At 71.1% G+C, this 55,598-nt stretch carries 58 protein-coding genes, 2 tRNA genes and 1 riboswitch (2 of these 61 only partly in view); of the genes, 41 read left to right on the top strand and 19 right to left on the bottom strand.

The genetic code is table 11. From position 1 onward, the window contains the following. From mycP to IE207_RS04625, 5 genes are all read left to right on the top strand, one after another. Positions 1–62, top strand: the 3' portion of a protein-coding gene (mycP, locus tag IE207_RS04645) for a type VII secretion-associated serine protease mycosin (RefSeq protein WP_229873316.1). Its footprint begins 1,102 nt before the window's first position; only the last 62 of its 1,164 coding nucleotides appear in the window; its start codon lies beyond the left edge, outside the window; its stop codon occupies positions 60–62. Positions 63–99: 37 nt separating this feature from the next. Next, positions 100–525: a hypothetical protein gene (locus IE207_RS04640; RefSeq protein WP_190182656.1), complete on the top strand. Its 426-nt coding sequence runs from the start codon at positions 100–102 to the stop codon at positions 523–525. A gap of 35 nt (positions 526–560) precedes the next feature. Continuing rightward, positions 561–2,903 carry a hypothetical protein gene (locus tag IE207_RS04635; protein ID WP_190182655.1) on the top strand — a complete coding sequence of 781 codons (2,343 nt, stop codon included), beginning with the start codon at positions 561–563 and terminating at the stop codon, positions 2,901–2,903. Then, on the top strand, positions 2,900–3,589 hold the full coding sequence (locus tag IE207_RS04630; protein WP_190182654.1) for a hypothetical protein: 690 nt from the start codon (positions 2,900–2,902) through the stop codon (positions 3,587–3,589). Before IE207_RS04635 ends, IE207_RS04630 begins: the two co-directional genes overlap by 4 nt. Positions 3,590–4,361: 772 nt before the next feature. Further along, positions 4,362–4,739 (top strand): hypothetical protein, encoded by a 378-nt coding sequence (locus IE207_RS04625; protein WP_190182653.1) that lies wholly within the window; start codon positions 4,362–4,364, stop codon positions 4,737–4,739. Between the two features lie 91 nt (positions 4,740–4,830). On the opposite strand, the gene IE207_RS04620 is transcribed toward IE207_RS04625, so the two are convergent. Beyond that, positions 4,831–4,905: transfer RNA gene (locus IE207_RS04620), tRNA-Cys, on the bottom strand. Between the two features lie 181 nt (positions 4,906–5,086). On the opposite strand from IE207_RS04620, the gene IE207_RS04615 reads away from it, so the two are divergent. The 4 genes from IE207_RS04615 (at position 5,087) to IE207_RS04600 (ending at position 10,762) form a co-directional block, all read left to right on the top strand. Then, the gene (locus tag IE207_RS04615) at positions 5,087–6,547 is read left to right on the top strand and encodes an MFS transporter (protein WP_190182652.1); all 1,461 of its coding nucleotides are present in this window, start codon (positions 5,087–5,089) and stop codon (positions 6,545–6,547) included. Positions 6,548–7,052: 505 nt separating this feature from the next. Continuing rightward, positions 7,053–8,837: a DEAD/DEAH box helicase gene (locus IE207_RS04610; protein ID WP_190182651.1), complete on the top strand. Its 1,785-nt coding sequence runs from the start codon at positions 7,053–7,055 to the stop codon at positions 8,835–8,837. Positions 8,838–9,129: 292 nt separating this feature from the next. Further along, positions 9,130–9,771 (top strand): IclR family transcriptional regulator, encoded by a 642-nt coding sequence (locus IE207_RS04605; protein WP_190182650.1) that lies wholly within the window; start codon positions 9,130–9,132, stop codon positions 9,769–9,771. Positions 9,772–9,964: 193 nt separating this feature from the next. Next, entirely contained in the window at positions 9,965–10,762 is a 798-nt protein-coding gene (locus IE207_RS04600) for a S16 family serine protease (RefSeq protein ID WP_190182649.1), read from the top strand. Here the strand turns inward: IE207_RS04600 and IE207_RS04595 are convergent. From IE207_RS04595 to IE207_RS04585, 3 genes are all read right to left on the bottom strand, one after another. Further along, positions 10,692–12,044, bottom strand: a complete 1,353-nt coding sequence (locus tag IE207_RS04595; protein ID WP_190182648.1) for an MFS transporter — start codon at positions 12,042–12,044, stop codon at positions 10,692–10,694. The genes IE207_RS04600 and IE207_RS04595 overlap by 71 nt on opposite strands. Next, on the bottom strand, positions 12,041–12,652 hold the full coding sequence (locus IE207_RS04590; protein WP_229873313.1) for an ArsR/SmtB family transcription factor: 612 nt from the start codon (positions 12,650–12,652) through the stop codon (positions 12,041–12,043). Before IE207_RS04590 ends, IE207_RS04595 begins: the two co-directional genes overlap by 4 nt. A gap of 131 nt (positions 12,653–12,783) precedes the next feature. Further along, on the bottom strand, positions 12,784–13,254 hold the full coding sequence (locus tag IE207_RS04585) for an Lrp/AsnC family transcriptional regulator (RefSeq protein ID WP_190182800.1): 471 nt from the start codon (positions 13,252–13,254) through the stop codon (positions 12,784–12,786). A 133-nt stretch (positions 13,255–13,387) separates the two neighbouring features. On the opposite strand from IE207_RS04585, the gene hppD reads away from it, so the two are divergent. Then, the gene (hppD, locus tag IE207_RS04580) at positions 13,388–14,545 is read left to right on the top strand and encodes a 4-hydroxyphenylpyruvate dioxygenase (RefSeq protein WP_190182647.1); all 1,158 of its coding nucleotides are present in this window, start codon (positions 13,388–13,390) and stop codon (positions 14,543–14,545) included. Positions 14,546–14,764: 219 nt separating this feature from the next. On the opposite strand, the gene IE207_RS04575 is transcribed toward hppD, so the two are convergent. Further along, positions 14,765–16,285, bottom strand: coding sequence for a tetratricopeptide repeat protein (locus IE207_RS04575; protein WP_229873311.1), 1,521 nt, complete (start codon positions 16,283–16,285; stop codon positions 14,765–14,767). Positions 16,286–16,381: 96 nt separating this feature from the next. On the opposite strand from IE207_RS04575, the gene IE207_RS04570 reads away from it, so the two are divergent. After that, positions 16,382–17,800, top strand: a complete 1,419-nt coding sequence (locus IE207_RS04570) for an FAD-binding oxidoreductase (RefSeq protein ID WP_229873310.1) — start codon at positions 16,382–16,384, stop codon at positions 17,798–17,800. A 97-nt stretch (positions 17,801–17,897) separates the two neighbouring features. Here IE207_RS04570 and IE207_RS04565 read toward each other — a convergent pair whose 3' ends face one another. Further along, on the bottom strand, positions 17,898–18,377 hold the full coding sequence (locus IE207_RS04565) for an SsgA family sporulation/cell division regulator (RefSeq protein WP_190182646.1): 480 nt from the start codon (positions 18,375–18,377) through the stop codon (positions 17,898–17,900). Between the two features lie 272 nt (positions 18,378–18,649). On the opposite strand from IE207_RS04565, the gene IE207_RS04560 reads away from it, so the two are divergent. Together IE207_RS04560 and IE207_RS04555 are read left to right on the top strand one after the other, a co-directional pair. Further along, on the top strand, positions 18,650–19,906 hold the full coding sequence (locus tag IE207_RS04560; protein ID WP_229873309.1) for an RDD family protein: 1,257 nt from the start codon (positions 18,650–18,652) through the stop codon (positions 19,904–19,906). Positions 19,907–19,974: 68 nt separating this feature from the next. Then, positions 19,975–20,700 carry an RDD family protein gene (locus tag IE207_RS04555; protein ID WP_190182644.1) on the top strand — a complete coding sequence of 242 codons (726 nt, stop codon included), beginning with the start codon at positions 19,975–19,977 and terminating at the stop codon, positions 20,698–20,700. Positions 20,701–20,867: 167 nt separating this feature from the next. Here IE207_RS04555 and IE207_RS04550 read toward each other — a convergent pair whose 3' ends face one another. Beyond that, positions 20,868–21,167, bottom strand: a complete 300-nt coding sequence (locus IE207_RS04550; RefSeq protein ID WP_190182643.1) for a hypothetical protein — start codon at positions 21,165–21,167, stop codon at positions 20,868–20,870. Between the two features lie 457 nt (positions 21,168–21,624). Between IE207_RS04550 and IE207_RS04545 the strand changes: the two genes are divergently transcribed. Together IE207_RS04545 and IE207_RS04540 are read left to right on the top strand one after the other, a co-directional pair. Then, positions 21,625–24,036, top strand: a complete 2,412-nt coding sequence (locus IE207_RS04545; RefSeq protein ID WP_190182642.1) for an immune inhibitor A domain-containing protein — start codon at positions 21,625–21,627, stop codon at positions 24,034–24,036. A gap of 113 nt (positions 24,037–24,149) precedes the next feature. Next, positions 24,150–24,455 carry a hypothetical protein gene (locus IE207_RS04540; RefSeq protein ID WP_190182641.1) on the top strand — a complete coding sequence of 102 codons (306 nt, stop codon included), beginning with the start codon at positions 24,150–24,152 and terminating at the stop codon, positions 24,453–24,455. A 6-nt stretch (positions 24,456–24,461) separates the two neighbouring features. On the opposite strand, the gene IE207_RS04535 is transcribed toward IE207_RS04540, so the two are convergent. Together IE207_RS04535 and IE207_RS04530 are read right to left on the bottom strand one after the other, a co-directional pair. Next, positions 24,462–25,064: a nicotinamidase gene (locus tag IE207_RS04535; RefSeq protein ID WP_190182640.1), complete on the bottom strand. Its 603-nt coding sequence runs from the start codon at positions 25,062–25,064 to the stop codon at positions 24,462–24,464. Between the two features lie 120 nt (positions 25,065–25,184). Next, positions 25,185–26,513, bottom strand: a complete 1,329-nt coding sequence (locus tag IE207_RS04530; protein ID WP_190182639.1) for a nicotinate phosphoribosyltransferase — start codon at positions 26,511–26,513, stop codon at positions 25,185–25,187. Positions 26,514–26,593: 80 nt separating this feature from the next. Between IE207_RS04530 and clpS the strand changes: the two genes are divergently transcribed. The 7 genes from clpS (at position 26,594) to IE207_RS04500 (ending at position 31,372) form a co-directional block, all read left to right on the top strand. After that, positions 26,594–26,908 (top strand): ATP-dependent Clp protease adapter ClpS, encoded by a 315-nt coding sequence (gene clpS / locus IE207_RS04525; protein ID WP_190182638.1) that lies wholly within the window; start codon positions 26,594–26,596, stop codon positions 26,906–26,908. Further along, the gene (locus tag IE207_RS04520; protein ID WP_190182797.1) at positions 26,905–27,540 is read left to right on the top strand and encodes a DUF2017 domain-containing protein; all 636 of its coding nucleotides are present in this window, start codon (positions 26,905–26,907) and stop codon (positions 27,538–27,540) included. Before clpS ends, IE207_RS04520 begins: the two co-directional genes overlap by 4 nt. Positions 27,541–27,864: 324 nt before the next feature. Further along, positions 27,865–29,316, top strand: a complete 1,452-nt coding sequence (locus IE207_RS04515) for an amino acid permease (protein WP_190182637.1) — start codon at positions 27,865–27,867, stop codon at positions 29,314–29,316. A gap of 90 nt (positions 29,317–29,406) precedes the next feature. Continuing rightward, the gene (locus tag IE207_RS04510) at positions 29,407–29,829 is read left to right on the top strand and encodes a M67 family metallopeptidase (protein ID WP_190182636.1); all 423 of its coding nucleotides are present in this window, start codon (positions 29,407–29,409) and stop codon (positions 29,827–29,829) included. A gap of 77 nt (positions 29,830–29,906) precedes the next feature. After that, on the top strand, positions 29,907–30,017 hold the full coding sequence (locus IE207_RS34055; protein WP_329195557.1) for a putative leader peptide: 111 nt from the start codon (positions 29,907–29,909) through the stop codon (positions 30,015–30,017). A 117-nt stretch (positions 30,018–30,134) separates the two neighbouring features. Further along, on the top strand, positions 30,135–30,422 hold the full coding sequence (locus IE207_RS04505) for a MoaD/ThiS family protein (protein ID WP_190182796.1): 288 nt from the start codon (positions 30,135–30,137) through the stop codon (positions 30,420–30,422). Then, positions 30,422–31,372 (top strand): PLP-dependent cysteine synthase family protein, encoded by a 951-nt coding sequence (locus tag IE207_RS04500; protein WP_136214408.1) that lies wholly within the window; start codon positions 30,422–30,424, stop codon positions 31,370–31,372. Before IE207_RS04505 ends, IE207_RS04500 begins: the two co-directional genes overlap by 1 nt. A 146-nt stretch (positions 31,373–31,518) precedes the next feature. Here IE207_RS04500 and IE207_RS04495 read toward each other — a convergent pair whose 3' ends face one another. Both IE207_RS04495 and IE207_RS04490 read right to left on the bottom strand, forming a co-directional pair. After that, on the bottom strand, positions 31,519–31,887 hold the full coding sequence (locus IE207_RS04495; protein WP_190182635.1) for a DUF488 domain-containing protein: 369 nt from the start codon (positions 31,885–31,887) through the stop codon (positions 31,519–31,521). Next, positions 31,884–32,291: a hypothetical protein gene (locus IE207_RS04490; protein ID WP_190182634.1), complete on the bottom strand. Its 408-nt coding sequence runs from the start codon at positions 32,289–32,291 to the stop codon at positions 31,884–31,886. Before IE207_RS04490 ends, IE207_RS04495 begins: the two co-directional genes overlap by 4 nt. Before the next feature lie 195 nt (positions 32,292–32,486). On the opposite strand from IE207_RS04490, the gene IE207_RS04485 reads away from it, so the two are divergent. Further along, positions 32,487–33,239 (top strand): MBL fold metallo-hydrolase, encoded by a 753-nt coding sequence (locus IE207_RS04485; RefSeq protein ID WP_190182633.1) that lies wholly within the window; start codon positions 32,487–32,489, stop codon positions 33,237–33,239. A gap of 80 nt (positions 33,240–33,319) precedes the next feature. Here IE207_RS04485 and IE207_RS04480 read toward each other — a convergent pair whose 3' ends face one another. Both IE207_RS04480 and IE207_RS04475 read right to left on the bottom strand, forming a co-directional pair. Further along, positions 33,320–34,594: a PTS transporter subunit EIIC gene (locus IE207_RS04480; protein ID WP_190182632.1), complete on the bottom strand. Its 1,275-nt coding sequence runs from the start codon at positions 34,592–34,594 to the stop codon at positions 33,320–33,322. Between the two features lie 254 nt (positions 34,595–34,848). Then, complete coding sequence (locus IE207_RS04475) at positions 34,849–36,150, bottom strand: PTS transporter subunit EIIC (protein ID WP_190182631.1); 1,302 nt, start codon at positions 36,148–36,150, stop codon at positions 34,849–34,851. Between the two features lie 266 nt (positions 36,151–36,416). Between IE207_RS04475 and IE207_RS04470 the strand changes: the two genes are divergently transcribed. From IE207_RS04470 to rdgB, 4 genes are all read left to right on the top strand, one after another. Further along, positions 36,417–36,650 (top strand): PTS sugar transporter subunit IIB, encoded by a 234-nt coding sequence (locus IE207_RS04470; RefSeq protein WP_190182630.1) that lies wholly within the window; start codon positions 36,417–36,419, stop codon positions 36,648–36,650. Positions 36,651–36,760: 110 nt separating this feature from the next. Next, entirely contained in the window at positions 36,761–37,495 is a 735-nt protein-coding gene (gene rph, locus IE207_RS04465) for a ribonuclease PH (RefSeq protein WP_190182629.1), read from the top strand. Positions 37,496–37,650: 155 nt separating this feature from the next. Further along, positions 37,651–38,028, top strand: coding sequence for a hypothetical protein (locus IE207_RS04460; protein ID WP_308433549.1), 378 nt, complete (start codon positions 37,651–37,653; stop codon positions 38,026–38,028). A 50-nt stretch (positions 38,029–38,078) separates the two neighbouring features. Further along, positions 38,079–38,681 carry an RdgB/HAM1 family non-canonical purine NTP pyrophosphatase gene (gene rdgB / locus IE207_RS04455; RefSeq protein ID WP_190182627.1) on the top strand — a complete coding sequence of 201 codons (603 nt, stop codon included), beginning with the start codon at positions 38,079–38,081 and terminating at the stop codon, positions 38,679–38,681. Positions 38,682–38,741: 60 nt separating this feature from the next. Here the strand turns inward: rdgB and IE207_RS04450 are convergent. Next, positions 38,742–38,825: transfer RNA gene (locus IE207_RS04450), tRNA-Leu, on the bottom strand. 416 nt (positions 38,826–39,241) lie between these two features. Next, positions 39,242–39,709, bottom strand: a complete 468-nt coding sequence (gene bcp / locus IE207_RS04445) for a thioredoxin-dependent thiol peroxidase (RefSeq protein ID WP_190182626.1) — start codon at positions 39,707–39,709, stop codon at positions 39,242–39,244. Positions 39,710–39,820: 111 nt separating this feature from the next. On the opposite strand from bcp, the gene IE207_RS04440 reads away from it, so the two are divergent. The 3 genes from IE207_RS04440 (at position 39,821) to IE207_RS04430 (ending at position 41,041) form a co-directional block, all read left to right on the top strand. Continuing rightward, positions 39,821–40,141: a DUF3618 domain-containing protein gene (locus IE207_RS04440; RefSeq protein WP_190182625.1), complete on the top strand. Its 321-nt coding sequence runs from the start codon at positions 39,821–39,823 to the stop codon at positions 40,139–40,141. Between the two features lie 52 nt (positions 40,142–40,193). Continuing rightward, a complete protein-coding gene (locus IE207_RS04435; RefSeq protein WP_190182624.1) occupies positions 40,194–40,538 on the top strand; it encodes a GroES family chaperonin in 345 nt (114 codons plus the stop codon). Between the two features lie 72 nt (positions 40,539–40,610). Further along, a riboswitch (guanidine-III (ykkC-III) riboswitch) is annotated at positions 40,611–40,689 on the top strand. 31 nt (positions 40,690–40,720) lie between these two features. Beyond that, entirely contained in the window at positions 40,721–41,041 is a 321-nt protein-coding gene (locus IE207_RS04430) for a DMT family transporter (protein ID WP_190182623.1), read from the top strand. A 56-nt stretch (positions 41,042–41,097) separates the two neighbouring features. Here IE207_RS04430 and IE207_RS04425 read toward each other — a convergent pair whose 3' ends face one another. Beyond that, positions 41,098–43,587, bottom strand: coding sequence for a transglycosylase domain-containing protein (locus IE207_RS04425; RefSeq protein WP_373304664.1), 2,490 nt, complete (start codon positions 43,585–43,587; stop codon positions 41,098–41,100). Between the two features lie 260 nt (positions 43,588–43,847). Here IE207_RS04425 and IE207_RS04420 point away from each other — a divergent pair, with 260 nt between their 5' ends. The 5 genes from IE207_RS04420 (at position 43,848) to IE207_RS04400 (ending at position 48,908) form a co-directional block, all read left to right on the top strand. Continuing rightward, complete coding sequence (locus tag IE207_RS04420) at positions 43,848–44,672, top strand: ABC transporter permease (RefSeq protein WP_190182622.1); 825 nt, start codon at positions 43,848–43,850, stop codon at positions 44,670–44,672. Then, on the top strand, positions 44,665–45,552 hold the full coding sequence (locus tag IE207_RS04415; RefSeq protein ID WP_373304663.1) for an ABC transporter permease: 888 nt from the start codon (positions 44,665–44,667) through the stop codon (positions 45,550–45,552). The genes IE207_RS04420 and IE207_RS04415 overlap by 8 nt, the downstream gene beginning before the upstream one ends. Positions 45,553–45,561: 9 nt before the next feature. Beyond that, the gene (locus IE207_RS04410) at positions 45,562–46,530 is read left to right on the top strand and encodes an ABC transporter ATP-binding protein (protein WP_190182621.1); all 969 of its coding nucleotides are present in this window, start codon (positions 45,562–45,564) and stop codon (positions 46,528–46,530) included. Between the two features lie 80 nt (positions 46,531–46,610). Then, a complete protein-coding gene (locus tag IE207_RS04405) occupies positions 46,611–47,435 on the top strand; it encodes a DUF1707 SHOCT-like domain-containing protein (RefSeq protein ID WP_190182620.1) in 825 nt (274 codons plus the stop codon). Positions 47,436–47,543: 108 nt separating this feature from the next. Then, positions 47,544–48,908 (top strand): DUF445 domain-containing protein, encoded by a 1,365-nt coding sequence (locus tag IE207_RS04400; protein ID WP_373304662.1) that lies wholly within the window; start codon positions 47,544–47,546, stop codon positions 48,906–48,908. A gap of 289 nt (positions 48,909–49,197) precedes the next feature. On the opposite strand, the gene IE207_RS04395 is transcribed toward IE207_RS04400, so the two are convergent. Then, on the bottom strand, positions 49,198–49,500 hold the full coding sequence (locus IE207_RS04395; RefSeq protein WP_190182618.1) for a hypothetical protein: 303 nt from the start codon (positions 49,498–49,500) through the stop codon (positions 49,198–49,200). A 60-nt stretch (positions 49,501–49,560) separates the two neighbouring features. Next, complete coding sequence (locus IE207_RS04390; RefSeq protein WP_190182617.1) at positions 49,561–49,737, bottom strand: hypothetical protein; 177 nt, start codon at positions 49,735–49,737, stop codon at positions 49,561–49,563. A 187-nt stretch (positions 49,738–49,924) separates the two neighbouring features. Here IE207_RS04390 and IE207_RS04385 point away from each other — a divergent pair, with 187 nt between their 5' ends. The 3 genes from IE207_RS04385 (at position 49,925) to IE207_RS04375 (ending at position 52,728) form a co-directional block, all read left to right on the top strand. Next, positions 49,925–50,461 (top strand): GNAT family N-acetyltransferase, encoded by a 537-nt coding sequence (locus IE207_RS04385; protein ID WP_229873306.1) that lies wholly within the window; start codon positions 49,925–49,927, stop codon positions 50,459–50,461. A gap of 40 nt (positions 50,462–50,501) precedes the next feature. Further along, complete coding sequence (locus IE207_RS04380; protein ID WP_190182615.1) at positions 50,502–51,503, top strand: hypothetical protein; 1,002 nt, start codon at positions 50,502–50,504, stop codon at positions 51,501–51,503. Positions 51,504–51,591: 88 nt separating this feature from the next. Then, on the top strand, positions 51,592–52,728 hold the full coding sequence (locus IE207_RS04375; protein ID WP_190182614.1) for an MrcB family domain-containing protein: 1,137 nt from the start codon (positions 51,592–51,594) through the stop codon (positions 52,726–52,728). Here IE207_RS04375 and IE207_RS04370 read toward each other — a convergent pair whose 3' ends face one another. Next, complete coding sequence (locus IE207_RS04370) at positions 52,729–53,733, bottom strand: DUF8829 domain-containing protein (RefSeq protein WP_190182613.1); 1,005 nt, start codon at positions 53,731–53,733, stop codon at positions 52,729–52,731. Positions 53,734–53,777: 44 nt separating this feature from the next. Between IE207_RS04370 and IE207_RS04365 the strand changes: the two genes are divergently transcribed. The 3 genes from IE207_RS04365 to IE207_RS04355 form a co-directional block, all read left to right on the top strand. Beyond that, entirely contained in the window at positions 53,778–54,608 is an 831-nt protein-coding gene (locus IE207_RS04365) for a class E sortase (protein WP_190182612.1), read from the top strand. Between the two features lie 78 nt (positions 54,609–54,686). Beyond that, complete coding sequence (locus IE207_RS04360) at positions 54,687–54,980, top strand: DUF6412 domain-containing protein (protein ID WP_190182793.1); 294 nt, start codon at positions 54,687–54,689, stop codon at positions 54,978–54,980. Between the two features lie 147 nt (positions 54,981–55,127). Further along, positions 55,128–55,598: the 5' portion of a membrane protein insertase YidC gene (locus tag IE207_RS04355; protein WP_190182611.1), read on the top strand. 246 nt of this gene lie beyond the right edge of the window; 471 of the gene's 717 nt are visible here — the first part of the coding sequence; it begins with the start codon at positions 55,128–55,130; the stop codon falls past the right edge of the window.

Below are 55,598 nucleotides of genomic sequence, written 5' to 3'. Positions count from 1 at the left end.
GAGCCTGCCTGATCGTCGGCGGCGCCGTCACCGCGGTCGTCATCCAGCGCTCGCGACGCTGAGGATCCGGCCCGCCGCACACCCCAAGGAGAGCTCGGCATGTCCTTCGACGAAGAGTGGGCCACCGCGCGCGCCACGGCCGCGGCCAACGTGTCCATGCGGCTCAACCACGTCCCCACCGAGCCCGGCAGCGGCCCCGGCGCGGGTGACCTGGAACTCAACCAGGACCACATCGGCGCCATCGGCACCGAAGCCTTCAAACTCCATGAGCGCCTTTCCACCGACGGCAAGCACGCCGGCACCTCCACTGCCGCAGCCGCCGGCGCACTGTCCAAGGAGGGCTTCGCCAGCGGAGCGGCCCTGGCCAAGGCCGCCCACCGCTGGGAGAGCCAGGTCAAGACCCTCGTCGCCGCCTGCGCGACCATCTCCAACGGCCTGAACTACTCCCTCGCCTCCCACAGCAAGGACGAGAAGCAGCTGTACGCCGAGTTCACCAGCTCCAAGATCGACGAGTACCTCAAGTAGCCCGCTCCGCACACGCTGGAAGGCGACGTAGACACGTGTTGTCGTACGAGAACGTCCTGAACGCCCCCGTCGACCAGCTCGCGACGGCGATCGCCGACTGGGCCGCCATGGTCACCAAGCTGGACGAGCTCGCCGAGGCGGCGCGCAACGGCATGAAGGCCAAAGCCGGCAAAGCCGAGTGGGACGGGGTCACTGCGAGCGTGGGCCGGTCGTTCATCGACAAGACGGCCAAGGAGTTCGAGGACGCGGCCAAGGAGGCCAAGGGGATCCACCAGGCCCTCACCGAAGGCCACGCCACCTTCAAGTCCTCCCGCGAACAGCTGAAGAAGATCGCCGAGGAAGAGGCCCCGGCCGCCGGCTTCCGGGTGGACGGCAAAGGGAAGGTGTCGCCGGCACCCCTCTCCGAAGCCGAGCGCGGCGCGGCGCTGCACGACCCCGACTACCAGCAGTCCATCCGCGAGAACCAGCCACTCTGGCAGGCGAAGGTCGACGCGATCATCGACACCTGCGACGACGTCGACCAGTCGCTGTCCCGCCTGCTCAACGCGAACATCGCCGAGGACCACAACTTCAGCGGCCCCAAGTACGCCGACCTCACCGCCGAACAGGCCGGCCACGCCATCGACCTGGCGCACAAGGGCCGGAACCTCTCCCACGCCGAGCTGGTAGAACTCAACGAACTGCTGGCCGACAACTCGACCAAACCCACCTTCTCGACCGCGTTCTACGGTGCGCTCGGTCCAAAGGGGTCACTCGAGTTCTTCGGGCAGATGTCCACCGACACGTACGACTACGCGAAGCTGGACGCGCAACGCCTCAAGGACGTCCAGGAGCTGCAGCGGAACCTGGGCCTGAACCTCGCGACGGCCACGCAGTCCAAGTCGGAGCCCCGCCTTCCCGACAGCTACGCGCTGGAGTTGCGCAAGCTCGGTACCGAGCGGATTCCACTGGCGAGGTACGACCAGAACCCGCCCTTCGGCTACCAGCTGCTCGGCGGCATCATGCGGTACGGGAACTACGACCCCAAGTTCCTGCTGCCGATCGCCGAGCACGCGACCCAGATCCACGCCAAGGACCCCAACTTCTTCAACGAGTCGCGGCAGCTCAACGGCTACGGCAAGAACATGCTCAACCCGTCCGGCATCAACGGCGCGGGCTACGACCCGGTGACGAGCTTCCTGGAGTCGCTGGGCCACAGCCCCGACGCAGCGTCCCAGTTCTTCGACCCGGAACGCAAACCGCACGCCTACAACCAGGACGGCACGGAGAAGCCGGGACACGCGAACCTGGGCACGGGAGCGGACAAGAAGCCGATCGAGAACTACCTCGACTACTTCGGCAACGCGAAGTACGCCCCCACGATCGACATGGAGGGCTTCAACCCCGACGACCTTCCCAAGGTCCAGAAGTACATGCCGGACGCCCTGGGCCACGCCCTCGAAGCCGCCACCCTCGGCCACGCCTGGGACGACCCTCAGCCGGCCCTCCACCGCAGCGACGCGGGCGCGCGCATCATGCACGATGCCGTGCTCAAGTACGGCGGAGATGCCGAACTACTCAAGAAGCAAGAGACCCTCGCCGACAGCCTCGGACGTATGGGTGCGGGGTACATCGACGACCTCAACTATGCGCTTCGTAACAACGACACCCACAGCGTGTTCGAGCCGGGGGCGAAGCTAAACACGGAACTCACCCAGGTAGACGTCCGGAAGTTCCTGAGCAGCCTGGGTCAGTACCCCGACTCCTATCTCACGATGTCCCGTGCCGAGTCGGTCTTCTCGGCCTCGATGCTGGAAGCTCAGGTGGGACCGGACGGCACGCTCAACCAGAGCAGTCTTGAGGAGATCGCCCGGACAGGAGGCGAGTTCCAGGGTGCCCTGGACGAGTCCCGTGCGAAGCAGATCCAGCAAGACGCCGACAAGTGGAACGATGACTACGAAAGGGCATTGGAGAAGAGGTCGGGCTGGGTGGAGTTCGCGGCGACCGGGGCGATCGCTGCCGGCGTCGCCTTCCTCCCCGCTACAGTGGCCGCAGCCGGTGCGGCAGCTGTTCTGGTGCCGCTTGGGGTCGACCTGAGCACTGGGGCGCTGGAGCAGGTGGCCGGAGACCTCGTGGGTGACTGGTCTCACGACGAGGCCGAGCGGCAGAAGGACCTCCACGACGGCAAGGCCCATGACGCGAAGGCGAGCGTGTACAGCCAAGGTGAAGCCTCGGCGTCCGGGCCGGTTGAACACTTCCTCGAACGGCACCCGGTGGGTCCGTCGGACCCGTTGGACGAGCGGCTCCGCCAAGCCCTTCTGACCGGATACAACAGCGGGTGGGCCAACGAACAGCACATGGGCAATGAGCCGGTGAAGCCGAAGAAGGCGGGCGAATGATCAGGCGCCGCTCGAAGGCCCCCATACTTTTGAGCTGGCTGGTCGTGAGTGTGAGTGTCTCCGGATGTGGTGTTGAGGAGCCGCCTCCCGGGCCGAGCGAAGTATTCGCGGCTGATGTCTGTTCCGAGGGGTTGCTCAACCAGGACGCGGTGCACGCTTTGGAATTGCTGACCGGCGTCGGCACGCCGTTCCAACCGCCCAAGAACGTCGGGGACGTGGCTTGGGTGGCGGGCGTACTGGAGCGGGGCTACGCGAAGAATCGTGCGTCGCTGGGCGGGGAGGTGTGCAGGGCCCGTCCGGTTGACCGCAAGAACCGGCGTGATCTCTCGGTGTCGTTTGAGATCGAGCACGAGCTGACGCGGATGGATGAGCACACCGAAAGCGGCCAGGGCTACTACTGGGAGTACGACCTGGGCCGCAATGCGCTCTCCAGCGCAAAGCAGGGCCGACTTTTCTTCGACTGCGCGAGCAGCCGGCTCGCAGGACCGGACAAAGCCGTGCCGATAAGGGTGAATGTGGACACCCTCGGGCCTCCGGCCGACGTCGACCCCCGGGCGCTGCGCGAGGCGAACCTCACCATCGTGCACTCAGCCGCCCGGGCGATGGCCAAGGAGATGGGCTGTAAGGACAACGGGAACCTGCCCGAGCAGCTGGTGATCAAGGAGAAGGCCGCACCCACGCGGTAGGGCCCGCGCGGTAGCACCCGCACACGACAGCGGCCGCCCGGGGAGCTCTCCCCGGGCGGCCGTCTTCGAAGCCGTGACCGGAATCGAACCGGCGTAACCCGCTTTGCAGGTTTGTCCGTGCTGGTCAGGGCGTGATCCGGATGCGTTCGCCGGCGTTCATTCCCGTATGAACGCCTTGTGAGCCGGGTCCGACAGAACGGCCTTGGACGGCCGCGTACGGCGATGAACGAGACGGAAACCGAGACGGGCGCAGCCTCCTCTGGGGCTGCGCCGCCGGGCTGGCAAGCTGCCCGGGGATGCCATTCTGATGTGGCCGTAGTTACAGCGCGACCTCAGCGCACGGGCATGACGCCGCACATGGATCAGGGGACAGTTGCTGTGCTCGGGGCGTGTGTTGGCGTTGTCGGAGCTTCGGGACACATGTCGAGACTCCCTGCTGGTCGCAGCCGGAAGTCGAGCGCGACCTTGACCTGACAAACACGGAGCGCTCGCAACTGCTGGTCAGACCCCACCAGGAATCCGTTCCGGTTGCGGGCCGGTAGGCACTGTAGGAGTGTGGTGGGCGAGGCCCTAGAGGCTGCCGAATCCGCTGGTACAAGCGCGGCAGCTGACTCCGGCCGATTCACGGACGACCCCGCGGAACCGAGCGCTCTGCGGGTCGCGCCTGTCATTCCGGCATCCGGGTCGGCCCGCTCAGAACTACTCATACGCCAGCGAGCAGGTGATTCCCATGTCTACGCGCGTGTTCCGCAGGAATCGTACTCTCACGGCCATGGCCCCGATGGTCACCGCGGTGCTGGCCGGAGGTCTCCTGATGGCCGCTCCTGCCTCCGCAGCGCCCCCGGTCGGGACGGTGTCCTTCAGCGGCAAGGTGACCTGCAAGAGTGCATTCCCGGCCCCCAACAACTCCGTCCCCACCCGGGTGTCGTTGGACAGCGACGAGGACGATGCGTCGGGTCCTACCAACAACCCAACCAACCGCAGGGCGACGTTCGGCCCCATCAGCCTCGACGTCCCGTTGGACTCAAAGTTCAGCCTCACGGTCGATGTCACGTGTAAGGCACCAGGGAAGAAGGCCCAACAGTTCACCAGAACGATCGCACAGGACAGCCTCACCGAAGGCGACACGGTCCCGCTGAACATCAAGTAGGCGCACATCGCCCCGTAAGGCCACCGGCCTGACGGGGCGTCTGCCTCTGTGCAGGGTGCCGCCCATTGTTTTGCCTGTTCGGGCTTTACCGTGGAAGCCGTGACCGGAATCGAACCGGCGTAACTCGCTTTGCAGGCGAGTCCCTCAACCACTCGGGCACACGGCTGGGTGGTGGTGATAGGACGACCGTACGAGGGGGCGGGGGAGGTGGGGAAGGGGGCCGGCGGGGGTGCAATGGGACTGTCATGCCGCGTTCACAAGGGGCCGGGGGCGTAGGTCCGGGGGAGGAGGGTGGGTCGGTCCAAAAGACAGGGGCGAGAGCCGGGTACGCGCCTTACTCTGGGGCGATGAGTGTCCTGAAACCCCGTGTGCCCCAGAAGGCGGCCGCCGCCGTTGCGTCGCAGTCCGAGGGCGGGGTGCTCGCGCCGCCGTACCGGGCGCTGAGCATCGGGATGGTCTCCGTCATCTTCCTGATCGCCTTCGAGGCCACCGCCGTGGGCACGGCAATGCCCGTCGCAGCCCGCGAGTTGGACGGGGTCGGGCTCTACGCCTTCGCCTTCTCCGCCTACTTCACGACCAGCCTCTTCGGCATGGTGCTGGCCGGCCAGTGGGCCGACCTGCAGGGCCCGCTGCGGCCCCTCGCCGTCGGGATCGGGGCCTTCGCCGCCGGGCTGGTGGTGTCGGGGACCGCCGGCGTGATGGGCGTGTTCCTGATCGGGCGGGCGGTGCAGGGGTTCGGGGGCGGGCTGGTGATCGTCGCCCTGTACGTCGTCGTCAGCCGGGCCTACGAGGAGCGGCTGCGGCCCGCCATCATGGCGGCGTTCGCCGCGAGCTGGGTCGTGCCGTCGATCGTCGGCCCGCTGGCCGCCGGGACGGTGACCGAGCGGCTCGGGTGGCGCTGGGTGTTCCTGGCGATTCCCGCGCTGGTCGTCGTACCGCTGGTCGTGGCCCTGCCGGCGATACGCCGGACCGCGGGTGGCCCCGTACGGACGGCGGACGGCCCCGAGCCGTTCGACCGTCGCCGGATCCGGCTCGCGCTCGGGATCTCGACGGGCGCGGGGCTGCTCCAGTACGCGGCCCAGGACCTGCGGTGGCTGTCGCTGCTGCCGGGTGCGGCGGGCGCGGCGCTGCTGGTGCCGGCGGCGCTGGGGCTGCTGCCGCGCGGGACGTACCGGGCGCGGCGCGGGCTGCCGGCGGTGGTGCTGCTGCGCGGGGTGGCGGCGGGGGCGTTCATCGCGGCGGAGAGCTTCGTACCGCTGATGCTGGTCACCCAGCGGGGGCTGAGCCCGACCATGGCGGGGTTCTCGCTCGCGCTCGGCGGACTGACCTGGGCGGTCGGGTCGTGGGTGCAGTCCAAGGGGCGGATGGAGCCGTACCGGGAGCGGCTGATGGTGGCCGGGATGGTGATGGTGGCCGTGGCCATCGCGACGGCGCCGGCGGTGCTGGTGCCGTGGGTCCCGGTGTGGACGCCGGCGCTGGCCTGGGGCGTGGGCTGCTTCGGGATGGGCCTGGTCATCGGGCCGACGGGCGTGCTGCTGATGAAGCTGTCCCCGCCCGAGGAGGCCGGAGCCAACTCCGCCGCGCTGCAGATCTCCGACGGGCTGGCGAACGTGGTGCTGCTGGCGGCGGGCGGCGCCGCGTTCGCCGCGCTGGGCGGGGGAGCGGTGGGGGCCGGGCACGGCCTCGCGGACGGGGCGACGGCCTCGCACCCCGCCGCCTTCGTGGCGGTCTTCCTGCCGATGGCCGTCGTGGCGCTGGTCGGCGCGTGGGTCGCCACCCGGCTGGATCCGGTGCCGGAAGGCGCGTGACACCGGTTGGTCGCCCGCGCCCGCGCCCGCGCCCGCGCCACCGTCGCCGCCCACCGCCGCCGCCCTGGCTGGTCTCGACGTCCGATTCCCCGAAGAAGAGGCCGAGGCCCAGGGCCGGAGCATGCGGTCCTTCGTGCACGACGCGGTCACGCAGGCGAGCGCCGAGCCCGATCGGAGGCCGGCCTGGTGCCCGGACGTGTGGCAGAAGGCGGCCGTCCGGATGGAGTGGATCTCCTGCACGGGAGCGACCACCCGCCCGACACCCGCTTCGACGTCGACGCGGCCGAGCGCTCCGTGTCTCCGTGTTCGGCGTGTGCCGGGGGACGCTGGGCGGCGCCCCCGAGGTCGCGGGCCGGCTGCCCGGGTTCGCCGACCGAAACGCCGGTGTGACGCTCGCCGCACCCGGCGAGGTCGCGGGCCTGTCCCTCTCCGAGGGGCGGGTCCGCACCGGTAGGGTGGCCCGGTTGTCCTACGTACGACTGCCGAGAGCGACGAACCGGAGACCGTGACTACTACCGCCTCCCACCACCTCTCACCCGCCTTCCCCGGCCGTGCGCCGTGGGGTACCGCCAGCAAGCTGCGTGCCTGGCAGGAGAGTGCGCTGGGCCGATACCTGGAGACCCAGCCGCGCGACTTCCTCGCCGTCGCGACCCCCGGCGCGGGCAAGACCACCTTCGCGCTGACGCTGGCCTCCTGGCTGCTGCACCACCACGTCGTCCAGCAGGTGACCGTCGTCGCGCCGACCGAGCACCTCAAGAAGCAGTGGGCCGAGGCCGCCGCCCGGATAGGGATCCGGCTCGATCCGGAGTACTCCGCCGGGCCGCTGAGCAAGGACTACCACGGCGTCGCCGTCACGTACGCGGGCGTCGGCGTGCGCCCCATGCTGCACCGCAACCGGTGCGAGCAGCGCAAGACCCTCGTGATCCTCGACGAGATCCACCACGCGGGCGACTCCAAGTCCTGGGGCGAGGCCTGCCTGGAGGCGTTCGACCCGGCCACCCGCCGGCTCGCGCTGACCGGTACGCCCTTCCGGTCCGACACCAACCCGATCCCCTTCGTCACGTACGAGGAGGGCAACGACGGCATCCGCCGGTCCTCCGCCGACTACACCTACGGGTACGGGAACGCGCTGGGCGACGGCGTCGTGCGGCCCGTCATCTTCCTCTCCTACAGCGGCAACATGCGCTGGCGCACCAAGGCGGGCGACGAGATCGCCGCCCGCCTCGGCGAGCCCATGACCAAGGACGCCGTCTCGCAGGCCTGGCGCACCGCGCTGGACCCGCGCGGCGACTGGATGCCGAACGTGCTGCGCGCCGCCGACCAGCGGCTGACGGAGGTCAGGAAGGGCATCCCGGACGCGGGTGGCCTCGTCATCGCCTCCGACCAGGACTCGGCGCGCGCGTACGCCAAGCTGATCCGGGAGATCACCGGGACCAAGCCGACCGTCGTACTGTCCGACGACACCGGCGCGTCCAAGCGGATCGACGATTTCAGCGCGGGCGACGACCGCTGGATGGTCGCGGTCCGGATGGTGTCGGAAGGCGTCGACGTACCGCGCCTCGCGGTCGGGGTGTACGCCACCACCATTTCGACGCCACTGTTCTTCGCGCAGGCCGTCGGGCGTTTCGTGCGTTCGCGCAGGCGCGGCGAGACGGCTTCCGTGTTCCTTCCGACGATTCCGTACCTGCTCGGATTCGCCAATGAGATGGAAGTCGAGCGGGACCACGTTCTCGACAAACCGAAGAAACAGGGCGAGGAAGACCCTTATGCCGAGTCCGAGAAGGAAATGGACGAGGCGAACAAACTGGAAGACGAGGACACCGGCGAGGACGAGCAGATGTCCTTCGAGGCGCTGGAATCCGACGCCGTCTTCGACCGGGTGCTCTACGACGGCGCCGAATTCGGCATGCAGGCGCACCCCGGCAGCGAGGAGGAACAGGACTACCTCGGCATCCCCGGACTGCTGGAACCCGACCAGGTGCAGATGCTGCTCCAGAAGCGGCAGTCGCGGCAGATCGCGCACAGCCGGCGCAAGCCGGACGCGGACGCGGACCTGCTGGAGTTGCCCGCCGACCGGCGTCCGGTGGTTTCGCACAAGGAACTGCTGGAGCTGCGCAAGTCGCTCAATACGATGGTCGGTGCGTACGTCCACCAGAGCGGCAAGCCGCACGGGGTGATCCACACGGAGCTGCGCCGGGTGTGCGGCGGGCCGCCGAGCGCGGAGGCGACGGCGGGTCAGCTGCGCGAGCGCATCAAGAAGGTGCAGGAGTGGGCCACCCGGATGCGGTGACCCGGCGGTAATTGAGCACTTTGGTGTGCCGGGGCATCACGAATTGACACACGCGTCAGAAAAAATCGGAACAAACCGGCGGTAGGCGCCCGGATTCTGGACGAGGCCTTCCGCTGAGCGGACCTGCTCGCTACTGTCCCCGAAACGAACGCCCCGTGGCAGCGCCGCCGCGGGAGCGCAGCCGGAGCCATGCCATGGCCGCAACCGGCGGCCTCTCCGTGCGTCGCCGAGGGACCGGCAGCGCTCCACCCCGCGAGAGTCACCGCCGCCCAGTGAAAGAGGGAGAGGCGTCGTGACTGCGGAAACCTCCCAGACCCTCGACCGAGGGCTCAGAGTTCTCAAGCTGCTCGCGGACACCGACCACGGTCTGACCGTCACCGAGCTGTCCAACCGCCTCGGTGTCAACCGCACCGTCGTCTACCGTCTGCTCGCCACGCTCGAACAGCACGCCCTGGTCCGCCGCGACCTCGGCGGCCGGGCCCGGGTCGGGCTCGGCGTGCTCCGGCTGGGGCGTCAGGTCCACCCGCTGGTCCGCGAGGCGGCCCTGCCCGCGCTGCGCTCCCTCGCCGAGGACATCGGGGCGACCGCGCACCTGACCCTCGTCGACGGCACCGAGGCGCTCGCGGTGGCCGTCGTGGAGCCGACCTGGACCGACTACCACGTTGCCTACCGGGCCGGCTTCCGCCACCCGCTGGACCGCGGGGCGGCCGGCCGGGCCATCCTGGCCGCCCGTCAGGGCTCGCTCACCGAGCCCGGGTACACCCTGACCCACGGCGAGCTCGAAGCGGGCGCCAGCGGTGCTGCCGCTCCCCTCGTCGGGATCACCGGGCTGGAGGGCAGCGTCGGCGTCGTCATGCTGGCCGACGCCGTGCCCGAGCGGGTCGGCCCGCGCGTGGTCGACGCGGCCCGCGAGGTGGCCGACGCCCTGCGCTGAGGGCGGCCGGCCTCCGCGGTCCCGAGGCCCGCGGTCCCGACGTCCGCGGCCTCGACGTCCGCGGCCTCGACGTACGCGGTCCCGGGTTCCGCAGCCGGCTTCGGCGGCCCGGTCTCCGCGTCCCGGTCCGCCGGGGCGCGGCTCGGGCATGCGCGCGCTCCGTCCGCTCGCGGCGGCCCGATAGATTGACCGGGTGCTCTCTCGCCTCACACGTCTGCCGCGCCCCGCCGCCCTGGCCGTCTGCGCCCTGCCCGTGCTCGGGCTGTTCGCCGCGGCGGCCTTCGCGCCGCTGCCCTTCGTGATCGCCCAGCCGGGGCTCACCGCCGACGTGCTCGGCGCCCGCGACGGCAAGCCCGTCATCGTCGTCACCGGCGCCCCGACCCGCGAGACCAAGGGCCAGCTGCGGATGACCACCATCCAGGCGACCGGCCCCTCCTCGACGGTGCGGCTGCCCGAACTCGTCGCCCGGTGGTTCGACAGCACCCGGGCCGTCATGCCCCGGGAGTCCGTCTACCCGTCGGGCGGAAGCGACAAGGAGATCGAGGCGCACAACCTGGAGGAAATGGCCAAGTCCCAGTCGACCGCCTCCCAGGCCGCGCTCGGGTTCCTGCACAAGGACCCGGCGACGGTGAAGGCCGAGCTCAACCTCGCCGACGTCGGCGGTCCCAGCGCCGGCCTGCTGTTCTCCCTCGGCATCGTCGACAAGCTCGACGGCGACGGCAGCGGCGGGGACCTCACCGGAGGCCGTGTCATCGCCGGTACGGGAACCATCACCGCCGGGGGCGAGGTGGGCGCGGTCGGGGGGGTCGCGCTCAAGACGCAGGCCGCCAGACGGGACGGGGCGAGCGTGTTCCTCGTCCCGAAGGCCGAGTGCTCCGACGCCCGCTCCGAACTCCCCGAGGGGCTCCGCCTGGTCCCCGTCACTTCGCTGACGGGTGCGGTGAACGCCCTTCGTGCGCTGAACCGGGGGGAGCAGGTTCCGTCCTGCTGACGGGCCCACTCTGATCGGCGGGCGACAGCGGACCGGCCTGAGCCGGCTGACCGGCCTGCGCCGGCGGGCGGTCCATGCCGCGCCAGGCCGGGAACACCAGGGGGCTCAGCGTCGCCAGCAGGTAGACGCCGCCGAAGGCGAGGAGCGCCCCGGTGGTGCCGAAGCCGCCGACCAGCAGGCCCGCCGCGAGACCGCCCAGCGGCATCGTCAGCTCGCAGCCGGCCGTGCTCACCCCCGCGACCCGGCTGCGCAGCCCGTCCGGCACGTGCTCGTAGACGACCGTGGACAGGATCGGGTTGAGCATGCCCGCCCCGAGCCCGGACAGGGCCATCGTCACCGCCAGCGGCAGCGGGGTGCCGGTGAGGGCGGCCACCACGTAACGGGGCGCCCCGCACAGCAGGAACGCCACCGCGAACACCGTCCTGCGGTGCAGCCGCTCGCCCCACGCCCCGTAGAGCAGCGCACTGAGCAGTGCGGAACCGCCGAAGAGGGACACCATCAGGCCGAGCGCGGCGGGGCCGCCGAGGGCCTCGCGGCCGTGCACGGGCAGCAGCACCGAAGACCAGCCCTGGTCCAGGCCGTTGGTCATCATCACCATCACGGTGATGCCCAGCAGCAGCCGCGACCGGGTCAGGAACGCCCAGCCCTCGCCGAGTTCGGCCCGGTAGCCGGCGAACGAGATCTTCCCGGCGGCGCGGTGCGGTTCCGCCGCCGGGACGCCGCGCAGGAAGACGGTGACGAGCAGCGCCGACGCGCCGAAGGTGGCGGCGTCCACCAGCAGGATGGACTCCGTCCCGAACGCGGTGATCAGCACTCCGGCCAGCGCGGCCCCGATCATGCGGGCCCCGCGCGAGACGCCGTCGTAGAGGCCGGCGGCGCGGGTGACGGTGGTGCCCGCGTGCGCCGCGAGGTCCGGGAGCAGGACGCCGCGGGCGGTGAGGCCCGGGGTGTGCACGAGGCCGCCGAGGGCCATCAGGGCGCACAGCATCCAGAACTCCAGCACGCCCGCGTAGTGCAGCAGCGGGATCGCGCCGACGGACAGGGCGCAGACCAGGTCGGAGGCGGCGGAGACCCGGCGGCGCCCGATCCGGTCGATGACGGGGCCGCCGACGAGGGCCGCCACGACGACGGGCACGGTGGCGCAGAAGGCGACGACCCCGGCCCGGCCGGGGCTGTCCGTGGTCTGGAGCACGAACCACGGAACGCCGATGAGGGTGAGGGAACTTCCGGCTATGGAGATCGTGTTGGCGGCCAGTACCGCCGCGAAGGGGCGCCGGCTCATGCCGTGCCCGCCGACCGCCGGGTGGGGTCGCCTTCGCGCGGGAAGGCGTGCGTGTGGACGCGGACGGGCTGCCGGCCTTCCGCGGGCGGCAGGTCGCGGTAGCCGTTGACCAGGTCGTGCATCCTGTGGATCAGCTCCAGGGCCTGTTCGGCCGTCAGGTGCAGCGTGAAGTCACTGAGGTCGGAGCCGCGCCGCCACTCGGCGGACCACGTGTGGGCGTTGCCGAGCCAGGAGTTGACCTCCTGCGCGTGGGTCGTCGCGATCTCGTGCAGGAAGAAGTCCGCCGCGCCGCGGGTCGCCGGGTCGTCGTCGTAGAGCAGGGACTCGTCGAACCGGGTGCCGTCGTGGGAGGCCTTCCACCACCGCTCGCGGCCCTTGCCGTGCTCGGGTGCGTCCTCGACGAAGCCGTAGGCGGCGAGCTGGCGCAGGTGGTAGCTGGTGGAGCCGCTGGATTCCCCCAGCCGTTCGGCCAGTCGGGAGGCGGTGGCGGGTCCCTCGTGGCGCAGCGCGGCCAGCATGCGCATGCGCAGCGGGTGGGCGAGGCCGCGCAGCGAGCGGGCGTCGAGGGTGCGGAGCTGGGGCCGTGGGGCTTCCGGTGTCTGGGGCACGGGCCAACCGTAGGGTTGCAAAGATTTCTCTGCAAGGGTTTCTTTGCAACCCGCCTGCGGTCAACTCCCTTGGTGCGAGCGGCTCGTCGGTCGTGCGCCCGTCGGTCGTCCGCCCGTCGATCGTCCGCCCGTCAGTCGTCCGCGGCCGCCTGCTCCACCAGGGGGATGATCCGCAGCGGGACGGGGTTCTCCATGACGATCGCCGTCGACGCCCGCACGATGCCCCCGAAGCCGACCACCCGGTCGATCACCCGTTGCAGGTCCGCGTTGGACCGGGCGACCAGCCGGCACAGCATGTCCCCGTGGCCGGTCGTCGTGTGCAGCTCCAGGACCTCCGGCACCCCGTCCAGGTGGGCGCGCACGTCGGCGCCCTGCCCCTGCTTGATCTCCAGCGTGGCGAACGCGGTCACCGGGTACCCCAGTGCCGCCGGATCGACCTGGGGGCCGAACCCGCGGATGACGCCGTTCGACTGGAGCCGGTCCAGGCGCGCCTGGACGGTGCCGCGCGCCACCCCGAGCCGCCGGGACGCCTCCAGAACCCCGATCCGGGGCTCGCGGGCCAGCAGCACGATCAGGCGCCCGTCCAGTTCGTCGATGCCCATGGCTGCCTCCGGACCGCTCGGCTGGTGGTCATACTGCACAGATCTTTCAGTCATCCTGCGCCTGTGCTGGTCATTCTGTACAGCGGAAATGGAAACTATTGCGCAGCTTGTGGATGGGCGGGACTCTGCGCTCATGACTGAGTCTTTGGCGAACCTCGAAACCACCACCCCTGCCACCGCGCGTGAGGCGGACCCCTTCCCGGTGAAGGGCATGGACGCGGTCGTCTTCGCCGTGGGCAACGCCAAGCAGGCGGCGCACTACTACTCCACCGCGTTCGGCATGAAGCTCGTCGCCTACTCCGGACCGGAGAACGGCGTCCGCGAGACGGCCAGCTACGTCCTGACCAACGGCTCCGCCCGCTTCGTCCTGACCTCCGTCATCAAGGCGGCCACCGACCACGGCCGGTTCCTCGCCGAGCACGTCGCCGAGCACGGCGACGGCGTGATCGACCTCGCGATCGAGGTCCCGGACGCCCGGGCGGCGTACGCGTACGCCGTCGAGCACGGCGCGCGCGGGCTGGACGAGCCGTACGAGGTCAAGGACGAGCACGGCACGGTCGTGCTCGCAGCGATCGCCACGTACGGGCAGACCCGCCACACGCTGGTGGAGCGCAAGGAGTACTCCGGCCCCTACCTGCCGGGCTTCGTCGCCGTGGACCCGATGGTCGAGCCGCCGGCCAAGCGGACCTTCCAGGCGATCGACCACTGCGTGGGCAACGTCGAGCTGGGCCGGATGAACGAGTGGGTGGCGTTCTACAACAAGGTCATGGGCTTCACGAACATGAAGGAGTTCGTGGGCGACGACATCGCGACCGAGTACTCGGCGCTGATGTCGAAGGTGGTCGCGGACGGCACCCTCAAGGTGAAGTTCCCGATCAACGAGCCGGCGATCGCGAAGAAGAAGTCCCAGATCGACGAGTACCTGGAGTTCTACGGCGGTGCGGGCGTCCAGCACATCGCGCTGGCGTCGAACGACATCGTGGCGACGGTGCGGTCCATGCGGGCGGCGGGCGTGCAGTTCCTGGACACCCCGGACTCGTACTACGACACGCTCGGCGAGTGGGCCGGCGAGACGCGGGTGCCGGTGGAGACGCTGCGCGAGCTCAAGATCCTCGTCGACCGCGACGAGGACGGGTACCTGCTGCAGATCTTCACGAAGCCGGTGCAGGACCGGCCGACGGTGTTCTTCGAGATCATCGAGCGGCACGGGTCGATGGGCTTCGGGAAGGGCAACTTCAAGGCACTGTTCGAGGCGATCGAGCGGGAGCAGGAGAAGCGGGGCAACCTGTAGGTTGCGGTCGCGCTGACGTGGCCCCGGCCCCGCCGGTCCCCCTGAGGGGGCGGCGGGGCCGAGGCGTGCGGTGGGGTCCGTGCGGCGCTGTCCCGCGCAGCGGCCCCGGCTGCGCCGGGCTTTGCGGGGCTCCGCCCCGCACCCCGCGCCTCGAACGCCGGCGGGGCTGGGTGGGGGCGCCTCGAACGCCGGCGGGGCCGGGTGGGTCCGGCGCGTGCCTCAAGCGCCGGTCGGGCTGGGTTTGGCCGGGGATGGGACCGGCTCGGCGGGCTTGGGCTTCGGTTTCGGGGAGGCCTTCGGGAGGTCCGGGGCGACCCAGGGGGTGGGCGGCTGCATGTTCTCCGGGCCGCCCGGCGGGGGCTGGGCCAGGGCGGCGAGGGCTTCCTTCGCCATCGGTCCCCGCACCGGAGAGAAGCCCGGGTTCGTCCGCAGGGCCTCCTGCAAGTGCCGTCGCGCCCCCGCCTCGTCGCCCAGGCCGCGCTCGATCATCGCCCGGTGGAAGGCGAACTCCGCGCTGCGCAGCCCCGGTTCCGTCGCCTTCTTCGCGTACTCCAGCGCCATCGCGTCGTCGCCCGTCCTGTGCAGCGCCCACCCCAGTGCGTCGGCGACCTCCATGCTCTTGTGCCGCCCCCATTCCTGCGTCAGCCTCCGCACCGCCGCCTCCGGATCGCGGTGGTCGGCCTCGAAGAGCCCGAGCACCACGCTCTCGTCCACCGGCTGCGCCCCCTCCTGTCCCGCCAGCGCCCCCAGCGCCTCGTACGGGGCCCGGGCCTCCTCCGCCCGCCCCAGCGACTCCAGCAGCTCGCCCAGCTCCAGCTGCAGCCGCGGTACCGCCGCCCGCCCCAGCGCCATCCGGTAGTCCCGGACCGCCTCCCCGCCCCGCCCCAGCGAGGCCAGCGCCCGGGCCCGCCCGCCCAGCGCGTCGGCCTGCGCCGGGTCCGTCCGCAGCGCCGCCTCGTACTGGCCCAGCGCCTCCTCCGCGTCGCCCCGCTCCCAGGACAGCTCCCCGAGCCGGAACAGCGCGTACGCCTTCTCCACCGGGGCCTTCGCCGCCCCGGCCGCGTGCTCCATGGCCATCACCGCGTCCTCGCGCCAACCGCGGTCCCGGTACACCTGGGAGGCCTTGAGGTACGCCGCCAGCCCCGAGTGCAGCGCGTCCAGCTGCTCCAGTGCCTTCTGCGCGGCCTTGTAGTCGCCGAGTCCCGAGTACGCGTCCACGAGCACCGGGTACGCGGTCCAGCGCCGCGGGGCCTGTGCCCGTACGAGCTCGCCCCACTTCTTCGCGGTCCCGAAGTCGCGCCGGGCGTTGGCCAGCGCGCCCATGCCCGTCATCGCGTCGAGGTTGCCCTTCTCCGCGGGCCGCAGCTCCAGCGACCGTTTCAGCGCCCCCTCCGCCTTCGGGAACCAGTCCGCGACGGCGGTGCGCCGCGCCTGCTCCAGGTACGCCGATCCGAGCACCGCCCACGACGCGTCGTCACGCGGGTGCGCCGCGAGCCACTTCTCCCGGTCCGTGACCAGCGCGGTCAGGTCCACCGCCGCCGCCGGGGCGCCCAGGCCCATCGCCGCCGCCGCACGCTCGCCGGGCCCCGGCGGTCGCGCGTCGTCCCCGGTCCTCGCCGGCCTGATCACCAGGGCCCCGACGATCAGGACCACCGCGACCGCGGCCGCCACGAGCGTCTTGCGGCCGGTGAACGTCACGGCCGGCTCGGCCTGCTCCGATGCGTAGTCGATACGGTCCATGCGTTCACTGTGCGTCAATATGAAGAGCACGCCGGGGTGTCCGAAGAAGGCCGCGTCCGTGTTCACACCTATGGCCCCAGCTGCCACGCTGACCCCATGGATGATGACCTCTCCACCCCACCCCGCGCGGACCTCCATGACACGCTCCACGAAGGACTCCACGAAGCGCTCCTGGAGGGACTGCCGGCCGAAGCGGTCCTGACCGACCCTCAGGTGACCGCCTCCTACGCCACCGACATGGCGAGCTTCTGCGCCGCCGGCACACCGGCCGCCGTCGTCCTGCCCCGGACCGTCGAGCAGGTGCAGCACGTCATGCGCACCGCGACCGCCCTCCGCGTCCCCGTCGTCCCCCAAGGCGCCCGCACGGGCCTGTCCGGCGGAGCCAACGCCTCCGAGGGCTGCATCGTGCTCTCCCTCGTGAAGATGGACCGGATCCTGGAGGTCTCCGCGGTCGACCGGATCGCCGTCGTCGAGCCCGGGGTCGTCAACGCCGTCCTCTCCCGCGCCGTCGCCGAACAGGGCCTGTACTACCCGCCCGACCCCTCCAGCTGGGAACAGTGCACCATCGGCGGCAACATCGGCACCGCGTCCGGCGGCCTGTGCTGCGTCAAGTACGGGGTCACCGCCGAGTACGTCCTCGGCCTCGACGTGGTCCTCGCCGACGGGCGGCTGCTGCGCACCGGGCGGCGCACCGCCAAGGGCGTCGCCGGGTACGACGTCACCCGCCTGTTCGTCGGCTCCGAGGGCAGCCTCGGCATCGTCGTACGGGCCGTGCTCGCGCTGCGCCCCGCGCCGCCCCGGCAGCTCGCGCTCGCCGCGGAGTTCCCCTCGGCCGCGGCCGCCTGCGAGGCCGTGTGCGCCGTCATGGAGGCCGGTCTGACGCCCTCCCTGCTGGAACTGATGGACCGTACGACCATCCGCGCCGTCAACGCCCTCGGCAAGATGGGCCTGCCCGAGACCACCGAGGCGCTGCTGCTCGCCGCGTTCGACACCCCGCACGCCCCCGACGACCTCGCCGCCGTCGGTGCCCTGTGCACGGCCGCCGGGGCCACCGCCGTCGTACCGGCCGAGGACGAGGCGGAGTCGGAACTGCTGCTCCAGGCCCGGCGGATGTCGCTGACCGCGCTGGAGGCCCTGCGGCCCGCGACGATGATCGACGACGTGTGCGTCCCGCGCTCGCGGCTCGCCGAGATGCTCGACGGGACCGCCGGCATCGCCCGTACGCACGACCTGCTCATCGGGGTGTGTGCGCACGCGGGCGACGGCAACACCCACCCGGTGGTCTGCTTCGACCCGGCCGACGAGGACGAGACGCGCCGGGCCCGCGAGTCCTTCGACGCCATCATGGCGCTCGGGCTGTCGTTGGGCGGCACCATCACGGGGGAGCACGGGGTCGGCGTCCTCAAGAAGGAGTGGCTCGCCCGCGAGCTGGGGCCGGTGGGGGTGGAGGTGCAGCGCAACATCAAGCGCGCCTTCGACCCGCTGGGGCTGCTGAACCCCGGCAAGCTGTTCTGACGGGGCGTCCGGGCCCGCGGCCCCCGGCGACGACGCCCGCCTCCCCGGCCCCGCGAGGCCCACGTTCGCGGCCGGCGTCCCGCCCACGCCCGGGCCCTCAGGAGTCCCCGTCCGGCGACTCGTCCGAGGGCCACGGGTCCCGCAGCCACAGGTCGTCCGCCGGGGTCGGGGTGAGCAGCTCCGCCAGCTCCGCGTCCAGGCCGAGCCGCTCCGCCTCCGTCCCCGGCGGAACCACGCGCAGGGTCCGCTCCAGCCAGGCCGACACGGCGGTGGCGGGCGCCTCCAGCAGGGCGTCGCCGTCGGGGGAGCTGAGCGCCAGGGACAGCACGCACCCGTTGTCGCTCTTCGTGGGCCAGATCCGGACGTCTCCGTGGCCGCACGGGCGGAACACCCCTTCGACCAGCAGCTCGCGCGCGAAGGTCCAGTTCACCGGGGCACTGGAGCCGGTGTGGAAGGTGATGTGCACGGCGTACGGGTCGTCCGTGAGGTAGAGCAGCCTGGCGGGGACGGGGATGCTGCGCTCGGGGGACACGACCAGCTTGAGTTCCAGTTCGCGCTCGATGACGGGGTGGTGCATGACGGCCTCACTTCGTTGCGGATCTCGCGTCCGGTGCGCGGGACCGGGATTCGCCCCGCGTCCGGAGAGAGCACCGGTGTGCCGGGGTATGACGCGACTTCGCGCGGTGCGGCGGAGATTGGCCGAAATCTGTCGGATGACCGAAAAAGTGCGCCCGGCGAAAGGATTCGCTCGAAGGCTTGGATTCTCCCGTTACCCGACCGGCCGGAGGGAGGTTCTTCGCTATGGTCCTGCCCTTCACAAGCCTCAAGCCACGATCGGAGTTGGGGACATTGACGGCCTCCCCTGGTGACGGCGAGCACGCGGCCCGCGAGGGCTACTACCCCGATCCCTCCATCCCCGGGTACGTCCGGTACTGGAACGGCTCGGCCTGGGTCCCGGGTACGAGCAGGCCCGCCACGCCCGCGGACGGGACGGGTCCGGCATTCCTGGACGAGACGTCGGCGACGGAGGCGCTGCCGGACCCGGATGCCGAGCCCGGGCATGAGCCGGAGCGTGAGCGTCAGCGCGAGCCCGAGCCGGTCGCCGCCGCCGTGGCCGCGTGGCAGGCGGACCCCGCGCACCAGGCCGGCTTCGGCGGCCCGCGCGACGTCCGGGTGTCCTGGGGCCACGCCGAGGAGCCGGCGGGGGCGCTGCCCGCCCGGGCGGCGGTCGCCGCGCCGCCCGTGGACCGGTTCCCCGCGCAGGCCCCGGCGGAGGCGGTGGGCATCCTGTCGGCCCGCTCACCGGTGGCGGCCGCTGCCCCCGCGCCCGCCCCGGCCCCCGCGTGGCCGGCCGCTCCCGGAGGCGGCGATGCCCCGTCCGGGGTCACCTCCTCCTGGCCCGAGGCGACCGAGGCCCCCCGTCCGGCGCCGGCCCGGCCCCGTCCCGTGGTGACCGCGCCCAGGCCGGCCCCCGAGCCCCCGCGGCCCGCACCCGTCGCCGCCCCCGCGGCCGCCCCGCAGTCCGCCGCCCCGCAAGCCGCCGCTCCCCGAACCCCCCTCCCGAAGGCCCCCGTCCCCGCCTCCGTCCCCGTCCCGCCGCCCACCGCGCACGCAGTCTTCGAGCGCATGGCCGAGCGGGCCGTCCGCCCCGCCGGCCTGGTCCGCCGCGCCCTGGCCCGCCTCCTGGACTCCCTCGTGCTCGGGGCCGCGGCGACGGGGGCCGCCCTGCCCCTCGTCCCCCGGGTGACGGCCCACGTCCAGGCCAAGGTGGACGCCGCCCGGGGGATCGGCCGGCACACCACCGTCTGGCTGCTCGACGCCACCGTCACCGGCTACCTGGGCCTCGTACTCGCCGCCGTCCTGCTCTTCGGGATCCTCTACGAGGCCGCCCCCACCGCCCGCTGGGGCCGCACGCCGGGCAAGAAGCTGCTCGGCATCCGCGTCCTGTCCACCGCCACCCGCCGCCCGCCCGCCTTCGGCGCGGCCCTGCGCCGCTGGCTGGTGTACGCGACCCTCGGCATCCCGGGCAGCCTCTGGTGCCTGGTCGACCGGCCCCGCCGCCAGGCTTGGCACGACAAGGCGGCGAAGACCTACGTAACCCGCTAGGCGCAGCGCCACCCCCGGACGGACGCCGTCCCGTTGCGGGGTCCGCGCGCGCGGGGTCGACTCGGGCCATGAGCACCGATCAGCCGCCGCCGGAGCAGCCGCCCGAGGACGACCCGTTCCGCAAGAGGCCCCAGGAGCCGACGCCCCCGTCGGGCGGTTCGCCGTACGGTTCGCCGCCGCCCGGCGCGGGCGGGTACCCGCCGCCCCCGCCCCCCGGCGGACCCGGCGGGGGCGGCGGGTACCCGCCTCCGCCGGGCCCGTACAACGGCAGTGGCGGCGCCGGGAGCCCGTACGGCATGCCGGACCCGCTCTCCGGCATGCCCCCGCTCGCGGACTTCGGCAAGCGGCTCGGCGCGCGGATCATCGACCTGATCATCGTCGCGGTCCCGCTGTTCCTGATCCAGTTGCCGTTCGGCACGCGGCGGTACGTCGTCGACACGGGCAAGGGCGAGGACGTCACCGAGGTCATCACCAAGTCGTACAACGGCACCGGGCTGCTCTGGACGCTGATCTCGATCATCGCGTACGTCGGCTACGACTGGTGGTTCACCAAGAGGCGCGGTCAGACCATCGGCAAGCGGGCGCTGGGCCTGCGCGTCGCGATGCTCAACGACGGCAGCGTGCCGCCCTCCGGTGCCGCGCTCAGCCGTGGCGCGGTGCTGTGGGTGCCGACCTTGATCTGCTGCTTCTGCCTGTGGCCGCTCGCACTGATCATCTCGATCCTGGTCGACAAGCCGTACAAGCAGGGGCTGCACGACAAGGTGGCGAAGACCGTGGTGGTCCGCACGACTTGAGTCCGCATGACTTGGGTCCGCATGGCTTGGGTCCGCACGACGTGGGTCCGCACGACGTGAGTGTGCACGGCTCGACTCCGGGCCGCGTGGATCCGCGGCCCGTCACGCGTCCGGTGCGGGCGGCCGTCCCCCGGGGACGGCCGCCCGCACCGTCGTACGCGTACGCCTCAGTGGTGCACGGGGTGTTCGGACGCGGCCCTCGGCTCGGGCACCCGCGCTCCCGGCGCCACCTCGACGGGCACGGCGCCGGCCTCCGGCGCTGCACCGGAACGCCCGGCGGCGTGCCGGCCGCGCCGGCGCGGGATCGGCACGGTGAGCGCGACGAGGAGCCCGAGGGCGAGCGCGGCCGCGGAGATGACCGCGATGCCGATCCCCGTGCTGGTCTGCGACAGCAGCAGCATGGCGATCGTCGACACGATGACGGTGGCGGACCCGTAGGCGAGTTGTGCGGCAGTCGGACGCGGCATGGCGATATCCGTCCTCAAGGCGGTGAGGGAGAGTCGGCTCAACTCGTCGCGCGGCAAGAGACTCTACGACGGGGCATGCCCGAGCGGAACCGTCAGTAAGCGTGCCCTTACCGTAGGACGGCTTCGCGCGGGAGCACGGGGGGCGCACGGCGTCATGGACCGTGCATCCTCCGGCGGTTCTCGGACGGTTCTCTGACGATTCTCCGGCCGTTCTCCGATGCTTCTGCGGTCGCCCTCCAGGGGCCGGAAGCTCCCCTTCGCCCCGACTGGCGACGAACGTCCGAATAGCGGAACTCGTTGCCCGCATAGTGCAGTTGTAAGGAACAAGTCAAGGTCTGTCTTTTCTTTCATCTCTCCGGTCAAATGTCGTCACTTGAGACGCGCGCCGCGCGGAACCCCCCGCTCCTATGGAGACGTTCCGACCAACGCTGCGGCCGCGGGAGGGGAACGACATCAAGTGACCGGCAACTCCAAGAGAAGGCGCGCGCTGCGCACCGCGGCCATCGCCGTGACGCTGGCCGCCACCGCGGCCTCGGGCGCCTTCCTCACCACGGCACAGGCGGTACCGACTCCGGCCGGCGCGCCCGCCTCGGACCGCCAGGACCCGACCGCTCCGAACAAGGAGCAGGTCAAGCACGACCTGGAGGGCCCGTTCAGCAAGCAGCAGGCGCAGGCGCGCGAGGCTGCCCTTGACCAGGTGCTGAGCGGTAAGAAGGCAGTCGAGCAGCGCGGGGCCTCCAAGGTCGTCAAGCTGGACGACAAGAAGTACGTCGAGCTGGGCCGTGAGAAGACCGACAAGATCTTCACGATCCTCGTCGAGTTCGGCGACCAGGTCGACAATACGACCATGTTCGACCCGGACGGCCCGAGCGGCCCCAAGCCGCCGGTCCCGAAGTACGGCGGCACCCCGGGCCCCGCGCACAACACGATCGCGCAGCCCGACCGCGCGACGAACAACAGCACGGCCTGGCGCAAGGACTTCAGCCGCGACTACTTCCAGGACCTGTACTTCGGTACCGGCCAGGGCAAGAACTCGCTGAAGACCTACTACGAGAAGACCTCCTCGGGCCGCTACTCGGTCGACGGCCAGGTCGCCGACTGGGTCAAGATCCCGTACAACGAGGCCCGTTACGGCTCGAACTACTGCGGCCAGACGAACTGCTCCAACGTCTGGGACACCGTCAAGGACGGCGTCAACGCCTGGGTCGACGGCCAGAAGAAGGCCGGCAAGACGGACGCCGAGATCAAGGCGACGCTGGCGCAGTACGACCAGTGGGACCGCAACGACTACGACGGCGACGGCAACTTCAACGAGCCCGACGGCTACATCGACCACTTCCAGATCGTCCACGCGGGCGAGGACGAGTCGGCCGGCGGCGGCGTGCAGGGCACCAGCGCCCTGTGGGCGCACCGCTGGTACGCCTACGGCACCGACGTCGGCAAGACCGGCCCGGCGAACAACAAGGCCGGCGGCACGCAGATCGGCGACACCGGCATCTGGGTCGGCGACTACACGATGCAGCCGGAGAACGGCGGCCTCGGCGTCTTCGCGCACGAGTACGGCCACGACCTCGGTCTGCCCGACCTCTACGACACCTCCGGTGGCGGCGACAACAGCGTCGGCTTCTGGTCCCTGATGTCGGCGGGCTCCTGGCTCGGTGACGGCAAGGACTCCATAGGCAACCTCCCGGGCGACATGGACGCCTGGAGCAAGCTGCAGCTGGGCTGGCTGAACTACGACAAGGCCAAGGCCGCGACGAATTCGACCCACAAGCTGGGCGTCTCCGCGTACAACACCAAGGACAAGCAGGGTCTGCTCGTCGAGCTGCCGAAGAAGCAGGTCAAGACGGACATCGTCGCTCCCGCCGAGGGCTCCTCGCAGTGGTGGAGCAACATGGGTGACGACCTCAAGAACACCCTGACCCGCTCGGTCGACCTGACCGGCAAGTCCTCCGCGGCCCTGTCCCTCAAGAGCTGGTGGGACATCGAGCAGGACTACGACTTCCTGTACACCGAGGTGTCCACGGACGGCGGCGCCACCTGGACCGCCCTCGCCGGCACCGCCGACGGCGCGGCCATCCCGGCCGACGCCTCCGGCGCCCCCTCGCTGACCGGTGTCTCCGGCGCCTGGAAGTCGCTGAACTTCCCGCTGGACGCCTACGCGGGCAAGAAGGTCGACCTCCGCTTCCGCTACCAGACGGACGGCGGCGCGGGCGGCAAGGGCTTCACCGCCGACGCCATCACCCTCACCGCGGACGGCTCCACGCTGTTCACCGACGGCGCCGAGAACGGCGACAACGGCTGGACCGGCAAGGGCTTCTCCCGCGTCGGCGCCGGCTTCACCAAGGAGTACCCGCAGTACTACCTGGCGGAGAACCGTCGCTACGTCTCGTACGACTCGACCCTCAAGGTCGGCCCGTACAACTTCGGCTTCGCCAACACCAAGCCGAACTGGGTGGAGCACTACCCCTACCAGGACGGTCTGCTGATCTGGCTCTGGGACACCTCCCAGAAGGACAACAACACGAGCCAGCACCCGGGCTCGGGTCTGATCCTGCCGATCGACGCCAACGCCAAGCCGATGAAGTGGGCGGACGGCACCCTGCTGCGGAACAAGATCCAGCCGTACGACGCGACGTTCAGCGCATACTCGACGGACGCCTTCACCCTGCACAAGAACGGCGAGGCGCTGTTCCTCAAGCCGAAGCCCGCGAACCTCGTCTTCGACGACCACAAGGGCAAGTACTTCTACGACGAGAACCCGACCGGTTCGGTGAAGACCACTGACACCAACACCAAGATCAAGATCGCCAAGGAGCCGTACGACGGTCTCCAGATGACGGTCGAGGTCGGTCCCGCCGTTAAGTAATTCGTAAAAATTGCAGGTCAAAGCATGATCGGCCGTCGCCCTCTAGCGGGCGGCGGCCGATCACGTTTAGATGCGGGTCGGAAGTTGTCTTATTGACGGGGGAGCTGAAGATCATGCCCGGTGGAGGTTTCGTCAGACTGCCAGGCGGCAGCGTGGTGGTCGCGCTGATGCTGCCGCGGCCGTCCGGCGAGGACGGCAACGTGCGGGTGCTCGTCCACGCCGCCAACCGGGCCCGCGCCCTGACCAGGCTGCGGAACCTCGGCATGCGCGCCGTCTACCTGCGGGGCAACGCCCACCCCCCGACCCCTGACGAGGTCACCGCCGTCCTGCACCACCCGGACGGCCTCCTGTGGCGCTGCACGCCCGACCGCGCCCAGGAACTCTGGCACCCGATCGGCGCCCTCCTGAGGGGCGCGTAGGCGCCGCTACGCGCCCCCGAGCACCGGCGCGCCCGTGAGGCGTACGCCGGCCGTACGGAGGTCTTCCAGGGCGCGGGCGGTGGTGTGGGGGGCGACGCCCGCCGTGAGGTCGAGCAGGACCCGCGTGCGGAACCCCTCGCGGGCCGCGTCCAGGGCGGTGGCCCGCACGCAGTGGTCGGTGGCGATGCCGACGACGTCGACCTCCGTGACGCCCCGCTCCCGCAGCCAGTCGGCGAGGCCCGAGCCGTTCTCGTCCAGGCCCTCGAACCCGCTGTACGCGGCCTCGTAAGCCCCCTTGTCGAAGACGGCGGCGATGGCGCCGGAGGCCACCGCGGGGGCGAAGTTCGGGTGGAAGCCGACGCCCTCGGTCCCGGCCACGCAGTGCACCGGCCAGGAGCTCTCGTAGTCGGGCGCGGCCGGCGGGTGCGCGAAGTGCGGACCGGGATCGATGTGGTGGTCACGCGTGGCGACGACGTGCCGGTAGCCCGGCGTGGCCTGCCCGATCAGCTCGGTGATGGCGGCGGCGACATCGGCCCCGCCGGTGACCGCGAGGCTGCCGCCTTCGCAGAAGTCGTTCTGTACGTCGACGACGATCAGTGCGCGGTGCATGTCGCGTGTCCTTAGGTCGATGTGGTTGCCGCTGGGCGGGCTCTTCCCCCGCCCCGCCCCTTCCCGAACCTGGGGCCCGAACCCGCGGCCCGGGCCCGGGGCGGGCTGCCCGGACGGGGCTCAGACGTACTCCGTCGGGATCACGGGCTCGCCGCGCGAGAGCTGCGTCGCGGACAGCGGGAGTCCCGACCGGGCCGCGATGTGGCGCTCCCGGGCCGCCTCCAGGGGCTCGCGGGCCACGACCTCGCCGCCCTTGACCAGCTGGACCAGCAGCTGCCGGTCGGCCAGGGCCGTCGGTACGGGGCCCACGCCCACGACCTCGGCCTCCGCGACCCCCTCCGCGTCCGTCCGCCGGGCCGCCCACTTGCGGCCGCCCAGCGAGGTCTTGCCGCCCGAGGACTTCTTCGCCACCGGCAGCAGCGGCGCCTTGGGGTCCGCCGAGGTGGCCCGGGCCACCAGCTTGTAGACCATCGAGCAGGTCGGGTGCCCGCTGCCCGTCACCAGCTGCGTGCCCACCCCGTACGCGTCCACCGGCGCCGCCGCCAGCGAGGCGATCGCGTACTCGTCCAGGTCGGAGGTGACCACGATCCGCGTCTGCGTCGCGCCCAGCTCGTCCAGCTGCTGCCGCACCCGGTGCGCGACCAGCAGCAGGTCCCCGGAGTCGATGCGCACCGCGCCCAGCCCCGTCCCGGCGACCTCGACGGCCGTGCGCACGGCCTCGGCGACGTCGTACGTGTCCACCAGCAGGGTCGTGCCGCTGCCCAGCGAGGTCACCTGCGCGGTGAAGGCGTCGCGCTCGCTGTCGTGCACCAGGGTGAAGGCGTGCGCGCTCGTACCGACCGTCGGGATCCCGTAGCGGAACCCGGCCGCCAGGTCCGAGGTGGAGGTGAAGCCGCCCACGTACGCGGCGCGTGCGGCCGCCACGGCCGCCAGCTCGTGGGTGCGCCGGGCGCCCATCTCGATCAGCGGCCGCCCGCCCGCCGCGGAGGCCATCCGGGAGGCGGCCGCGGCGATCGCCGAGTCGTGGTTGAGGATCGACAGGACGACGGTCTCCAGCAGCACGCACTCGGCGAAGCTGCCCTCGACGCGCAGGACCGGGGAGCCGGGGAAGTAGACCTCGCCCTCCGGGTAGCCCCAGACGTCGCCCGAGAAGCGGTACGAGGACAGCCAGTCCAGCGTCCGCGCGTCGACCACGGCCCGCTCGCGCAGGAACTCCAGCACCGCGCCGTCGAAGCGGAAGTTCTCGACCGCGTCCAGTACCCGTCCGGTGCCCGCCACCACGCCGTAGCGCCGGCCCTCGGGCAGCCGCCGGGTGAAGACCTCGAAGACCGAACGCCGGTCGGCGGTGCCGTTGGCCAGCGCGGCCTGGAGCATCGTGAGCTCGTAATGGTCCGTGAAGAGCGCTGTCGACGGCACGTCCACCGGCAGGCCCAGGTCCGCAGGGTTCATGTCACGGATGCTAGCGCACATCTCGTCAGAGTGACGAGATGTAGGGCCGGTTTGTGCGACGGGCCCGTCACAGTGGCAGCATGGGACAAGTGAGTGTTGCTCCCATTGAGATCGAACGCACCGAATCGGCCGAAGAGACCTCCGCGGTCCCCGAACCCGACGTCCCGTGGGTGACCCTGGTGCACAACGACCCGGTCAACCTCATGAGCTACGTGACGTACGTGTTCCAGGCGTACTTCGGCTACCCCAAGGACAAGGCGAACCGGCTGATGCTCGACGTCCACCACAAGGGCCGGGCGGTCGTCTCCAGCGGCACCCGCGAGGAGATGGAACGCGACGTGCAGGCGATGCACGGCTACGGGCTCTGGGCGACGCTGTCGCAGGACCGCGGCTGATGGGCACCTTCGAATCCCGCGAGGGCGGCGGCGCGGCGATCGCGCTCGACGACATCGAGATCTCCATCCTGCGCTCCCTGGCCGTGCAGCTGCTGGAGCTGATCGGTCCGGGTGAACCGGAACCCGCGGAGGACGCCGACCCGCTGGCCGTGCTGTTCGCCTCGGACGGCCCGACCGAGCCCCCGTCCGACCCGGCGCTCGCCCGCCTCTTCCCCGACGCGTACGGGGCCGGGCCGGGCGCGCAGGACGACCTCGGGAACGGCCTGGCGGGCGGTCTCCCGGGCCCCGAGGCGCAGGAGCTGCGGGCCCGCTCCGCCGAGTTCCGCCGCTTCACCGAGAACGACCTGCGCACCCGCAAGCGGGAGGACGCCCTGGCCGTCGTCCACAGCCTGAACGGGCTCACCCCGGCGGGGGACGGGGCGGCCGTGCTGGAGCTGACCGGGGAGCTGCCGCTGCGCTGGCTCGGCGCGCTCAACGACCTGCGCCTGACCATCGCCGCCCGGCTGGAGATCACCGAGGACGACGAGGGCGCGAGGCTGTTCCGACTGCCGGACGACGATCCGCGCAAGCCGATGGTGATGGCGTACCTGTGGCTCGGCGGGCTCCAGGAGAGCCTGATCGAGACCCTCTGAGCCGACGGCCACCGCGGCAGCGGCTCTGTTCGCTCAGCGAACGCTCAAATCCGGATAACGATCAGATCACCGCGATGCGGTGATCTGATCTGTTTCAGGACTCATGTTCCGATTTGCCTGTGCCGTGCGCCACATTCCGCCCTCCCGGTCACCCGTAAGCACGTGATAAATCTTCACGACTGCCGACGGGACGCCACCCATGTCCCCCGGCTCGCTTGAACCGGCTGATCGCCGGCGTGCAACTCCATCCGTATCCGGGGGGATCGAGGACCCGATCCGCAGCCATCGAAGGCGCGGGTCGGCGTGGAGAAAGGCGCACCAGACATGACCTCTGTGCAGGTCGAGCAGCACGACAAAAAGCCCGGCGCGGACGCCGGGACCGAGGGTGGCGGCGAGGGGTACCACCGCGCGCTCGGAGCCCGCCAGATCCAGATGATCGCGATCGGCGGGGCCATCGGCACCGGCCTGTTCCTGGGCGCGGGCAAGGCCATCTCCAAGGCCGGCCCCAGCCTGATCCTGGCCTACGCCATCGCGGGCCTGGTCATCTTCTTCATCATGCGGGCCCTGGGCGAGCTGCTCATGTACCGCCCGGTCTCCGGCTCCTTCTCGGACTACGCGCGCGAGTTCCTCGGCCCCTTCTGGGGATACGTGACGGGCTGGACGTACTGGCTGTTCTGGGTGGTCACCGGCATCACCGAGGTCACCGCCGCCGCGCAGTACATGTCGTACTGGACCCACGACAGCTTCCCGCAATGGGCGTACGCGCTGATCTTCACCGTGGTCCTCTACGCCGCCAACCTGATCTCCGTGAAGCTCTTCGGCGAGCTGGAGTTCTGGTTCTCCATGGTCAAGGTCACCGCCATCGTCGGCATGATCTTGATCTGCGCCGGCATCCTCACCATCGGGTTCTCCGACGCCGCGGACACCGCGACCGTCGCCAACCTGTGGAACGACGGCGGCTTCTTCCCCAAGGGCATCGGCGGCACGCTGATGACCCTCCAGATCGTGATGTTCGCCTTCCTCGCGGTCGAGCTGGTCGGCGTCACCGCCGGCGAGTCGAAGGACCCCGAGAAGACCCTCCCCAAGGCCATCAACACCGTGCCGTGGCGGATCGCCGTCTTCTACGTCGGCGCGCTCATCATGATCCTTTCGGTCGTCCCGTGGCACGAGTTCCAGCCCGGCGTCAGCCCCTTCGTCGCCGCCTTCGAGAAGATGGGCCTCGGCGTCGGCGCCGCCATCGTCAACTTCGTGGTGCTCACCGCCGCCCTGTCGTCCTGCAACTCCGGCATGTACTCCACCGGCCGCATGCTGCGCGACCTCGCGCTCAACGGGCAGGGCCCGAAGGTCTTCACCAAGCTGACCAGGAGCGGCACCCCGCTCGTCGGCACGACCTTCTCCGCCGCGCTGATGCTGGTGGGCGTCTGGATCAACTACGTCGCCCCGGGCAAGGCCTTCGACTACGTCGTCTCCTTCGCCACCATCTCCGGCATGTGGGCCTGGATCATGATCCTGGTCTGCCAGATCCGCTACCGGGCCGCCTCCGACCGCGGCGACCTGCCGAAGTCCCCGTTCCGGGCGCCCGGAGCCCCGTACACCAGCTGGTTCGCGCTGCTGTTCATCGTCATGGTCATCGTGATGATGGGCGCCGACAAGGACTCCCGCGTCTCGCTCTACTGCGCCCCCCTGTGGGGTGTGATCCTGGGCGTCTCGTACCTGTTCATGAAGTCCCGCAACCCGCGGGGTGCGGCCTTCATTAAGGCCGGACAGGCCGAGTAGGCGCAGGCGCCCCAGGGCACCCGTCCACCATTCGGGCCCTCCCGTACCACGCCTCGGTACGGGAGGGCCCGTCTGTTTATCCTGTCGCTCATGCTGACCCTCACCCAGGCCCTGTACGACCAGATCGTGGAACACGCCCGCAGGGACCACCCCGACGAGGCCTGCGGGGTCGTGGCGGGCCCGGCCGGCACCGACCGGCCCGAGCGCTTCATCCCGATGCTGAACGCGGCCCGCTCGCCCACGTTCTACGAGTTCGACTCCAAGGACCTGTTGCGGCTCTACCGCGAGCTGGACGACCGGGACGAGGAGCCCGTGATCGTCTACCACTCGCACACCGCGACCGAGGCCTACCCCTCGCGCACCGACGTCACCTACGCCAACGAGCCCGCAGCGCACTACGTACTCGTCTCCACCGCCGACCACGACGGCCTCGGGGAGTTCCAGTTCCGCTCCTACCGCATCGTCGACGGAGTGATCACGGAGGAAGAAGTGCAGGTCGTAGCAGGCTACTGACCAGTATGTGAGCGCTTGGTGTCCACGATGCGGGATCACACTCCAAACGGGGGACCGGGAATCGTTAACATGACCGCATGGTTTCCCACGACGTGAGCAACGAGACGCCCGGCAGGCCGCTGCTGCTCGTGGCGCGGCTGCACGTCGACCTGTGCCGCCTCGCAAGCGCCATCTGTCCTGCTGCCTGAGCACGAGCACCACAGCCCTGCCGCGCGGGGCACCACGCGCACTCGACCCCCCCCGCGCCCCTTTGCACGCCTCTTCACGCCCCTTCACGACTTGACTTGACGACACTGGAGCCCGCCATGGCCATCGAGGTCCGCATCCCCACCATCCTCCGCACCTACACCGACGGCGAGAAGGCCGTCACGGGCGAAGGCAGCACCCTGGCCGACCTGTTCGCGGATCTCGAAACCCGCCACAAGGGCATCCAGGAGCGCATCGTCGACGAGGCGAAGGGCGGCGAGCTGCGCCGCTTCGTGAACGTCTACCTCAACGACGAGGACGTCCGCTTCCTCGCCGGCATCGCCACCGAGCTCAAGGACGGCGACAGCGTCACCATCCTCCCGGCCGTGGCCGGCGGATCGAAGTAATGCGCTACGACTCCCCCCTCGCCGCGGTCGGGAACACCCCGCTCGTCAGGCTGCCCCGGCTCTCGCCCTCCGACGACGTACGGATCTGGGCGAAGCTGGAGGACCGCAACCCCACCGGCTCGATCAAGGACCGCCCCGCGCTCCACATGGTCGAGCAGGCGGAGAAGGACGGCCGCCTGTTCCCCGGCTGCACCATCCTGGAGCCCACCTCCGGCAACACGGGCATCTCCCTTGCGATGGCCGCGAAGCTCAAGGGCTACCGGATCGTGTGCGTGATGCCGGAGAACACCAGCCAGGAGCGCCGGGACCTCCTGACGATGTGGGGAGCCGAGATCATCCCGTCCCCGGCCGCGGGCGGCTCCAACACCGCGGTCCGGGTCGCCAAGGAACTCGCGGCCGAACACCCCGACTGGGTGATGCTCTACCAGTACGGCAACCCGGACAACGCGGGCGCCCACTACGCCACGACCGGCCCCGAGATCCTGCGGGACCTGCCGTCCGTGACCCACTTCGTGGCCGGCCTCGGCACGACCGGCACGCTGATGGGCGTCGGCCGCTACCTGCGCGAGCACGTGCCCGGCGTCAAGATCGTGGCCGCCGAACCGCGCTACGACGACCTCGTGTACGGCCTGCGCAACCTGGACGAGGGCTTCGTCCCGGAGCTGTACGACGCCTCGGTGCTCACCACCCGCTTCTCGGTGGGATCCGCGGACGCGGTCACCCGCACCCGGGAACTGCTGCGCGAGGAGGGCATCTTCGCGGGCGTCTCCACGGGTGCGGCCCTCCACGCGGCCATCGGTGTCGGCCGCAAGGCGGTTGCGGCGGGCGAACAGGCGGACATCGTGTTCGTGGTGGCCGACGGCGGCTGGAAGTACCTCTCGACGGGCGTCTACACGGCGGCGACGACGGAAGAAGCCATCGAGGTCCTCCAGGGCCAACTCTGGGCCTGAGACCAGCCGAAGGAGCCCTGCCGGGGCCTGAGGCGCGGGTCCGGTCGGAGCCCGGTTCGGGGAAGGGGCGGGGTGGGGGAGAGCCCCGCGCCCCGGCCCGGCCGCCTCGGCCCGGCCGCCTCGGCCCCGCCGCCCCGGGCCCGAATTCACCGGGACAGGACGTCCGCCAGCACCGCCGCGTGGCTCCCCGCCGGGTCCTTGACCGCCGTCAGCAACGTCACCCGCCCCGCCGCGGCCAGCCCCCGCAGTCGCTCCAGCTCCGCCACCGCCTCCGGCTCCGCCAGCTCCGCCTCGTACCGCGCCCGGAACTCCCGCTCCGTCCCCCCGCCCCCGTGGTACCACTTCCGCAGCTCCGCCGACGGCGTCACCGCCTTCGGCCACTCGTCCACCGCCGCCTCGGCCTTCGCCAGCCCCCGCGGCCAGAGCCGGTCCACGAGGACCCGTACGCCGTCGCCCTCCGCCCCCGGCTCCGGGGGGTCGTAGACCCGCCGCACCCTGATCGCCGGCCCGCTCACCCGTGGCCTCCGCCCAGCCCTTTGACCTCGTCCCACAGCGTCGGGTCCAACATGCCCAGCCGCCTGTCGAGCTCGGCCGACGACACCTCAGCGGGCCGGTCCGCCTCCAGGTAACCCGTCCGCCCCTGCTGCCCCCCGACCCCCGGCGGCAACGGGATCACCCCCGCGCGCCGGTCGTCGTACTTCCCGGTGATCCACGCGACGCGGGCCCGCCCCCGCGCCCCCACCGCCAGCACCAGACACGACCGCCCGTCCGCCAGGCACCACAGGTCGCCCGGCCGCACCCGCCCCGGCGTCCCCGGCACACGCCGCCGCACCGCACCCCGTCCGCCCGGCCGGGGCAGCAGCACCAGCACCACGACGGCGACCACGGCCACCGCGGCGGGCCACCACGACGTGTCCATAACCCGACCGTAGCCGCGACCCCCGCCCCCGGCGCGGCAACGCCCGTACCTCCTGTCGCTCCCCCGGGTGACAGCACAGGTGATTCCCCCCACAACGGCCCGCCGTGGAGGAGCGACCGGACGTTTCGCGCCTTACGCTCGACGCACGCTCGGCCCGCATTCCGTCCACGGACCGTCCACGGAGGTTCACGCTCCATGAAGCTCACCGTCGTCGGCTGCTCGGGGTCGTTCCCGTCCGCGGAATCGGCATGTTCGAGCTACCTCGTCGAGGCCGACGGCTTCCGGCTGCTCCTCGACATGGGCAACGGCGCCCTCGGCGCGCTCCAGCGCCACATCGGTCTCTACGACCTCGACGCGATCTTCCTGAGCCACCTGCACGCCGACCACTGCATCGACATGTGCGCGTACTTCGTGGCCCGCTACTACCGGCACGAGGGCGGCCGCTGCGGCACCATCCCCGTCTTCGGCCCCGAGGGCACCGAGCAGCGGCTGACGGCGGCCTACGACGACGTCCCCGACGCGCGCTCGATGAGCGAGGTCTTCGACTTCCGGACCCTCAAGTCCGGCGCCTTCGAGATCGGCCCGTTCCAGGTCCGCACGGAGCGGATGTGCCACCCCGTCGAGTCGTACGCCATCCGCGTCGAGCACGGCGGCCGCTCGCTCACCTACTCCGGGGACACCGGCGTCTGCCCGGAGCTGGCCACGCTGGCCGCCGGCGCCGACCTGTTCCTGTGCGAAGCCTCCTTCACGCACGGCAAGGAGGACATCCCCGACCTCCACCTCAACGGCCGCGAGGCGGGGCGGTACGCGGCCGACGCCGGAGCGGGCCGGCTGGTCCTGACCCACGTCCCGCCGTGGACGGACGCCGCCCGCAACCTCGCCGACGCCCGCGCGGTGTACGACGGCCGGGCCGACCTCGCGCAGCCCGGCGCGGTCTACGAGGTCTGACGCCCCGACGGCGTACGACGGAGCCCCCGCCCTCCCTTGCCGGGAGAGCGGGGGCTCCGTCGTACGTGGGACCGACCGGCCTACTTGGCCTCGGCCTTCGCCAGCTCGGCGAGCTCCTCGTCGGACTCCCGGCCCGGCGTGGGGAGGTTGAACTTCGTGATCGCGAAGCGGAAGACGAAGTAGTAGATCGCCGCGAAGACGAGTCCGACCGGGATGATGTACAGCGGGTTCGTCGCCTTGTTCCAGCCCAGGCCGAGGTCGATCAGACCGGCCGAGAAGGTGAAGCCGGCGTGGATGCCGAGCGCCCAGGTGACGGCCATGGAGATGGCGGTCAGGACGGCGTGGATCGCGTACAGCAGCGGCGCGATGAACATGAACGAGAACTCGATGGGCTCGGTGACACCCGTGACGAACGAGGTGAGGGCGAGCGAGACCATCATGCCGGTGACCGCCTTGCGGCGCTCCGGGCGGGCGCAGTGCGCGATGGCCAGGGCGGCGGCCGGCAGGCCGAACATCATGATGGGGAAGAACCCGGTCATGAAGAGGCCGGCGTCCGGGTCACCGGCGAAGAAGCGGTTCAGGTCGCCGTGGACGACCTCGCCGGCGGCGTTGGTGAAGTCACCGATCTGGAACCAGGCGACGGTGTTGACGAACTGGTGCATGCCGATCGGGATCAGGCCGCGGTTGATCAGGCCGAACAGGCCGGCACCGCCGGAGCCCAGGCCGGTCATCCACTCGCCGAAGTTGGAGATGACCTCGCCGATCGGCTCCCAGACCAGGCCGAAGAAGACACCGGCGAGAACGCCGACGAACGCCATGATGATCGGGACGAGACGGCGGCCGTTGAAGAAGCCCAGCCAGTCCACCAGCTTCGTGCGGTGGTAGCGCTGCCACAGGACCGCGGCGAGCAGACCCATGATGATGCCGCCGAGGACGCCCGGGTTGTTGTACGTCGCGGCGACGTCGACACCCTTGTTCTCGGTGGTGTTGATGACGGCCTCGGTCACCGGGAAGGCGGTGAGGACGTTCTTGTAGACCAGGAAACCGACCAGCGCGGCGAGGGCGGTGGAGCCGTCGGCCTTCTTGGCGAAGCCGATGGCGACACCGATGCAGAAGAGCAGCGGCAGGTTGGCGAAGACGGCGTCACCGGCGGTGGCGAACACCGTGGCGACCTTGCCCCAGCCGAGGCCGTCCTTGCCGAAGACGTCGGGCTGGCCGAGGCGCAGCAGGATGCCGGCGGCGGGCAGGACGGCGATGGGCAGCTGGAGGCTGCGGCCGACCTTCTGCAGACCCTGGATCAGGCCGGCGCCCCGCTTCTTGGCGGGCGGCGCCGCGGCGTCAGTAGCCGTACTCATAACTTCCTCCGGGGAGCAAGGCGCCGCCAGGGGTGAACCACGGGGGACGGCGACGTCTCGAAAAGGGGGCACACGCCGCCGGGGGGAAGCGGTCGTGGTCTACACCAATGCATGGTGTAGACCAGTTGTAACACGGTCGGGGTTAGATAAGGAACCTTCAATTTTTTGTTGTAGGAACCACGCTCCCGACGGGCAGCGAAAAGCCCCCGGATCCCGGCATCCAGGGGCCCTTCGACCGGGCGGAGCGGAGGCGCTCAGGCCTTGGTGACCTCCGCCTGCATCGCCGCGATCTCCTCGTCCGACTCCCGCCCCGGCGTCGGGATGTCGAACTTCGTGATCGCGAAGCGGAACACCGCGTAGTACACCACCGCGAAGCACAGGCCGATCGGGACGATCAGCCACGGCTTCGTCGCCAGCCCCCAGTTGATGACGTAGTCGATCAGGCCCGCCGAGAAGCTGAACCCGTCGTGCACCCCCAGCCCCCACGTCACCGCCATCGACACACCCGTCAGCACCGCGTGGATCGCGTACAGCGCCGGTGCGACGAACAGGAACGAGTACTCCAGCGGCTCCGTGATCCCCGTGACGAACGACGTCAGGGCCACCGACAGCATCAGACCCCCCACCTCCTTTCGCCGCTGCGGCTTCGCACAGTGCGTGATGGCCAGCGCCGCCGCCGGCAGCGCGAACATCATGATCGGGAAGAAGCCGGACAGGAACTGCCCCGCGCGCGGGTCGCCCGCCAGGAACATGTTGATGTCACCGTGCTTGATCACCCCGGTCGGGGTGACGTACGTACCGAACTGGAACCACACCGGCACGTTCAGGAACTGGTGCAACCCGATCACCAGCAGTGCCCGGTTCGCGACACCGAAGATGCCCGCACCCCACGACCCCAGGCCCACCAGCCAGTCCGAGAAGCTCTCCAGCCCGTCACCGATCGGCGGCCAGATCCACTGGCACAGCGCGGCGAACGCGATCGCGACGAACGACATGATGATCGGGACCAGCCGGCGGCCGTTGAAGAAACCGAGCCAGTCCACCAGCTTCACCCGGTGGAACCGCTGCCAGAACCAGGCGGTCAGCAACCCCATCACGATCCCGCCGAACACCCCCGGGTTCTGGTACGTGTACCCCGCGAACGTGCCGGTCGGCGTCAGACAGCCGCCCCCGATGTCCTTCGTCCCCGTCGGGCACGGCTTGGGAAAGGCGTGCAGCACACCCCGGTAGACGAGGAACCCCGCCACCGCCGCCAGCGCCGTCGAACCGTCCGCTTTCTTCGCCATGCCGATCGCGACGCCCACGCAGAACAGCAGGGGCAGACCCAGGTCCGCGTCCAGCAGCGCACCGCCCGCGCCCGCCATGACCTTCGCGACGTCGGTCCAGTTCAGTCCGTCCTTGCCGAAGACGTCGGGCTGGCCGAGCCGGTTCAGGATGCCTGCGGCGGGCAGGACGGCGATCGGCAGCTGAAGACTGCGCCCCATCTTCTGGAGCCCCTGGAACAACCCGTTCCGCCACTTCGGCCGCGGCCTGGCTGCGGCGCTGCTCGCGCTCATCGGCGTCCTCCCTGACCGGCCCGTTTTGGCAGGTGCGGCACGTACGGCACACTGGTGTAGACCACTGTCAAGACCGCTTGCCACGCGGTCACATCCACCGGCCGGGACGGCGGACGGATGTTGATCGTTATCATTCGGCAGGTGCCGGGCACGCGCTCGCATAGATGGGCCAACCGTGAGTTACCGTGACAAAGCGGACCTCCGGGTGGGCGAACCAGGCATCCGACCGCCGAGACTCGTTCTTCGTCACACGCAGGGAGACACACATGGCCACCAAGGCTGAGAAGATCGTCGCCGGGCTCGGCGGTATCGAAAACATCGAAGAAGTCGAAGGCTGCATCACCCGCCTGCGCACCGAGGTCGTCAACCCCGACCTGGTCGACGAAGTCGCCCTGAAGGCCGCCGGCGCCCACGGCGTCGTCAAGATGGGCACCGCGATCCAGGTCGTCATCGGCACCGACGCCGACCCCATCGCCGGCGAAATCGAAGACATGATGTGAGCTGAGCCCACCAGCTCACCCCACCCGTCTCACGGCAGGACCACGGACCCCGTACCGGAACCACCCGGACGGGGTCTTTCCGTACCCCCGCACCGACTAGGCTCGGCAGCATGTCTCGCATCGACGGCCGCACGCCCGAACAGCTCCGCCCGGTCACCATCGAGCGCGGATGGAGCAAGCACGCCGAGGGCTCCGTCCTCATCTCCTTCGGAGACACCAAGGTCTTCTGCACCGCCTCCTTCAGCGAAGGCGTCCCCCGCTGGCGCAAGGGCAGCGGCGAAGGCTGGGTCACCTCCGAATACTCGATGCTGCCCCGCTCCACCAACACCCGCGGCGACCGCGAATCGGTCCGCGGCAAGATCGGCGGCCGCACCCACGAGATCTCCCGCCTCATCGGCCGCTCCCTGCGCGCCGTCATCGACTACAAGGCCCTCGGCGAAAACACCATCGTCCTGGACTGCGACGTCCTCCAGGCCGACGGCGGCACCCGCACCGCCGCCATCACCGGCGCCTACGTCGCCCTCGCCGACGCCGTCGCCTGGGGCCAGAAGAAGAAGCTGATCAAGGCCGGCCGCAAGCCCCTCACCGGGACCGTCGCCGCCGTCAGCGTCGGCATCGTCGACGGCGAACCCCTCCTCGACCTCTGCTACGAGGAAGACGTCCGCGCCGAGACCGACATGAACGTCGTCTGCACCGGCGACGGCCGCTTCGTCGAGGTCCAGGGCACCGCCGAAGGCGAGCCCTTCGACCGCAAGGAACTCAACGCCCTCCTCGACCTCGCCGCCGGCGGCTGTGCCGACCTCCAGGCCCTCCAGCTCAGCGCCCTGGACCTCGCCGCGTCCTGACGCCTGACGGCCCTGTCGACCCCGCCGGACCCGTCCCGGCAACCGCCGGGCCGGTCCCGGCGTCTACGCCGGTACGGGCGCACGGTGTCAAAGCCGTGCGCCCGTCCACGTACCCGAGCCCTGCACCGAGCCACTGGGGGACCTGAATGAAGCCCATGCACCGAGCCGCGGCCATCGCCGTCGCAGCCGCCCTGGCCGTCCCGGCGCTCTCCGCCTGCGACACCCTCAACACCGCGATGGACTGCGCCAACACCGCCGTCGCCATAACCGACGGCGCCAACGACCTCCAGCAAGCGGTCTCCCAGGCCGGCAACAGCCCGCAGGACGCCCAGAACGCCCTCAACCAGATCGAGACGAGCCTCAAGAAGATCGGCGACCAGACGGACAACGCCGACCTGAGCAAGGCCATCGGCTCCATGAAGACGGCCGTCACGAACGTCCGCACCTCGATCGACAACGGCAACACCACCCCGGACATCACCCCGGTCGGCAACGCCGCGAAGGAGATCTCCAAGGTCTGCACCCCGGGCTGAGCGCCCACCGGCGGGGCGGCCGCGCCGGGCCCTGGCCGATACTGGTCGGCATGACCCGCCTGATCCTCGCCACCCGCAATGCGGGCAAAGTCTCCGAACTCCGCGCCATCCTGTCCGACGCCGGCCTGCCGCACGAATTGGTCGGCGCGGACGCGTACCCCGAGATCCCGGACGTCAAGGAAACCGGCGTCACCTTCGCGGAGAACGCCCTCCTCAAGGCCCACGCCCTGGCCCGCGCCACCGGCCTGCCCGCCATCGCCGACGACTCCGGCCTGTGCGTCGACGTCCTGAACGGCGCCCCCGGCATCTTCTCCGCCCGCTGGGCCGGCCGACACGGCGACGACAAGGCCAACCTGGACCTCCTGCTGGCCCAGCTCTCCGACATCGACGCCCCCCACCGCGGCGCCCACTTCGCCTGCGCGGCCGCCCTCGCCCTCCCGGACGGCACCGAACGCGTCGTCGAAGGCCGCCTCCCGGGCACCCTGCGCCACACCCCGTCGGGCACGGGCGGCTTCGGCTACGACCCGATCCTCCAGCCGGAGGGCGACACCCGCACCTGCGCGGAACTCACCCCGGCGGAGAAGAACGCCATCTCCCACCGCGGCCACGCCTTCCGCGCCCTGGTCCCCTTCATCCGCGCCCTGACGACCTGACGGCCGGACCGACGGCGAAGGCCCCGTACGCGACATGCGCGTACGGGGCCTTTCGGTGCGTGCGGTTGGGGGGACTCGAACCCCCACGGGTTTTACCCCACTGGGACCTAAACCCAGCGTGACTGCCAATTCCACCACAACCGCGACATGACGCCCAGTCCGGACATCGGTCGTGAGCGACTGGGCTCAGTCTACGGCTGCCCCGCCCTGCGGGGCGACGGAGTTGCCCCCGGCTTGCGACACCACGTGTCGGTGAGCGAATGGCAATTCGGGCGCAGGTGGCGGAGGTTCTCGCGGCGGTTGTGGAGCCGGTCCCCGCTGATGGGGTCGATCTGCAAAGTGATCGAGCGGCCCCGCCATTGGCCGGGGTTCCCGCACTCGGCGCAGGTGTACGGAACGCCGACCTCCCGCAATGCCGAATGCGGCGACGGAGGTCACCAGCGTGTCCCGCTCGTACGGAGTAACGGAGGTGCGAGGCGTGCGGTTGCGGGTGGTTTCGCCCGACAAGCGGAGCGGCCCGCGCCGGGTGGGGCGGGCCGCTGGGGGAGGGGAGGCGGGGGTCAGATGCCGAGGTCCTTGATGATCTTGGCTACGTGGCCCGTCGCCTTCACGTTGTAGAGGGCGCGTTCGACCTTGCCCTCCTCGTCCACGATCACCGTCGAGCGGATGACCCCGGTGACCGTCTTGCCGTAGAGCTTCTTCTCGCCGAACGCGCCGTACGCCGTCAGGACCTCCTTGGAGGGGTCCCCGACCAGGGTCACCTTCAAGTGCTCCTGCTCGCGGAACTTCGCCAGCTTCTCCGGCTTGTCCGGCGACACGCCGATCACGTCGTAACCCGCCTGGGCCAACACGGCCAGGTTGTCCGTGAAGTCGCACGCCTGCTTGGTGCAGCCCGGCGTCAGGGCGGCCGGGTAGAAGTACACGATGACCTTGCGGCCCTTGTGGTCGGCGAGCGAGACCTCGTTGCCGTCCGCGTCGGGCAGGGTGAAGGCGGGGGCGGTGTCGCCCGGCTCAAGTCGCTCGCTCATGTCAGCAGTCTCCTCGGGAGGGGATCGGTACGGTCCGAGACTAAGCTGACAGACTGTTCATGGTGGGCCACGCCCCCAACGACCGATCACGACGACGACGGAGGCAGCGCGGTGCCGGAAGCCAGGACCCCCGCACAGATCGAGGCGGACATCGTCCGCCGCCGTGAGCAGCTCGCCGAGACGCTCGACGAGATCGGCGTGCGCATGCACCCGAAGACGATCGTCGGGGACGCGAAGGCCAAGGTCGCGTCCAAGGTCGACCACACCGTCGGCCGAGCCGTCGTGGCCGTGAACCGGCTGGTCACCGATGTGAAGGGCGGCCTGCGCCACGAGGACGGAGCGCCTCGCGTCGAGCGGATCGTGCCCGTCGCGCTGGTGGCGGCGGGGCTCGTCGGGCTGGTCGTGCTGACGGCGCGCCGCAAGCGCGGATGACGGCGGTGACCCTGCGGGGTGCCGGCCGGGCGGGGGCGGGTAGGTTCGGGTCGTGAGCGACAACACCACCACCCACGACAAGCTGCCGATCCGCATGCTGCACGACCGTGTGCTCGTACGTTCCGACGTGCCGGAGGGCGAGCGCCGCTCGGGCGGCGGCATTCTGATCCCGGCGACGGCCGCCGTCGGCAAGCGGCTGGCCTGGGCCGAGGTGGTCGCGGTCGGGCAGAACGTGCGCGGCGTCGAGCCGGGCGACCGGGTGCTGTACGACCCGGAGGACCGGGCCGAGGTCGAGGTGGGCGGGGCGACGTACGTGCTGATGCGCGAGCGGGACCTGCATGCCGTGGCCGCGGAGCGGCTGGAGGGGTCGAAGGACTCCACCGGGTTGTACCTCTGACGGCTCTGCGGGCCCCTTGCGACCCCTGATCGAACCCAGGAAGGGCCGGTGACCGAGGTCACCGGCCCTTCCGCATGCCCTTTACTACGGTGGTGGGGAACCCCCGACGAGACGCGCCGTACCGGGTAGCTGGACGCAAAGACGACGCACCCCGTTCCGCTCTCGTCCCGGAGGTGCCCGTCATGGCCTGGGTTCTGCTTCTCGTCGCCGGTCTGCTCGAAGTGGGCTGGTCGATCGGTATGAAGTTCACGGAGGGTTTCAGCCGCTTCTGGCCGAGTGTGTTCACGGGTGCCGGCATCGTCGCGAGCATGGTGTTGCTGTCGTATGCGGCGAAGACGCTGCCCATCGGTACGGCCTACGGCGTGTGGGTGGGCATCGGTGCGGCCGGTGCGGCGGTGCTGGGGATGGCGGTGCTGGGGGAGCCCGTCACCGCCGCCCGGATCTTCTTCATCTGTCTGCTGCTGGTCGCGGTGGTGGGGTTGAAGGCGACCTCCGGTCACTGACCCGGGCGTGGCGGGCGCGTGCGGGCGCGGCCGGCCTGGCGGGCGCGCGGGCGGGGCTACTCCAGGTAGCGCGACGGGGGCCGACGGCCTGCGCCGGTGCCGCCCAGGACGCCGGCGGTGGTGCCGGCCAGGGCCCCGCCCGGGCCCGTTCCCGTACCGCTGGTGCTTCCGCTGGTGCTTCCGCTGGTGTTCCCGGCGGTGGTTCCGGCGGTGGTTCCGCTGTCGGTGCCGGCGTCGCTCTGGCCGCCGTTCGTCCGACCGCCCGTGTCCTGGCCCGCTGTGGTCTCGCCGCCGTCCTGTCCGCCCTGGTCCTGTCCGCCCGTCGGGGGAGTGGGGCGTTGGGGGCGGCCCGGTCGGCTGGGCGGGACGGGCGGGAGGGGGGCGGTGCCCGGGGGCTGCTCCGGGTTGTTCGGTGTGAAGGGCGGCGGGGAGGGGACGGCGCCCTGCTGGAGTTCGAGGTCGAAGTCGAGGGGGTCGCTGCCGGCCAGTGCGGTCTTCGTGTACTGGGCCCAGATCCGGGCCGGGTACCCGCCGCCGCCGAGGCGGTCCTCGCCCAGTGCCCCGTACAGGGACTCGAGGGCGCCGGTGTCCGGGTCCTGGCCCATCACGGACACCACCGTCACGAGGTCCGGGGTGTAGGCGGCGAACCAGGCGGAGCGGTCGAGTTCCGCGGTGCCGGTCTTGCCCGCGGCCGGGCGGCCGGCCGCGAGGGCGGCGGTGCCGGTGCCGTTGTCGACGACGCTGACCAGCATGGAGGTGGTGGTGTCGGCGGCTTCGCGGCTGACGGCCTGGCGCGGGGCCCGGTCGGGCAGCCGGACGTCCTCGTCGCCCTTGCTGATCTTGTCCACGAGGGTGTACGGGGTGTAGCGGCCGTGGTCGGCGAGGGTGGCGTACGCCTGGGTCATGTCGAGGACGCTGGCTTGGAGGGTGCCGAGCGCCATGGCCGGTCCGGGGTCGAAGTTGGGGGTGTCCTCGGGGATGCCGAGGGCGATGGCGGTCCGTTTGACCTTCTCGGTGCCGACGTCGACGACCATCTGGGCGAACACGGTGTTGACGGACAGGTCGGTGGCGGTGTTGACGGTGATGTCCCCGTACGACTGCTGGCCCTCGTTCTCGGGCGCGTAGGGGATCCGGGTCCCGACGACGCGGCGCTTGTTGTCGCCGTTGTAGAGGGTGTTGGGGGTGATGCGGCGGCCGTCCTGGGTGCGGGCGTCGTTGTCGACGGCTGATGCGAACACGAACGGCTTGAAGGTGGAGGCGACTTGGTAGTCGTGCCGGGTGGCGTTGTTGACGTACTGCTTGGTGTAGTCGAGGCCGCCGTACATGGCGACGACCTTGCCGGTGGCGGGGTCGATGGAGACGCCGCCGGCCCGGACGACCCGGTCGGCCTTGTGGGTCTGCGGGTCGAGTTTGCCGATCAGCTGCTTGTCCGTGGCGGCGACGATGGCGTTCTGGCGGCGCTTGTCGATGGTGGTGGTGATGCGGTAGCCGCCTTCGGAGAGCGTCTTGTCGTCGACGATCTTGTGTTCGACGATGTAGTCCTTGACGGCTTCGACGAGGTAACCGCGCTGTCCGGAGAGGCCGGCGGCGGGGCGGACCTTTCCGGGTTCGGGGAAACGGACGGCCGCGCGTTCGGTGGCGGTCATCCAGTTCTTCTTGACCATGCCGTCGAGGACGTAGTTCCAGCGGGCGAGCGCGCGGCCGCGGCTCTGGGGGTGGGCGACGACGTCGAAGGCGCTGGGGGAGTTGAGGAGGGTGGCGAGGTAGGCGCCTTCGGCGGTAGTGAGTCTTCCGACGTCCTTGCCGTAGTAGGCCTGGGCGGCGGCTTGGATGCCGTAGGCGTTGCGGCCGAAGTAACTCGTGTTCAGGTATCCCTCAAGGATGTAGTCCTTTGACTTCTCGCGACCGAGTTTGATCGCGATGAAGAATTCCTTGGCTTTGCGTTTGACCGTCTGCTCCTGGCCCAAGTAGTAGTTCTTGACGTACTGCTGGGTGATGGTGGAGCCCGACTGGGTGCCCCTTCCGGCGAGCGTGTTCCAGGCGGCGCGCAGCATCGCCTTCGGGTCCACCGCCCGTTCGGAGTAGAAGTCCCGGTCTTCTGCCGCCAGTACGGTCTCCTGGACCGTGCGGGGGACCTGTGAGAGTGCGACGTTGACGCGGTTGACCTCGCCGTCGCGGGCGAGCTGGGAGCCGTCCGCGTAGAGGTAGAGGTTGGACTGCGCGGTGGCGGTGGCGTTGGCGGGCGGGATGTCGACCAGCAGGTAGCCGGCGATCAGGGCGCCCCCGATCAGCAGGGCGACGAGCAGGATGCCGGCCAGGAGCATGCGCCAGGTGGGGAAGGCCCTGCGCCACCCGGTCCGCTTACGGTTCCGGTTCCGCCCGGTCTCCGGGTCGGTCGTGGAGCCGGCCGTCGGGCCGGTCCTCGGGTCGGGCCCGGGGCCGGGCGCCCTTCCGGCCGGCGGTCCGGTGTTCGCCTTCGGGGTGTTCGCCTTCGGGGTGTCGGGGTCGCGAGGGGTCCAGCCCGGGGGTGGTGACTGGTCGTTCATCTCCGGGGCTCCTCGACGGTGTACGACATATCGGCATCTGTACCAATGGTGTCTACCTGATGGCCGATGTGCGTGCTTCGGACGGACGTAAATCCGTCGCGTGGCTCGCCCCTCCGCACTAAGCTCGCGCGCTTTGGCCGACGTAGGAACGACCTGGGAAGGGGAGGGATACGGTGAGCCGGCAACTGAGCCCGGACGCGGAAGCGGATGCGGAAGCGGAAGCAGGTAAGGGGAGCGGGGGCGTCCGCCGGAGGGCGGTGGTGCGGGACGCGGTCCACCGCTCACAGCTCTACGGGGCCGTCGCGGTCGGCGGGTTCCGGCGCTACGCCACCTACGGGGCGGCGACGGCGGCCGGCGTGTTCACCAACACCGTGTTCGGCTTCATCCTCGCGTACACCTACGTCGCGCTGTGGGACGAGCGGCCCGGCCTCGGCGGCTACAGCCAGGGGCAGGCGCTGGCCTTCATCTGGGTCAGCCAGTCGCTGCTGGCCGCCGCCGCACTCATGGGCGGTGGGTTCCAGGAGGAGTTCCAGGAGCGTGTCCGTACGGGAGACATCGCCGTCGACCTGTACCGCCCGGCCGACCTCCAGCTGTGGTGGCTCGCGGCCGACCTGGGCAGGGCGGCCTTCCAGCTGCTGGGGCGCGGACTGGTGCCGGTGCTGGCGGGGGCGCTGGCGTTCCCGCTGGAGCTGCCCGTCGATCCGCTGCGCTGGCTGCTGTTCCTGGCGGCCGTAGTGCTCGCACTGGTGGTGAGTTTCGCGGTGCGCTACCTGCTGGGGCTGGCGGCGTTCTGGCTGATGGACGGCACCGGGATCAACATGATGGCCGGCCTGGTCTCGGTCTTCTTCTCCGGGATGCTGCTGCCGCTGACCGTCTTCCCGGGCGGGTTCGGGGACGTGGTGCGGATGCTGCCGTGGGCGGCGATGCTCCAGGTGCCGATGGACGTCCTGCTGGGTGAGGGCGCGGGGGCGGGCGGTGCGGTACGGGCGTTCGCGTTCCAGGCGGGGTGGGCGCTGGCGCTGCTGGGTGCGGGCCGGCTGATGCAGGCGGCCGCGACGCGGAAGGTGGTGGTCCAGGGTGGCTGAGGCGGTGCTCGGGCGGGAGCGCGGGCGGGAGCGGCCGCCGGCCGTGGTGTGGGAACGGGAGCGCCGACGCCACCGCGCGCTGGAGGGGCTGCGCGGCTACGGGCTGATCGCCGCGATGTGGATCCGGTCGTCCATGACGTACCGGATGTCCTTCCTGCTGGCCACCGTCGGGAACGCGGCGGTCACCCTCCTCGACTTCGCCGCGATCTACATCATGTTCACGCACGTGGACGCCCTCGGCGGGTTCTCGCTCCCCGAGATCGCCCTGCTGTACGGGTCCTGCTCGACCTCGCTGGGCCTGGCCAACCTGCTGCTCGGCAACACCGACCGGATCGGCACCCGGATCCGTGACGGCTCGCTGGACGGCATGCTGGTGCGCCCGGTCCCGGTGCTCGCGCAGGTCGCGGCGGACCGGTTCGCGCTTCGCCGGCTCGGGCGGATCGCGCAGGGGTCCGGGGTGCTGGTGTGGGCGGTCGTGGTGCTCGACGTGGACTGGACCGTGGGGAAGGTGCTGCTGGTGCCGGTGATGGTGCTGGCGGGTGCGGCGATCTTCGCGGCGGTGATGGTGGCCGGGGCGGCCTTCCAGTTCGCGGCCGGGGACGCGGCGGAGGTGGTCAACTCCTTCACCTACGGCGGCTGCACGATGCTGGAGTACCCGCCGACGGTGTTCACGCGGGAGCTGCTGCGCGGGGTGACCTTCGTCGTCCCGCTGGCGTTCGTCAACTGGCTGCCCGCGCTGTACGTGCTGGGGCGGCCCGATCCGTTGGGGCTGCCGGGCTGGGTCGCGTTCCTGAGCCCGCTCGTGGCCTTCGTGGTGTTCGTTCCCGCGTCGCTGGCGTGGCGCGTGGGACTTCGTTCGTACCGGAGCACGGGGAGCTGAGGACAGGGCATGGGAGAGGTACTGATCGAGCTGGACGGCGTCGAGAAGGTCTTCACGGTCCGGCGCCGGGCGGGGCTGGTGCGGCGGGAGAAGCGGCAGGTCAGGGCCGTGGACGGGATCGGTTTCACGGTGGACCGGGGGGAGATGGTCGGCTACATCGGGCCCAATGGCGCGGGGAAGTCCACGACGATCAAGATGCTGACCGGGATCCTCACCCCCAGCGCCGGCCGGCTGCGCGTCGCGGGCATCGACCCGGCCCGGGAGCGGATGCGCCTCGCACACCGGATGGGGGTGGTGTTCGGGCAGCGCACGACGCTGTGGTGGGACCTGCCGCTCAAGGACTCGTACGGGCTGATGCGGCGGATGTACCGGATCCCGGAGGCGAGGTACCGGGCGAACCTGGAGCGCTGCGTGGAGCGGCTGGACCTGGGGGAGCTGCTGGAGGTACCGGTACGGCAGTTGTCGCTGGGGCAGCGGATGCGCGGGGACATCGCGGCGGCGCTGCTGCACGATCCGGACGTGCTGTACCTGGACGAGCCGACGATCGGGCTGGACGTGGTGAGCAAGGCGAAGGTGCGGGCCTTCCTGCGGCAGCTGAACGCGGAACTCGGGACGACGGTGCTGCTGACGACGCACGACCTCCAGGACATCGAGCAGCTGTGCGAGCGGGTGATGGTGATCGACCACGGGCGCCTGATGTACGACGGTCCGCTGGGCGGGCTGCACGCGTCGGGGGCGGCGGGGCAGAGCGAGCGGACGCTGGTGGTGGACCTGGAGCGGGAGCTTCCGCCGCTGGAGGTGGCGGGGGCGCGGGTGGTGCGCGTGGAGGGGGCGCGGCAGTGGCTGGCGTTCCCGGCGCAGGCGTCGGCGGCGCCGCTGGTGGCGGCCGTGGCGGCGGGGTACCCGCTGCTGGACCTGTCGGTGCGGGAGCCGGACATCGAGGAGGTCATCGCGCGGATGTATGCGGGGCGGGGGTAGGGGGAAATCAGGGTCGGTCCCGGGGTCCGGTACGGGGCCGAGGCATACAACTGCCCCGGCCCAGTACATAGTCTGGTCCCATGAATGAGGAGCGGCCGGAGAAGCCGTTGACGGAGGGGTCGTTGCCGCAGGAGCCGTCCTTTGAGAAGGCTCCCCCGGAGAAGGCTTCCCCGCAGAAACCGTCCTTGGAGAAGCCGTCCTTGGAGAAGCCGCCCCTCGCCGGGGAGGCGTTGCCGCAGCTGAGGGCCTCGGACGCCGACCGGGAGCGGGTGGTGGAGCGGCTGCGGGACGCGGTCGCCGAGGGCCGGCTCGACATGGAGGAGTTCGAGGAGCGCCTCGACGCGGCGTACAAGTCGCGCACGTACGCGGAGCTGGAGCCGCTGACCCGCGACCTGCCGCAGGCGGGTGCGGAGGCCCCCCTGGCGTCGGCGCCGCCGGGGTCCGGAGTGGCGCGGGCGGGGTCCGGGTCGGCGTGGGCGGAGCGCATCGGGGGCAAGGGCACCTGGTCGACGGGGATCGCCGTCATGTCGGGGTTCCAGCGCAAGGGCCGCTGGACGGTGCCGGCCCGGTTCGACGCGTTCGCGCTGATGGGGGGCGGGGAGCTCGACCTGCGCGAGGCGAACTTCGCGGAGCCGGAGGTCGTGATCAACTGCATCGCCGTGATGGGCGGCATCGAGATCACCGTCCCGCCGGGCGTGGAGGTCGATGTACGGGGCATCGGGTTCATGGGCGCGTTCGACCACCGCGAGGGCCCGGAGCAGCCCGAGCCGGGTGCACCGCGGGTGGTGGTGACCGGCCTCGCCCTGATGGGAGGGGTCGAGGTACGGGTCAAGGAGCCGAAGGGCGCCAAGGGGCCCAAGCGGGGCAAGTCGGTGGACGGGCGGCCGCCGCGGAAGGAGCTGTAGCGGATTCCCATGGCCCGCGGGCGCGCCGGGAACTCTTCGGACCGCCGGGGAGTCGGATGCTATGCGGACAAAACCGGCCGCGGGGGAAGGCAGGAGCACGTGGAAGACGTGGACCGACGCGACGTGGACCAGCCCGACGTGGACCAGCCCGACGTGGACCAGCGCACGGGAGCGGGCGGCACGACGTCCGGGGCTGCCGTCGGGCGCGGCGCTTTCGTGTTCAGCGCGGCGGACGAGGAGCGGCGGCGCGGTGTGCGCCGGATGAAGACCACCGCGACGGGGCTGCTGACCCTGGTCGCGCTGGTCTACGTACTGGCCAAATGGGCGCAGCACACCGGCGCGGGCGGCTGGGCCGGTTACGTCGCGGCCGCCGCCGAGGCGGGCATGGTCGGCGCGCTCGCGGACTGGTTCGCGGTCACGGCCCTGTTCCGGCGGCCCCTGGGGCTGCCCATCCCGCACACCGCGATCATCCCGACGAAGAAGGACCAGCTGGGTGTGTCGCTGGGCGAGTTCGTGGGCGAGAACTTCCTGTCCCCGGAGGTCGTCCGGGCCCGGCTGCACGCCCTCGGTATCGGCGGCCGGCTCGGCTCCTGGCTGGCGGATCCCGCGCACGCCGAGCGGGTCACGGCCGAACTGGCGGCGGCCCTGCGCGGCGCCCTGACCGTGCTGCGGGACTCCGATGTCCAGGCCGTGGTGGGCGAGGCGATCACGAGACGGGCCGAGAGCGCGGAGATCGCTCCGGGGATCGGCAAGACCCTGGAGAAGGTCGTCGCCGACGGTGGTCACCACCGCGCCGTCGACCTGATCTGCGTCAAGGCCCACGACTGGCTCGTCACACACGGGGACTCGGTCATGGACGCGGTCCAGGGCGGCGCACCCGGCTGGACGCCGCGCTTCGTGGACCGCAAGGTGGGCGAGCGGGTGTACAAGGAACTGCTGCGCTTCGTGACGGAGATGCGGGACATGCCGGAGCACCCGGCGCGGGGCGCGGTGGACCGGTTCCTGACGGACTTCGCCGCCGACTTGCAGTCGGACACCCGGACCCGGGTGCGGGTGGAGCGGCTCAAGTCCGAGATCCTCGCGCGGGGCGAGGTGCAGGACGTGATCGCCTCGGCTTGGGCCGCAATCCGGTCGATGATCCTGGCGGCGGCGGAGGACGAGCAGAGCGAGCTGCGCCGGCGCGTGCGGTCGTCACTGATGTCCCTGGGCGCCCGGCTGGCGACCGACGGCCGGCTCCAGGCCAAGCTGGAGGGCTGGATCGAGGGGGCGCTGGTGTACGTGGTCACCACCTACCGGACGGAGATCACCTCGCTGATCACCGACACGGTGGCGGCCTGGGACGCCGAGCACACCTCCCGCAAGATCGAGGCCCACATCGGCCGCGACCTCCAGTTCATCCGCATCAACGGCACGGTGGTGGGCGCCCTGGCGGGCCTTCTGATCTACACGGTGTCCCGGGCGCTGGGGGCGTAAATCCAGCCCGATCGCACCCCGGCTGCGTGGGGGCCCTGCCCGGGGGAGCTTGGGGCGCGCGGGGTCCGGCACACTCAGCCCCGCCGGCGTTTGAGGCGCGGGTCTGGGGCGGAGCTCCAGGAAGCCCGGCGCAGCCGGGGCCGCGCACGGCGCCGCACCGACCGGCCACCCCAGCCAAAAACCAGCCCCGCCGGCGATTGAGGCGCAGGGCCTGGGGCGGAGCCCCAGAACACCGGCGCAGCCGGGGCCCGCGCAGCGGGGCGCCGCCGCCCCCTGGCGCCCCCCGGCGCTACCCCCGCCGGTCGGCCACGACCCACGCGGCCCCCGCCACAACCCCGGCCGCCCCGAAAACGGCCGGCCACGCCCCGACCTTCCGCGCCAGCGGATGCGCCCCCGCAAAGCCGGCCAGGTACAACGCCCCGAGCCCGGCCGCCGCCGGCACGCCACCGCGCCGGTGCCACTCCCGCCCAGCCGCGATCCCCGCCGCGCCCAGCACCACACCGCCCAGCGGCCGCTTCTTGGTCCAGCGCGCCACCGCGTAGCCGCCCACCAGCCCGGCCGCCGCCACCACCGAGGTCGGTACCCGCTCCATGTCCACTCCCTACTCGTCCCGGCCGTGCCCGTACGGGCCCTCTCCACACGCCCCACGAGGCTAACGGGCCCGCCTGACGGCCCGCCGCGCACCCACCCCGCCCAGCACCAGTACCGCCCCGCCGATCACACCCTCCGGCACGGCCTCCCGTACGGCGGCCGGCAGCAGCGCCATGACCCCGAGTACGAGCAGAAAGGCGAGAGCGGCCCGCCCAAGGGCCCGGAGCAGTGTGTCCACGACCCCTCAACGCACCCGCGGCCCCCACGACACGCACCACCACCCCCACCACGCCGCCGCAGTCGGATTTGTCGCACACTCGCCGGATCCGCCTGATACGCCGCTCATGGAACCCGGACCGCATAAATTCACTCTCCAAAGACAAACGGGAAAATCCCCGCCAACGCGCCCCAGGAGCCCGGACATCGTGATCTGCTACGGACAGGCCGTCCTCGACCTCGTGGACGAACTGGTCGACGCCTACGCCGACGTCTTCTCCGCCCCGCCGTGGAACGAAGACGAAGAAACCATTCGCCAGTTCGCGGGCCGCCTCCCCGCCGACGCCCGGCGCCGTGGGTTCCGTACCGCCCTCGCCCAGTCCCCGGCCGGCATCGACGGTTTCGCCACCGGCTGGCTCACCCCGGCCGCCTTCCCCAAGAACCGCGCCTACGGCCAGGTCGCGGCGCAGCTCGGACCCGACCGGGTCCGGGAACTCCTCATCGGGGCGCTGGAAATAGACGAACTCGCCGTACGTCCCTACGCGCGCGGCCGCGGCACCGGCCGCGCCCTGCTCACCGAGATCACCGCCGACGCCCCGGACCGCCGCGCCTGGCTGCTGACCTCGCGGCTGGCCCGGGACACGGTGGCGACGTACCGCCGCCTGGGCTGGCACGAGGTCGCCGCCCTCCCCGGCACCGAGACCGGCGTGATCGTCTTCCTGGCCCCGGACCATCCGAGCCGCTGACCGGGGGTATTGCGTTCCGGGGGCGGGCATAACCCGCGCCATGATCACCACGACGCCCCAGCGGCTGGCCCGGCGCCAGCTCAACATGGCCACCCGGCACCAACTCACCACCGCCGCCGGAGTACCCGACGGCACGATCACCTCACGCACCCGCCCGGGCGGCCCCTGGCAACGCTTACTGCCCCGGGTCTACCTCCTCCAGACCGGTCCCCCCGACCACCGTCAACGCGCCCTCGCCGCCGTCCTGTACGCCGCCGAGCCCACCGCCGACCCCCTCTCGGGCGACACGGCCGCCCTCACCGGCGGCGCCGCGCTCGCCCTGCTCGGCATCCGCGAGGCCCCGTACACCCCGGCCGACGTCCTGATCCGCGCCCCGCGCCGGCTCACCGCCACCCCCGAGGTCCGCCCGCTGACCACCTCCCGCTGGCCGCGCACCATCACCGTCCGCGGCATCCCGAGCACCCGGCCGGTCCGCGCGGCCGCCGACTTCGCCGCCCGCGCCGACGACCCCGACCGCATCCGCTCGACCCTGGCCCACGTCGTCCAGGCCGGCTGGTGCCACCCGCACGACCTGCACGCCGAACTGCGGGCCTCCCGCCTCCTGGGCCGCCCCGCGATCCGCTCGGCGGCCTCGGAACTCCTGGCCGGCGTCCGCTCGGTGGCCGAAGCCCGGGCCCGCGACACCCTCACGGCGACCGACCTCCCCACCCCGCTGTGGAACGCCCGCCTCTACACCCCGGACGGCACCTTCCTGGCCAGCCCGGACGCCTACTGGCCCGACGAGGGCGTGGCCCTGGAGATCGACTCGGCCGAGTACCACTACACCCGCGACGCCTGGCACGCCACCCTCCGCCGCCGCCTGCGCCTGGAGTCCCACGGCATCCTGGTGGTCAGCGCCACCCCCTCCATGATCCGCGACACCCCCACCGAAGTCATCGCCGCCCTTCGCGCCCTCCTCACCCTCACCACCCCCCGCCCCCACCCCCCAACAGCCTCCGCCCGCGGCCACCAACAGCTCTCCCTCTTCCGTGACGAGAGGTAACGCGCATCGGCGCCACCCGCTGGCCAGTTACCGACGCCATGTGATCGAACAGGATTGACTTGGTTCGATCTGCGCCTAGCGTCTTGCCATGACGATGCGGGATTTGCTTCTTGAGGTCGCTGGGACGTACGACTCGAAGGCTGGTACGCGTGCCGGGGTGCCCGGCCAGGAGGTTCTGCGCCGAGTGTCCAAGCGCACGGACCTTGGATCAACGGACGGCCTGCGCGTTGCCGGCTTCGGTGGTAACGGGACCGCTGCGGCCGCGCCCTGGATCGGCCTCTTCGACCCGGAGATCAACACTGATCCCAAGAGCGGCCTGTACCTCGCCTACATCTTCAGCACCGATCTCACGTCGGTAACCCTCACTGTGCAGCAGGGGGTTACCGACCTCATGCAGAAGATCAAGCAGAGGCGGCCTCGTCTCACCCACCTCGAGAGGCAAGCGCAGCGACTCTACGGCTCCCTCCCGTCCGCCGTGGCCGAAGAGTGGAAGCACCGACCGTCGTTGGGGCCTGGGGAACGTCCCGAGGCGTATGAAGCGGCAAGCGTGGCGGCTCGGCGCTACGAGATCGATGACCTTCCTACGGACGGACAACTGCAGCAGGATCTGCGGGTAGCCGTGAACCTCCTCCAGCGTGCGGCTGCCGCGGACACTGCCTGGCGAGCTGCAAGAGAGGAGGACGACGACGATGACGATCAGGAGGTCTCGGACGCGCCGGAACAGCAGAAGAAGAGCAAGCGGGCCGTACCTTCGCCTTCGGGCTTCAAGCCCCGAGACAGCGGTGAGTACATCGCGAACATCGCTGCTCACCAGCAGTTGAAGAGCAAGAAGCACGAGGCGCTGATCGAAGAGTTCGGTGCATACATCAAGACGCGCGACTACACGCCGGTGAACCTGTCCATCCATCCGAAGGATGTGATCCTTCGACAGGGTGACGGGGCGTCGCACGCGCCCGGAAAGCCCGAGTGGCTCGTCGAGGTGAAGGTCGTACGAAACGGCAAGACAACCACTGCCGTGCGTGAAGCGGTCGGTCAACTCCGCGAGTACAGCTACTTCCTCTACCGCGAGAAGAACCTCACGCCACCCCACCTCGTCGCGCTGTTCTCCGAGTCGATCGGCGCCTACGGTGCCTACCTCGAAGATCAGGGCATTGCAGCGATGTGGCAGACCGGCGACGGCTGGGAAGGGACGTCCACAGCCGCCGCCTGGGGGTTGGTCGACTGATCAGCGCTGGGGTTCGCCGTGGCATTCCGGGTAGGGCTTGCCCGAGGTGCACCAGCAGGGGGAGGTGGGGGAGGGGGGCCAGGGGGTGGCTTTGCCGCGGGCGGCGAGGGTGGTGGCGTATTCCGCCAGGAGGCTGGGGGAGGCCGGGGAGGTTTTCTCGGAGGCCGCGAAGGCCTCGTACGAAGGGACGCTCGCGGTGACGATGCCGAGGTTCGTGGTGCCCGAGGCGGCAAGGGCGCGGAGCGAGGATTCGATCTGCTCCAGGTGCTGCGCGTGCGAGGGGTACTCCGCCGCGAGCGTCGGGTAGCTCGTGAGGAGCTCGGCCAGTTCGCGCTCGGGCCAGTGGAGGAGCGCCACCGGGAAGGGGCGGGAGAGGGCGGCGCGGCGGTCGCCCAGTTCGGCGCGCAGGCGGGCGATCTCGGCGCGGAGCTCGGCCGGGTCGTCGGAGCCCAGGGCCCAGATGCGCTTCGGGTCGTGGAGCTCGTCCAGCGGGATCGGGCCGATGTGGCGGGTGTCGGCGACCATGTCCCAGTCGTCGTGCGGGCGCCCGAGGAGGCGCCGGACGCGGTGGCGGCCCGTGAGGAGGGCGGTGGTGGCCCGGGTGAGGGGGGCGTTCTCCGGGATCAGGAGGGTCGCCGCCTGGGTGAAGCACTCCTCCGAGGCGGTCAACTCGTCGTGGTTCTCCAGGGCTTCCGCGATGACCTCCCAGGGGGCCGGGTCCGCGGGGGCCGCCGTACGGATGCCCTGGATCAGGGCGCGGGCCTCGGCCTCGTGGCCGTACTCCCACAGGTTCGAGGCCTGGAGCGCCTTGATCAGGTGGGGGTCGTCGGGTTCGGAGGCGAGGAGCCGGTCGTAGAGCGCGCTTGCCCGTTCCCGTTCGTCGGCCAGTTCGAGGTGGGCCGCGGCCTGGAGGAGCAAGGGCTCCTGGTCCTCGGGGTAGCGGGTCGCCGTGCGGATGAGGCGCTCGGCTTCGGCGATGTGCTCGGCAGGCGTGTCGGGGCGCATGGTTCACACCGTACTGCCGCTGGTCAGTTGACGGGGGAGGTCTTATGGTGCCGCCCGTGCGGGATCACATACCTGTGGTGGTGCAGGGGAGCGGCCGGCGGGGGCGCCGGGCCGGTCTCGCGGGGGTGCTGTGGGCCGCCGCCGAACTGGCCGTCACGGTGGGGGTGGTGGTGTTGCTGCTGGTGGTGCACGAGGTGTGGTGGACCAACCGGCAGGCCTCGGCGGGCGCGCGGGAGGAGGTCCGGGCGCTGGAGCGGGGGTGGGAGGAGGCGCCGGCGGGAGGGATCCCGCCCGTGGCGGAACCACAGCCCCAGTCAGGGACCGAGCCGGAGTCGAAGCCTGAGGCCGAGCCCGAGGCCGGGCGGTCGGTCGCGCCTGCGGCGGCCGAGGCGGGGGCGGGGCCGTCTTCGGGGCCTGCGGGCCGGGCGCCCGTGCGGGACCAGTCGTACGCCGTGCTGCGCATCCCGCGCCTCGGGCTCGTCGTGCCCGTCGCGCAGGGGATCGACAAGAAGGCCGTCCTGGACAAGGGGTACGCCGGGCACTACCCGGGAACCGCGCAGCCCGGTGCGGAGGGGAACTTCGCGCTGGCCGGGCACCGCAACACGCACGGGGAGCCGTTCCGGTACCTGAACCGGCTCAGGGCGGGGGACGAGGTGACGGTCGACGTGCGGGGGCAGAGGTACACCTACGTGGTGGGGCAGATCCTGCCGGAGACCACCGAGCGGGACACGGGCGTCGTGGCACCGGTGCCGCGCAGCGTGGTGAAGCCGGAGTACGGCTACAGCGCGCCCGGTGCGTACGTCACGCTCACCACCTGCACGCCCGAGTACACCTCCAAGTACCGGCTGGTGGTGTGGGGGACCTTGAAAAGGTGATCGCGGGAACTGCGGCGTGGGGCGGGCCGTTGTGTCAGTACAGTAGTTCGTGTGCGTGAGCAGAGGGGGGTGGGCGGCATGGTCGGGCGTTTTGCAGAGCTGTTGCTGACCCTGCTGCTGCTCGGAGGCCTCCTCGGGCTGTTGCTCGGGGAGAACGGGCTGGCCGGCGTGGTGGTCGCCCTCGCGGCCGCCCTCGCGGTGGCCGCCGCCGCTTTGGCGGCGAGCCGGGTGCGTCCCGTACCGCCGCACCGAATACGCACCGCGATCCGTGATCGCGAGCAGCGCACGGCGTTCCTGCCGCAGCGCGATCCCGACGCCTCGGGCCGGTCGCGGCCCCGGGCTCCCGGCCGCCTCGTCCCGACGGCCGCGTAGGGGCGCGCAGTACATCAGGGCGGGGCCGCAGGTCGGCCCTGGCCGTGGCACCGTTTTCCGCTCACTGATCATGTCGTCGCCCCTCGCGGGTCGTCACGCCGAAATGCATCTCTTTCGACGTTCGACGAGACCCTTCGGAGGGCCCGCGTGTCCGTTTTCACCCACCTTGTTGCCGAGCTGGGCCGGCTGTTGGAGCCGGTACTGGCCGAGTCCGCGACCGCTGTGGCGATCGTGCTGTTCACCGTGCTCGTACGCCTGGCGCTGCACCCGCTCAGCCGGGCGGCCGTGCGTGGCGGGACGCCGATGGCCGGCTGCTTGCCGGCGCTGTTGCAGGTGCCGGTGTTCTACGTGATGTACCGCGGGTTCTCCTCGGCGGAGGTCGGCGGGGCGGCCAACGAGCTGCTGGGTCACCGGCTGTTCGCCGCGCCCCTCGGGGGCCGCTGGGCCGACGCGCTCGGGGAGGGCGGCGTCTTCGGGGCGCCGGGGCTGGTGTTCCTCGGGCTGTTCGCGGCCATCGCGGCGGTGGCGGCCTGGAGCTCGGTCCGGGGGCGCCGGGCGGCGCTTGCCGCCTCGGTCGAAGCGGCGGGCGCGGGGGCTGGTCGGGCCGCGGTCCTGGCT

Source organism: Streptomyces cirratus, from assembly GCF_014650775.1.
GTDB classification, from domain to species: domain Bacteria; phylum Actinomycetota; class Actinomycetes; order Streptomycetales; family Streptomycetaceae; genus Streptomyces; species Streptomyces cirratus.
Note: the sequence above shows the minus strand (reverse complement) of the source record. Positions and strands in the feature narration are given on the sequence as shown.

Coding starts and splice junctions, on each gene's coding strand:
- IE207_RS04640 (WP_190182656.1), top strand. CDS start 100: ATGTCCTTCGACGAAGAGTGGGCCACCGCGCGCGCCACGGCCGCGGCC.
- IE207_RS04630 (WP_190182654.1), top strand. CDS start 2,900: ATGATCAGGCGCCGCTCGAAGGCCCCCATACTTTTGAGCTGGCTGGTC.
- IE207_RS04625 (WP_190182653.1), top strand. CDS start 4,362: ATGGCCCCGATGGTCACCGCGGTGCTGGCCGGAGGTCTCCTGATGGCC.
- IE207_RS04615 (WP_190182652.1), top strand. CDS start 5,087: ATGAGTGTCCTGAAACCCCGTGTGCCCCAGAAGGCGGCCGCCGCCGTT.
- IE207_RS04595 (WP_190182648.1), bottom strand. CDS start 12,044: ATGAGCCGGCGCCCCTTCGCGGCGGTACTGGCCGCCAACACGATCTCC.
- IE207_RS04585 (WP_190182800.1), bottom strand. CDS start 13,254: ATGGGCATCGACGAACTGGACGGGCGCCTGATCGTGCTGCTGGCCCGC.
- hppD (WP_190182647.1), top strand. CDS start 13,388: ATGACTGAGTCTTTGGCGAACCTCGAAACCACCACCCCTGCCACCGCG.
- IE207_RS04575 (WP_229873311.1), bottom strand. CDS start 16,285: ATGGACCGTATCGACTACGCATCGGAGCAGGCCGAGCCGGCCGTGACG.
- IE207_RS04570 (WP_229873310.1), top strand. CDS start 16,382: ATGGATGATGACCTCTCCACCCCACCCCGCGCGGACCTCCATGACACG.
- IE207_RS04565 (WP_190182646.1), bottom strand. CDS start 18,377: ATGCACCACCCCGTCATCGAGCGCGAACTGGAACTCAAGCTGGTCGTG.
- IE207_RS04555 (WP_190182644.1), top strand. CDS start 19,975: ATGAGCACCGATCAGCCGCCGCCGGAGCAGCCGCCCGAGGACGACCCG.
- IE207_RS04550 (WP_190182643.1), bottom strand. CDS start 21,167: ATGCCGCGTCCGACTGCCGCACAACTCGCCTACGGGTCCGCCACCGTC.
- IE207_RS04540 (WP_190182641.1), top strand. CDS start 24,150: ATGCCCGGTGGAGGTTTCGTCAGACTGCCAGGCGGCAGCGTGGTGGTC.
- IE207_RS04535 (WP_190182640.1), bottom strand. CDS start 25,064: ATGCACCGCGCACTGATCGTCGTCGACGTACAGAACGACTTCTGCGAA.
- IE207_RS04530 (WP_190182639.1), bottom strand. CDS start 26,513: ATGAACCCTGCGGACCTGGGCCTGCCGGTGGACGTGCCGTCGACAGCG.
- clpS (WP_190182638.1), top strand. CDS start 26,594: ATGGGACAAGTGAGTGTTGCTCCCATTGAGATCGAACGCACCGAATCG.
- IE207_RS04515 (WP_190182637.1), top strand. CDS start 27,865: ATGACCTCTGTGCAGGTCGAGCAGCACGACAAAAAGCCCGGCGCGGAC.
- IE207_RS04510 (WP_190182636.1), top strand. CDS start 29,407: ATGCTGACCCTCACCCAGGCCCTGTACGACCAGATCGTGGAACACGCC.
- IE207_RS34055 (WP_329195557.1), top strand. CDS start 29,907: ATGGTTTCCCACGACGTGAGCAACGAGACGCCCGGCAGGCCGCTGCTG.
- IE207_RS04505 (WP_190182796.1), top strand. CDS start 30,135: ATGGCCATCGAGGTCCGCATCCCCACCATCCTCCGCACCTACACCGAC.
- IE207_RS04500 (WP_136214408.1), top strand. CDS start 30,422: ATGCGCTACGACTCCCCCCTCGCCGCGGTCGGGAACACCCCGCTCGTC.
- IE207_RS04490 (WP_190182634.1), bottom strand. CDS start 32,291: ATGGACACGTCGTGGTGGCCCGCCGCGGTGGCCGTGGTCGCCGTCGTG.
- IE207_RS04485 (WP_190182633.1), top strand. CDS start 32,487: ATGAAGCTCACCGTCGTCGGCTGCTCGGGGTCGTTCCCGTCCGCGGAA.
- IE207_RS04480 (WP_190182632.1), bottom strand. CDS start 34,594: ATGAGTACGGCTACTGACGCCGCGGCGCCGCCCGCCAAGAAGCGGGGC.
- IE207_RS04475 (WP_190182631.1), bottom strand. CDS start 36,150: ATGAGCGCGAGCAGCGCCGCAGCCAGGCCGCGGCCGAAGTGGCGGAAC.
- IE207_RS04470 (WP_190182630.1), top strand. CDS start 36,417: ATGGCCACCAAGGCTGAGAAGATCGTCGCCGGGCTCGGCGGTATCGAA.
- rph (WP_190182629.1), top strand. CDS start 36,761: ATGTCTCGCATCGACGGCCGCACGCCCGAACAGCTCCGCCCGGTCACC.
- IE207_RS04460 (WP_308433549.1), top strand. CDS start 37,651: ATGCACCGAGCCGCGGCCATCGCCGTCGCAGCCGCCCTGGCCGTCCCG.
- rdgB (WP_190182627.1), top strand. CDS start 38,079: ATGACCCGCCTGATCCTCGCCACCCGCAATGCGGGCAAAGTCTCCGAA.
- bcp (WP_190182626.1), bottom strand. CDS start 39,709: ATGAGCGAGCGACTTGAGCCGGGCGACACCGCCCCCGCCTTCACCCTG.
- IE207_RS04430 (WP_190182623.1), top strand. CDS start 40,721: ATGGCCTGGGTTCTGCTTCTCGTCGCCGGTCTGCTCGAAGTGGGCTGG.
- IE207_RS04425 (WP_373304664.1), bottom strand. CDS start 43,587: ATGAACGACCAGTCACCACCCCCGGGCTGGACCCCTCGCGACCCCGAC.
- IE207_RS04410 (WP_190182621.1), top strand. CDS start 45,562: ATGGGAGAGGTACTGATCGAGCTGGACGGCGTCGAGAAGGTCTTCACG.
- IE207_RS04405 (WP_190182620.1), top strand. CDS start 46,611: ATGAATGAGGAGCGGCCGGAGAAGCCGTTGACGGAGGGGTCGTTGCCG.
- IE207_RS04395 (WP_190182618.1), bottom strand. CDS start 49,500: ATGGAGCGGGTACCGACCTCGGTGGTGGCGGCGGCCGGGCTGGTGGGC.
- IE207_RS04380 (WP_190182615.1), top strand. CDS start 50,502: ATGATCACCACGACGCCCCAGCGGCTGGCCCGGCGCCAGCTCAACATG.
- IE207_RS04375 (WP_190182614.1), top strand. CDS start 51,592: ATGACGATGCGGGATTTGCTTCTTGAGGTCGCTGGGACGTACGACTCG.
- IE207_RS04370 (WP_190182613.1), bottom strand. CDS start 53,733: ATGCGCCCCGACACGCCTGCCGAGCACATCGCCGAAGCCGAGCGCCTC.
- IE207_RS04365 (WP_190182612.1), top strand. CDS start 53,778: ATGGTGCCGCCCGTGCGGGATCACATACCTGTGGTGGTGCAGGGGAGC.
- IE207_RS04360 (WP_190182793.1), top strand. CDS start 54,687: ATGGTCGGGCGTTTTGCAGAGCTGTTGCTGACCCTGCTGCTGCTCGGA.